The organism is Microbacterium panaciterrae, assembly GCF_039541635.1.
Taxonomy (GTDB): Bacteria; Actinomycetota; Actinomycetes; order Actinomycetales; family Microbacteriaceae; genus Microbacterium; species Microbacterium panaciterrae.
Map to the genome: position 1 here is coordinate 1 of NZ_BAABGP010000037.1, position 53,329 is coordinate 53,329.

The 53,329-nt window shown below is 67.7% G+C and carries 65 protein-coding genes (1 of these 65 cut by a window edge); 42 read left to right on the forward strand and 23 right to left on the reverse strand.

Annotated features, from left to right (window positions below):
• The 13 genes from ABD882_RS18645 to ABD882_RS18705 all read right to left on the reverse strand — a co-directional run.
• On the reverse strand, positions 1-203 hold a 203-nt coding region (locus ABD882_RS18645), incomplete at its 3' end, for a glutaredoxin domain-containing protein (protein ID WP_345189083.1).
• 41 nt (positions 204-244) lie between these two features.
• Complete coding sequence (locus ABD882_RS18650) at positions 245-1,630, reverse strand: hypothetical protein (RefSeq protein ID WP_345188991.1); 1,386 nt, start codon at positions 1,628-1,630, stop codon at positions 245-247.
• Positions 1,631-2,087: 457 nt separating this feature from the next.
• A complete protein-coding gene (locus ABD882_RS18655; RefSeq protein ID WP_345188993.1) occupies positions 2,088-2,558 on the reverse strand; it encodes a hypothetical protein in 471 nt (156 codons plus the stop codon).
• Between the two features lie 75 nt (positions 2,559-2,633).
• The gene (locus tag ABD882_RS18660) at positions 2,634-4,814 is read right to left on the reverse strand and encodes an FtsK/SpoIIIE domain-containing protein (RefSeq protein WP_425563400.1); all 2,181 of its coding nucleotides are present in this window, start codon (positions 4,812-4,814) and stop codon (positions 2,634-2,636) included.
• A gap of 5 nt (positions 4,815-4,819) precedes the next feature.
• Complete coding sequence (locus tag ABD882_RS18665; protein ID WP_345188996.1) at positions 4,820-5,107, reverse strand: hypothetical protein; 288 nt, start codon at positions 5,105-5,107, stop codon at positions 4,820-4,822.
• A 67-nt stretch (positions 5,108-5,174) separates the two neighbouring features.
• A complete protein-coding gene (locus ABD882_RS18670) occupies positions 5,175-5,687 on the reverse strand; it encodes a hypothetical protein (RefSeq protein ID WP_345188997.1) in 513 nt (170 codons plus the stop codon).
• Complete coding sequence (locus ABD882_RS18675) at positions 5,684-6,805, reverse strand: M15 family metallopeptidase (RefSeq protein ID WP_345188998.1); 1,122 nt, start codon at positions 6,803-6,805, stop codon at positions 5,684-5,686. Before ABD882_RS18675 ends, ABD882_RS18670 begins: the two co-directional genes overlap by 4 nt.
• Positions 6,805-8,892 carry a hypothetical protein gene (locus tag ABD882_RS18680; RefSeq protein ID WP_345188999.1) on the reverse strand — a complete coding sequence of 696 codons (2,088 nt, stop codon included), beginning with the start codon at positions 8,890-8,892 and terminating at the stop codon, positions 6,805-6,807. The genes ABD882_RS18675 and ABD882_RS18680 overlap by 1 nt, the downstream gene beginning before the upstream one ends.
• Positions 8,889-11,462, reverse strand: coding sequence for an ATP-binding protein (locus ABD882_RS18685; protein WP_345189000.1), 2,574 nt, complete (start codon positions 11,460-11,462; stop codon positions 8,889-8,891). The genes ABD882_RS18680 and ABD882_RS18685 overlap by 4 nt, the downstream gene beginning before the upstream one ends.
• A gap of 2 nt (positions 11,463-11,464) precedes the next feature.
• Positions 11,465-12,070: a hypothetical protein gene (locus ABD882_RS18690; RefSeq protein WP_345189001.1), complete on the reverse strand. Its 606-nt coding sequence runs from the start codon at positions 12,068-12,070 to the stop codon at positions 11,465-11,467.
• A gap of 10 nt (positions 12,071-12,080) precedes the next feature.
• Positions 12,081-12,383, reverse strand: coding sequence for a hypothetical protein (locus tag ABD882_RS18695; RefSeq protein ID WP_345189002.1), 303 nt, complete (start codon positions 12,381-12,383; stop codon positions 12,081-12,083).
• The gene (locus tag ABD882_RS18700) at positions 12,380-13,426 is read right to left on the reverse strand and encodes a conjugal transfer protein (protein WP_345189003.1); all 1,047 of its coding nucleotides are present in this window, start codon (positions 13,424-13,426) and stop codon (positions 12,380-12,382) included. Before ABD882_RS18700 ends, ABD882_RS18695 begins: the two co-directional genes overlap by 4 nt.
• Positions 13,423-13,680 carry a hypothetical protein gene (locus ABD882_RS18705; RefSeq protein WP_345189004.1) on the reverse strand — a complete coding sequence of 86 codons (258 nt, stop codon included), beginning with the start codon at positions 13,678-13,680 and terminating at the stop codon, positions 13,423-13,425. Before ABD882_RS18705 ends, ABD882_RS18700 begins: the two co-directional genes overlap by 4 nt.
• Before the next feature lie 261 nt (positions 13,681-13,941).
• Here ABD882_RS18705 and ABD882_RS18710 point away from each other — a divergent pair, with 261 nt between their 5' ends.
• The gene (locus ABD882_RS18710; protein WP_345189005.1) at positions 13,942-14,694 is read left to right on the forward strand and encodes a hypothetical protein; all 753 of its coding nucleotides are present in this window, start codon (positions 13,942-13,944) and stop codon (positions 14,692-14,694) included.
• Between the two features lie 100 nt (positions 14,695-14,794).
• Here ABD882_RS18710 and ABD882_RS18715 read toward each other — a convergent pair whose 3' ends face one another.
• Positions 14,795-15,109: a winged helix-turn-helix domain-containing protein gene (locus tag ABD882_RS18715; protein ID WP_345189007.1), complete on the reverse strand. Its 315-nt coding sequence runs from the start codon at positions 15,107-15,109 to the stop codon at positions 14,795-14,797.
• Between the two features lie 249 nt (positions 15,110-15,358).
• Between ABD882_RS18715 and ABD882_RS18720 the strand changes: the two genes are divergently transcribed.
• The 12 genes from ABD882_RS18720 to ABD882_RS18775 all read left to right on the forward strand — a co-directional run bounded on the left by ABD882_RS18720 (position 15,359) and on the right by ABD882_RS18775 (position 26,834).
• The gene (locus ABD882_RS18720; RefSeq protein ID WP_345189008.1) at positions 15,359-16,045 is read left to right on the forward strand and encodes an SAF domain-containing protein; all 687 of its coding nucleotides are present in this window, start codon (positions 15,359-15,361) and stop codon (positions 16,043-16,045) included.
• Between the two features lie 11 nt (positions 16,046-16,056).
• Entirely contained in the window at positions 16,057-16,881 is an 825-nt protein-coding gene (locus tag ABD882_RS18725; protein ID WP_345189010.1) for a hypothetical protein, read from the forward strand.
• Positions 16,878-18,494 (forward strand): ATPase, T2SS/T4P/T4SS family, encoded by a 1,617-nt coding sequence (locus ABD882_RS18730; protein ID WP_345189011.1) that lies wholly within the window; start codon positions 16,878-16,880, stop codon positions 18,492-18,494. Before ABD882_RS18725 ends, ABD882_RS18730 begins: the two co-directional genes overlap by 4 nt.
• A complete protein-coding gene (locus tag ABD882_RS18735) occupies positions 18,491-19,357 on the forward strand; it encodes a type II secretion system F family protein (protein ID WP_345189012.1) in 867 nt (288 codons plus the stop codon). The genes ABD882_RS18730 and ABD882_RS18735 overlap by 4 nt, the downstream gene beginning before the upstream one ends.
• On the forward strand, positions 19,354-20,244 hold the full coding sequence (locus ABD882_RS18740) for a hypothetical protein (RefSeq protein ID WP_345189013.1): 891 nt from the start codon (positions 19,354-19,356) through the stop codon (positions 20,242-20,244). Before ABD882_RS18735 ends, ABD882_RS18740 begins: the two co-directional genes overlap by 4 nt.
• A gap of 143 nt (positions 20,245-20,387) precedes the next feature.
• Positions 20,388-20,810, forward strand: a complete 423-nt coding sequence (locus ABD882_RS18745; RefSeq protein ID WP_345189014.1) for a hypothetical protein — start codon at positions 20,388-20,390, stop codon at positions 20,808-20,810.
• Positions 20,807-21,253 carry a hypothetical protein gene (locus ABD882_RS18750; protein ID WP_345189015.1) on the forward strand — a complete coding sequence of 149 codons (447 nt, stop codon included), beginning with the start codon at positions 20,807-20,809 and terminating at the stop codon, positions 21,251-21,253. The genes ABD882_RS18745 and ABD882_RS18750 overlap by 4 nt, the downstream gene beginning before the upstream one ends.
• A gap of 7 nt (positions 21,254-21,260) precedes the next feature.
• Positions 21,261-21,626, forward strand: a complete 366-nt coding sequence (locus ABD882_RS18755; protein WP_345189016.1) for a pilus assembly protein TadG-related protein — start codon at positions 21,261-21,263, stop codon at positions 21,624-21,626.
• 1 nt (position 21,627) lies between these two features.
• On the forward strand, positions 21,628-22,272 hold the full coding sequence (locus ABD882_RS18760; RefSeq protein ID WP_345189017.1) for a hypothetical protein: 645 nt from the start codon (positions 21,628-21,630) through the stop codon (positions 22,270-22,272).
• A gap of 539 nt (positions 22,273-22,811) precedes the next feature.
• Positions 22,812-23,273, forward strand: coding sequence for a hypothetical protein (locus ABD882_RS18765; protein ID WP_345189018.1), 462 nt, complete (start codon positions 22,812-22,814; stop codon positions 23,271-23,273).
• 13 nt (positions 23,274-23,286) lie between these two features.
• Positions 23,287-26,241 (forward strand): LysM peptidoglycan-binding domain-containing protein, encoded by a 2,955-nt coding sequence (locus tag ABD882_RS18770; RefSeq protein WP_345189019.1) that lies wholly within the window; start codon positions 23,287-23,289, stop codon positions 26,239-26,241.
• The gene (locus ABD882_RS18775) at positions 26,241-26,834 is read left to right on the forward strand and encodes a prepilin peptidase (protein ID WP_345189020.1); all 594 of its coding nucleotides are present in this window, start codon (positions 26,241-26,243) and stop codon (positions 26,832-26,834) included. The genes ABD882_RS18770 and ABD882_RS18775 overlap by 1 nt, the downstream gene beginning before the upstream one ends.
• Before the next feature lie 24 nt (positions 26,835-26,858).
• Here ABD882_RS18775 and ABD882_RS18780 read toward each other — a convergent pair whose 3' ends face one another.
• The gene (locus ABD882_RS18780) at positions 26,859-27,023 is read right to left on the reverse strand and encodes a hypothetical protein (RefSeq protein ID WP_345189022.1); all 165 of its coding nucleotides are present in this window, start codon (positions 27,021-27,023) and stop codon (positions 26,859-26,861) included.
• A gap of 510 nt (positions 27,024-27,533) precedes the next feature.
• Here ABD882_RS18780 and ABD882_RS18785 point away from each other — a divergent pair.
• The 3 genes from ABD882_RS18785 to ABD882_RS18795 all read left to right on the forward strand — a co-directional run bounded on the left by ABD882_RS18785 (position 27,534) and on the right by ABD882_RS18795 (position 29,342).
• Positions 27,534-27,941, forward strand: a complete 408-nt coding sequence (locus ABD882_RS18785) for a hypothetical protein (protein ID WP_345189023.1) — start codon at positions 27,534-27,536, stop codon at positions 27,939-27,941.
• On the forward strand, positions 27,938-28,213 hold the full coding sequence (locus tag ABD882_RS18790) for a hypothetical protein (RefSeq protein WP_345189024.1): 276 nt from the start codon (positions 27,938-27,940) through the stop codon (positions 28,211-28,213). Before ABD882_RS18785 ends, ABD882_RS18790 begins: the two co-directional genes overlap by 4 nt.
• Positions 28,214-28,544: 331 nt before the next feature.
• Positions 28,545-29,342 carry a hypothetical protein gene (locus ABD882_RS18795; RefSeq protein WP_345189025.1) on the forward strand — a complete coding sequence of 266 codons (798 nt, stop codon included), beginning with the start codon at positions 28,545-28,547 and terminating at the stop codon, positions 29,340-29,342.
• Here the strand turns inward: ABD882_RS18795 and ABD882_RS18800 are convergent, their stop codons facing one another.
• The 3 genes from ABD882_RS18800 to ABD882_RS18810 are packed head-to-tail and all read right to left on the reverse strand — an operon-like array spanning position 29,343 to position 31,329.
• Positions 29,343-30,152 carry a hypothetical protein gene (locus tag ABD882_RS18800; RefSeq protein WP_345189026.1) on the reverse strand — a complete coding sequence of 270 codons (810 nt, stop codon included), beginning with the start codon at positions 30,150-30,152 and terminating at the stop codon, positions 29,343-29,345.
• Positions 30,149-30,760 carry a hypothetical protein gene (locus ABD882_RS18805; RefSeq protein ID WP_345189027.1) on the reverse strand — a complete coding sequence of 204 codons (612 nt, stop codon included), beginning with the start codon at positions 30,758-30,760 and terminating at the stop codon, positions 30,149-30,151. Before ABD882_RS18805 ends, ABD882_RS18800 begins: the two co-directional genes overlap by 4 nt.
• On the reverse strand, positions 30,757-31,329 hold the full coding sequence (locus tag ABD882_RS18810) for a helix-turn-helix domain-containing protein (RefSeq protein WP_345189028.1): 573 nt from the start codon (positions 31,327-31,329) through the stop codon (positions 30,757-30,759). Before ABD882_RS18810 ends, ABD882_RS18805 begins: the two co-directional genes overlap by 4 nt.
• A gap of 79 nt (positions 31,330-31,408) precedes the next feature.
• On the opposite strand from ABD882_RS18810, the gene ABD882_RS18815 reads away from it, so the two are divergent.
• From ABD882_RS18815 to ABD882_RS18940, 26 genes are all read left to right on the forward strand, one after another.
• On the forward strand, positions 31,409-31,684 hold the full coding sequence (locus ABD882_RS18815; RefSeq protein ID WP_345189030.1) for a hypothetical protein: 276 nt from the start codon (positions 31,409-31,411) through the stop codon (positions 31,682-31,684).
• 4 nt (positions 31,685-31,688) lie between these two features.
• The gene (locus ABD882_RS18820; RefSeq protein ID WP_345189031.1) at positions 31,689-31,922 is read left to right on the forward strand and encodes an antitoxin VbhA family protein; all 234 of its coding nucleotides are present in this window, start codon (positions 31,689-31,691) and stop codon (positions 31,920-31,922) included.
• 47 nt (positions 31,923-31,969) lie between these two features.
• Positions 31,970-32,524, forward strand: coding sequence for a GNAT family N-acetyltransferase (locus ABD882_RS18825; RefSeq protein WP_345189032.1), 555 nt, complete (start codon positions 31,970-31,972; stop codon positions 32,522-32,524).
• Positions 32,525-32,728: 204 nt separating this feature from the next.
• Positions 32,729-33,355 carry a hypothetical protein gene (locus ABD882_RS18830; protein WP_345189033.1) on the forward strand — a complete coding sequence of 209 codons (627 nt, stop codon included), beginning with the start codon at positions 32,729-32,731 and terminating at the stop codon, positions 33,353-33,355.
• 55 nt (positions 33,356-33,410) lie between these two features.
• Positions 33,411-34,433 (forward strand): enolase-like domain-containing protein, encoded by a 1,023-nt coding sequence (locus ABD882_RS18835; RefSeq protein WP_345189034.1) that lies wholly within the window; start codon positions 33,411-33,413, stop codon positions 34,431-34,433.
• A 42-nt stretch (positions 34,434-34,475) separates the two neighbouring features.
• Complete coding sequence (locus ABD882_RS18840; RefSeq protein ID WP_345189036.1) at positions 34,476-34,982, forward strand: hypothetical protein; 507 nt, start codon at positions 34,476-34,478, stop codon at positions 34,980-34,982.
• A complete protein-coding gene (locus tag ABD882_RS18845; protein ID WP_345189037.1) occupies positions 34,979-35,401 on the forward strand; it encodes a hypothetical protein in 423 nt (140 codons plus the stop codon). The genes ABD882_RS18840 and ABD882_RS18845 overlap by 4 nt, the downstream gene beginning before the upstream one ends.
• Before the next feature lie 2 nt (positions 35,402-35,403).
• Positions 35,404-35,982 carry a hypothetical protein gene (locus tag ABD882_RS18850; protein WP_345189038.1) on the forward strand — a complete coding sequence of 193 codons (579 nt, stop codon included), beginning with the start codon at positions 35,404-35,406 and terminating at the stop codon, positions 35,980-35,982.
• A gap of 64 nt (positions 35,983-36,046) precedes the next feature.
• A complete protein-coding gene (locus tag ABD882_RS18855; RefSeq protein ID WP_345189039.1) occupies positions 36,047-36,439 on the forward strand; it encodes a hypothetical protein in 393 nt (130 codons plus the stop codon).
• A gap of 49 nt (positions 36,440-36,488) precedes the next feature.
• Positions 36,489-36,794 carry a hypothetical protein gene (locus ABD882_RS18860; RefSeq protein WP_345189040.1) on the forward strand — a complete coding sequence of 102 codons (306 nt, stop codon included), beginning with the start codon at positions 36,489-36,491 and terminating at the stop codon, positions 36,792-36,794.
• A gap of 116 nt (positions 36,795-36,910) precedes the next feature.
• Positions 36,911-37,819: a hypothetical protein gene (locus ABD882_RS18865; RefSeq protein WP_345189041.1), complete on the forward strand. Its 909-nt coding sequence runs from the start codon at positions 36,911-36,913 to the stop codon at positions 37,817-37,819.
• Positions 37,819-38,046: a hypothetical protein gene (locus tag ABD882_RS18870; protein WP_345189042.1), complete on the forward strand. Its 228-nt coding sequence runs from the start codon at positions 37,819-37,821 to the stop codon at positions 38,044-38,046. The genes ABD882_RS18865 and ABD882_RS18870 overlap by 1 nt, the downstream gene beginning before the upstream one ends.
• A complete protein-coding gene (locus ABD882_RS18875; RefSeq protein ID WP_345189043.1) occupies positions 38,046-38,252 on the forward strand; it encodes a hypothetical protein in 207 nt (68 codons plus the stop codon). The genes ABD882_RS18870 and ABD882_RS18875 overlap by 1 nt, the downstream gene beginning before the upstream one ends.
• Positions 38,249-38,545: a hypothetical protein gene (locus ABD882_RS18880; protein WP_345189044.1), complete on the forward strand. Its 297-nt coding sequence runs from the start codon at positions 38,249-38,251 to the stop codon at positions 38,543-38,545. The genes ABD882_RS18875 and ABD882_RS18880 overlap by 4 nt, the downstream gene beginning before the upstream one ends.
• Entirely contained in the window at positions 38,545-38,922 is a 378-nt protein-coding gene (locus ABD882_RS18885) for a hypothetical protein (RefSeq protein WP_345189045.1), read from the forward strand. Before ABD882_RS18880 ends, ABD882_RS18885 begins: the two co-directional genes overlap by 1 nt.
• Positions 38,919-39,707 carry an HNH endonuclease family protein gene (locus ABD882_RS18890; RefSeq protein ID WP_345189047.1) on the forward strand — a complete coding sequence of 263 codons (789 nt, stop codon included), beginning with the start codon at positions 38,919-38,921 and terminating at the stop codon, positions 39,705-39,707. The genes ABD882_RS18885 and ABD882_RS18890 overlap by 4 nt, the downstream gene beginning before the upstream one ends.
• Positions 39,708-39,740: 33 nt before the next feature.
• Positions 39,741-39,992, forward strand: coding sequence for a hypothetical protein (locus ABD882_RS18895; protein ID WP_345189048.1), 252 nt, complete (start codon positions 39,741-39,743; stop codon positions 39,990-39,992).
• Positions 39,989-40,267 (forward strand): hypothetical protein, encoded by a 279-nt coding sequence (locus ABD882_RS18900; protein WP_345189049.1) that lies wholly within the window; start codon positions 39,989-39,991, stop codon positions 40,265-40,267. Before ABD882_RS18895 ends, ABD882_RS18900 begins: the two co-directional genes overlap by 4 nt.
• Complete coding sequence (locus ABD882_RS18905; RefSeq protein WP_345189050.1) at positions 40,264-41,937, forward strand: DNA cytosine methyltransferase; 1,674 nt, start codon at positions 40,264-40,266, stop codon at positions 41,935-41,937. Before ABD882_RS18900 ends, ABD882_RS18905 begins: the two co-directional genes overlap by 4 nt.
• 33 nt (positions 41,938-41,970) lie before the next feature.
• Entirely contained in the window at positions 41,971-42,228 is a 258-nt protein-coding gene (locus ABD882_RS18910; protein WP_345189051.1) for a hypothetical protein, read from the forward strand.
• Positions 42,225-42,782, forward strand: a complete 558-nt coding sequence (locus tag ABD882_RS18915; RefSeq protein WP_345189052.1) for a hypothetical protein — start codon at positions 42,225-42,227, stop codon at positions 42,780-42,782. Before ABD882_RS18910 ends, ABD882_RS18915 begins: the two co-directional genes overlap by 4 nt.
• Positions 42,783-43,306: 524 nt before the next feature.
• Entirely contained in the window at positions 43,307-44,245 is a 939-nt protein-coding gene (locus ABD882_RS18920) for a hypothetical protein (protein WP_345189053.1), read from the forward strand.
• 98 nt (positions 44,246-44,343) lie between these two features.
• The gene (locus tag ABD882_RS18925) at positions 44,344-45,969 is read left to right on the forward strand and encodes a hypothetical protein (RefSeq protein ID WP_345189055.1); all 1,626 of its coding nucleotides are present in this window, start codon (positions 44,344-44,346) and stop codon (positions 45,967-45,969) included.
• On the forward strand, positions 45,969-46,799 hold the full coding sequence (locus ABD882_RS18930) for a hypothetical protein (RefSeq protein WP_345189056.1): 831 nt from the start codon (positions 45,969-45,971) through the stop codon (positions 46,797-46,799). Before ABD882_RS18925 ends, ABD882_RS18930 begins: the two co-directional genes overlap by 1 nt.
• Before the next feature lie 24 nt (positions 46,800-46,823).
• On the forward strand, positions 46,824-47,165 hold the full coding sequence (locus ABD882_RS18935; protein WP_345189058.1) for a hypothetical protein: 342 nt from the start codon (positions 46,824-46,826) through the stop codon (positions 47,163-47,165).
• Positions 47,166-47,195: 30 nt separating this feature from the next.
• Positions 47,196-47,969, forward strand: a complete 774-nt coding sequence (locus ABD882_RS18940) for a metal-dependent hydrolase (RefSeq protein ID WP_345189059.1) — start codon at positions 47,196-47,198, stop codon at positions 47,967-47,969.
• Positions 47,970-48,151: 182 nt separating this feature from the next.
• On the opposite strand, the gene rplJ is transcribed toward ABD882_RS18940, so the two are convergent.
• From rplJ to ABD882_RS18965, 5 genes are all read right to left on the reverse strand, one after another.
• Positions 48,152-48,634, reverse strand: coding sequence for a 50S ribosomal protein L10 (gene rplJ / locus ABD882_RS18945; protein ID WP_345189084.1), 483 nt, complete (start codon positions 48,632-48,634; stop codon positions 48,152-48,154).
• A 131-nt stretch (positions 48,635-48,765) separates the two neighbouring features.
• A complete protein-coding gene (locus ABD882_RS18950; protein ID WP_345189060.1) occupies positions 48,766-49,338 on the reverse strand; it encodes a hypothetical protein in 573 nt (190 codons plus the stop codon).
• A 133-nt stretch (positions 49,339-49,471) separates the two neighbouring features.
• The gene (locus ABD882_RS18955; protein ID WP_345189061.1) at positions 49,472-50,143 is read right to left on the reverse strand and encodes a hypothetical protein; all 672 of its coding nucleotides are present in this window, start codon (positions 50,141-50,143) and stop codon (positions 49,472-49,474) included.
• A 113-nt stretch (positions 50,144-50,256) separates the two neighbouring features.
• Positions 50,257-50,604, reverse strand: coding sequence for a hypothetical protein (locus ABD882_RS18960; protein ID WP_345189062.1), 348 nt, complete (start codon positions 50,602-50,604; stop codon positions 50,257-50,259).
• Positions 50,601-53,329, reverse strand: the 3' portion of a protein-coding gene (locus ABD882_RS18965) for a DNA methyltransferase (protein ID WP_345189063.1). The gene runs 73 nt beyond the window's last position; the window shows 2,729 of its 2,802 coding nt (coding positions 74-2,802); its start codon lies off the right edge, out of view — the gene reads right to left on this strand; the stop codon is at positions 50,601-50,603. The genes ABD882_RS18960 and ABD882_RS18965 overlap by 4 nt, the downstream gene beginning before the upstream one ends.

Genomic DNA, 53,329 nt, shown 5'->3' on the forward strand with positions numbered 1-53,329 from the left:
GACCAGTGGTCCTCGTCGGTGACGACGACGGGTGCCTGCAGGTAGCCGAGCGACTTCACGTGCTCGAGCGCCGCGGCGTCTTCGGAGACGTCGTGGATCTCGTACTCGATGCCCTTGGCGTCGAGCGCGCGGTAGGTCGCGTTGCACTGCACGCAGGAGGGCTTGGTGTAGACGACCACCCGGGGATGATGCGTTGGATGCATCATCCCCGCCTGGTCCGTGGTCTGGGCGTGCTGGTTCATGGTTACCTCTTCTCCTTCTGGGTTTCAGCGAATGCTGCGAGCGCAGCGGTGATGGTGGTGGGGGAGTCGTAGGGCGCGGTGTCGAGCAGCTGTGCGGTCACGTCGGCGCCGGCGCGGTGGAGCGCGATGCGGATCGGCTGCGAGTGCCCGGTCCATTCCAGGGCGTTGTCGGCGGTGTGCAGCTGGTAGCCGGCGTTTACGAGTGCGCGGTGCAGGGTGGTGATGTTCCCGGCGAGCAGCTGCACGGTGGTGGGGGCGGTCTGCAGCTGGGCGCCGGCGCCGACGATGGTGGTCACGAGCGCGGTGATGTCGGTGCGGCGGGCTAGGGGCTTCGGGCGGCGGGTGAGGTGGCTCTGCGCGAAGAAGGCCGCGGCGGCGGCATCGGCGGCCGCTTGATCGGTTTCGGTGAGGGCCGCGGCCTGGCGGGCTTGCTCGGCGCGGCGCTGGGCGCGTTCGGCGTTCTCGCGGTTGATGCGCTCGAGGGTGGTCTCGCCTTCGGTGAGCTGGGTGAGCTTGCCGAGGCGCCAGGCGAAGTTCGCGAACGGGTCGCGGAGCTCGTCGTACCGGGCTGGGGGGAGCTTGCCGGCGGCGATCAGGGCGTCGAGGGCCTCGCTGAGGCTCTTCACGGTGTAGCGAGCGGGGGTGATCCGGTTGCGCTCGAGCACGCGCATCAGGTTCCCGATGTGCTTGCGGCCGCGGAGCGCTCCGGGCGTGAGGGGGGCCCCTTCCTGCGGCCTGGTGCCCTCGGCGAGCAGGAATCGCTGCAGGATGTCCCACGCGAATCGCTGCATCTCGACGGCGCGAGGCTGCCTTTCGGGCTTGGGGTAGCTCTTCTTCCTCGGCTTAGGCCGCGGAGCGGCCTTCTTGCGCGCTCCAGCGCGCATTGGTGACTTCTCTGAGAGGTAAGAGGACTCGTTAACTGAACCCGTACCGGGTAGGTGGAAAGTATCCACAGACGAGGCGGCGGAATGGTGCTCAGAGACGCCAGGCGCGCCCGTGTGGGCCTGTACGGCTCCGGCCGGCATAGTGAGAGCGCGGACGGATGCTGCAGCCTCCTGGTAGCGCCCGTGTGCGGCACGAGCCTTGGAACGCTCCTGGGGGGAGAGGTGACGGCCCCGGATGATCGTGACGGCCAGGCCGAGCTTCTCGATCACGCGTCGCGCGGTCCCGACCTGCCGGCTCGACATGCCCACCCGCTTCGCGACCGTCTCGTGCGACGTCATCACACCGCGACCCGAAGTGCCATCAGCAGTCTCGGCGTCGACCCGCGCGACCACCATCACCGTGTCGATGTTGACGCGGCCCTTCCACAGGCGCATTCCGTCGACGGATTCGAGCATCTCGCGCAGCAGCTGCAGCCAGGAGCTCCGCGATCGCCAAGCCGGCACCGTCGCATACGCGCCGTCCTCAACGGGGATCGACCACGACGCGCAACCACCCGTTGCGCCCCGCTTCGATGCGCGTGAGCGAGCCCCGCCATGCGGACGGGTTTCCCGAGGCATGGCGAAGCGATCCCAGTCGTAGCTTGGCTCGCGAAGATCGAGCCGGCGGGATTCCGGTTCAGCATCCGACGAAATTTGCTTGCAATTTTCTTGCAGATTGTCAGCAGAATTCGCGCTTAGATGCTGGAGATAACTCCAGCGCTGGAGTAACATGAGATCACCTCCAGGTGCCTCCTGGTTGGTACGACAAAGCCCCGGGTGCCCTCCCGGTGCGATACACAACTCGAGACGCCGACCGGCAAGTCAGCTTCGAGAGCAACTGAATTCAGATCTGAGGCGGCAAACTTCAGGGATCTGAACCCCAAGCGAACGGGCCCTCTGCTTCGGCAGGGGGCCTCTTGCGTTAGACCGTGTCGATAGGCAGCTCCCCATCGCGATCGAACGGGGGCACCCACGGCGGGATCCCCTGGTCGGTGAGCGGCAAATTCGCGACCATCTGGTCTACGAACGCCGAAGATGACATGCCCGACAGCTTCGCGAGCTGCTTCACACGCTCGCGCGTGCTGGTCTCGATGCGCCAGCTGATCAGTACGGGACTCTCGATCGAGCCGACCTTCCGACGGGGCGTGGCATCGCTGTCGGAGACATACGGCTGCTCGACCCATGGCGGGACGCCCTGAGGCGTCAACTCGAGATGCTCGACCATGCGATCGACGAACTCCGACGCAGACATACTGGCCCGCTTCGCGAGGTCGTTCACGCGACTGCGGGTGGCCAGTTCGATCCTCCAGCTGACCAGCACTGGATCCGCCACGGCGCCCATCTTTCGACGCGGCTTCTTCACGCGCACTCGGGGTTCGATCGGATCGGACATAGGGCCATGCAAACACATACATGTGCCCAGGCCGTGGATTAACAGGCGGCGCGCCGTACCAGCTTCGCATGCCGATCATCGCGCCTCCGGGTCGATCGGGGTGCGGGTGATGACCGAGGTGCCGCGGGGGACGGTCTTGGAGCCGGGCTCTCCGGTGCGGAAGTCGCGGTAGGAGAAGGTAACGGAGTCGTCGTCCTCGTCATCGAGAGTGGAGTCGTCGTCGACGAACTCGACCAGGCCCCATGTGTCGCTGTCGGACTCGACGAGCATGAGAACTCCCTGATGGGCGAGATCGCCCCCGGGAGTGAGGAGCTCCTCGGGGAACGCGTCGGCCGCGGGGGAGTAGCCGGCGAACATCTCCTCCTCGTCGGAGATCTCGGGGTCTTCCGCCTCGGCCTCGATCTGGATGCGCTCGAGGAGCGCGACGCGGGAGGCCTGCTTCTCCTCGGCCGCCTGGTCGGCGATCGCGCGGGAGATCTTCACGGACGTGTCGACGAGCGAAGGGTCGCCAGCGGAGATGATCCGCGTGTCCATGTAGTCGTTGTAGTTGAGCGCGTCGACCTTGTCGTCGCCGTCGAGGTCGACGAAGCGGTCGTCGGGGTCGACGATCTTCATGAGCTCGTGGATGCGCTCAGCGGGCTGCATCTGCTTGACGAGCTGCAGGTCGTTCTCGAAGACCCAGACCTCGGGGCGTTCCGGGTCGGTCTGGTAGGGGTCGGGTGTCCAGTAGCCCTGGATCTCGACGGGCTCGCCGGCCTTGTTGTAGGCGATGCCGCGGCCGCGGATCTGGGCCGGGATCGTGGTGCCGGTGACGAAGTTGTTCCACATCATCTTGGCGCCCTCGGCGGAGAGGCGACCCCAGCTGATCCGGAACCCGAAGTTGTCGCGCATATCGCCGGTCATGAACTCGGCGTCGGGGCGCTGCAGGCCGACGACGATGTGAATGCGCATCTTGCGGCCGAGGGAGGCGATGTCGCTGATCTCGTCGAGGACGGGAGGCTGCGTGCTGGCGCCCTTGGGCTTGACCATGCGGTACCAGCGCAGCAGGGCGTTGCGGAACGTCTTGAACTCGTCGATGACGAACAGGATCGGGGTGAAGTCCTCGAGGCGCTGCTCACCGTTCTCGTACGCGGCCATGCGCCGCTGCATCTCCTGGTAGACCTTGTGCGCGACGCGGGCCTGGTGGTCGACGCGTCCGGCGATGAGACGCACGTTGAACCAGGTGCGCAGGCCCAGCATCTCGAAGCGCTTGCCGTCGATGCCCCAGATCTCCCACCCGTGCGCGGCGAGGTACTCGGTGATCCCGAGGAGGCAGACGGTCTTCCCGCGCCCGGTCTTGCCGGTGGTGAGGACGTGCGCGTCGTGCTTGGGGCGCCAGCTGATGGTGTGGCCGTCCTCGTCGACGCCGATCGGCACGGCGAGGTCGTCGTAGGTTGCGAGCGGGTCGACGGTGGCGGGCGCCACGGAGGGGTTCTCGATCACGGGAGGAAGCTCGGGGCGGGGTTCGATCCAGAAGCTGTCGTTGGGGAGATCCCAGAACCCGCGCCACCGGCCCTCGAGCACTCCGGAGATCTGCGACTCGATCGACGCGCGCACGCCGGAGCGGGAAAGCTTGGGCGCCACCTCGTACTTGACGGTGATCCGGGTGACTCGGGTCTCGGTGATCTGCTTGTCGCCGACGGTGCGCGTCACCGGGGTAGTGGCGACCGTGGTGGACGCTGAGGTGCCGAACGTCTTCGCGATGATCAGCTTGGAGCGGTCGATCTTCTCGTCCCGCTCCCGGTCAGCAGCGCTGTTCGGCGCGGCGACCAGGCGGATCCGGTTCTTCGACTCCTTGCTGATGCGGTAGGGGACCTTGTACTGCTTCTTGGCCTGGCGCATCACCTCGGCGATGTTCTCGGGTGCGTCTTCGTCGAGGAGCGGGTTGTAGACGATGTCGATGCGCTGCGGGACGCCGATCCACCCGCCCCGATACCGGGAGGGCACGATCTGCCTCAGGTCGGGATCCGGCCAACCGAGGAGGACGTGGCCGCGCAGCAGGAGCAGATCAGCGCTCTCGCGACGCTCGCGGGCACGGAGGTAGGCGGCGATGATTGCCGGGATCCCCAGGATCGTTGCGACGCAGATCAGCACGACCACCGTCATGTTCCCGGCGAGGTAGGCGCCGGTACCGCAGGCAGTTGCGATCAGCAGGACGATCAGGATCGGGGCAACGGGGGCTTTCTTCTGCGGGAGCTTCGATCCCGGCATCAGCATGCGGTTCACCGCTGCTCACCGGCCTTGCGCGCGAGCGCCCTGCGCTCGACGGTGCGCCGCACAAGCATCGCACCGAGAAGCACGATCGCCACGAGGACGCACACGGCGATGATGATGCGCGGCAGATCAAGGCCCGCCCCGTCGCCGATCGGGATCAGCACGTTGTCCGTGACGAGGATCTTCCAGTTGATCAGCATCTTCTGGACGGGCTTGAAGACAGACGCCAGGAGCGCTGGGCCGGCGAGGAGCGCGACCAGGATGACCAGAAGGGCGTCGGTGTCTTTTTCGTTCATGGGGTGCTCCTCGAAATCGGCGGTCTCACTCACTAGGGGTGCGTTGCGGTGACCGGAGTGGACAAATTCATTTCCGGGATCGTGGGGGAGAGGTCAGTGCGAACACCTGCCAGCGGCCCGGAGCGGCGCCCTCCTCGGCCTGCCGGATCAGCTCGAGCTGCCAGACGCCGGCGTCAGAAGGCACGTCGACGGTGACCTGCGTGGAGCTCGGCGCCGCGGCGACGGTCGAGGGGCCGGTGACGGTTGCGCCTCGGATCGCCTTCGGGTCGGTGTCCTGCCACATGTACCGGGCCTCCACGGTCATCGACGGGGACACCGCCGCCCACCACTGGTCGTAGGGGAGGGCGTGGTTCAGGAACTGAGGCATCAGCTGCTCGGCCAGGTCCGCAGCCTCCTGCTGGCTCTTCAGGGACGCCGTGTCCCCTCCTGAACTGCCGGCGGTGGGCAGCATCAGCGGACGGGTCTCGTGCGCGGTTCCGGGGGGCGTGGGCGTCGTTTCAGGGGCAGGTGCGGCGCAGCTGGTGAGCAGCAGAGCGCCAGCGAGGATCCCGCCGATGATGAAGGCCTTGGTCATGGTCATGCGCTCTTCTCCTTGCCCCAGTACTCCCAGTGCCAGGCCTCCCGCGGGCCGGATCCGCCGGGCTCGGCCCAGTCGGGGTGCTTCCACCCGTAGGCGGCCGCGTTCTGCTTGAGCCACGCGTACGTCGCATCGCTCTCGCTGATCGTGTAGTGCTGCTGGGTGCCGACGTCGATGGCCAGTCCCCAGCCGTGGTTGCTGGTTCCTGGGGTGGCTGCTCCGTCGCCGTAGGTGGCCTTGTCGCGGACCTGCTGGTCGAAGTCGCGGTACCCGTCGTTGATCGGGAGGTGGAAACCGTTGTCGGCGAAGAACTTCTGATCCATCGCGATGAGCGCCGCGGTGGCGTCGGGGCGGAGCGAGTGCTCGGGCGCCCAGGGGATCGGCTGCAGGGCGCTGCCGGGGATCCCGCCGTTGTTGTAGCCACCCCAGGGGCCCGGCTCGGTGCCGGCCGCGGCCGGGTAGTTGTTGCCGGCGGGGCCGATCTTGCAGGTGCCGGCGCCGGGCTGGGACGACAGCGGCAGCCCCGTGAGCGCGGAGACGACCTGGGTGGCCGGGTCGAGGAACCGCTGGTAGTCGTTCGCGTCGGCGTTGATCTGCGTGCGGTGGGCGGCGATGATCGGCGGCAGCGTGTCCCATCCGGGGACCTGGATCAGCGCCTGGAAGAACATCGTCGCGGACTTCTGCGGGTTCAGGCGGTCCGCGCGGCTTCCCCACTCGTCCTGCTGCTGGAACAAGCCGATCGAGGTTGTGCGGGATCCGTCCGGGTTCGTCCACCCTGAGGTCTCCCAGTCGCCGTAGTCGATATTGCGCAGCGACGACTCGTCCATCGCGGTCATCACGCCGATGACCTGGGCGTTGCCGCCGAGGTTCATTGCACGGGCGGCCGTGATGATGGCCTGCGCGTTGGTCAGCTGCTCACCCGAGTAGCCGGCGATCGACTCCGGGAGCGACCCGCTCGCCGGCGCAGCCGCCGACACCATCGGCGCCGGAGCTCCTGGTGCGCATGCGGCCGCACCGCCGGCGCCGAAGATGGTCATCGCCATCATCAGCAGGTACCCGCCCACGAGCACCACGGCGCCAACGGCGAAGCCGGCGATCGCGACGAGAACGCCCTTCTTCATCAGATGTTCCGCTCCGCGGCCTTCCGCAGCCGCTCCCGCAGCGCCGTCGACGCGCCACCCGTCGCCGCCGCAGGAGTGGTCGGCGCCGTGATCCGGTAGACGCCGCCGCGCTGCGGGGCCTCGCGCGGCATGACGCGGCTGACGCCGTCCTTGTCCACTTCGATGCGGCGCCCGAACCCGGTGAACGTCGGACGGTGCACGCTCCCGGATCCGGAGGCGGCCGGTGTGGACGGCTCGGACGAGCGGGTCCCCTGAGAGCGGGGCTCAACGGGGGCGGCGCTGTCCGGACCGGTGCTCTGGATCCCGCGCTGAAGGACGTACTTGCCGCCCTCTTTGGTCAGCGCGAGCACGGCGGCACTGGTGCCTCCGGTCGCCGCGGCGAGACCCACCGAAACGCCAGCGGTGAGGGCCTTCGCGGCCTTCTCCTTCACGCTGGTGCCCTTGCCCGGCCCGAGTGCTGCGGGGGAGGGGATCGCTTCAAGGGGCATCATCGGCACCGGCGTCTGCGTCTGCGTCGGTGCGGCGCCGGGACGGCTGCTACCGAAGAATCCGCCCATCGTGCCACCGGTGGTGATCACCGGAGCCACACCGCCGACAGCGGCGCCCGCGGCGTCGGCGAACATCTTCCCGCGCAGGTACGACTCCGCGAACCGTGTGGTCTGCCGGACGACGTTCTTCACCACCGGGCGCGCCTTCTGCTCGCGGGGGCGGCCGAGGCCGAGCCGGGCCATCCGGGCGGCGAACTTCTCCCCGGCCTTCTTCGCCTTGAAGAACTGCCAGACCAGGGTGATGATCATCGCCGTGACCATGAAGTCGAGGAACGCGAGCTGCGCGATCGCCGACAACCCGGGGATGCCCGACATGAGCGTCATGGCACCGGTGGTGAGCTTCAGGAACGCGGTCACGAGGATGATCGACATGCCGATGGTGAACAGACCCACGACGACGCCGGCCATGGCGCTGAACCAGGCATGACGTGCGATGGAGGGCAGGACTGCGGCGACGTTCGCGAAGAACCACTTCCCGGCGTTCCAGATCGTGAACCCGGTGGCCAGGAAGAGCACGAACCCGAGCGCGACCGCCATCGCCAGCAGGATGTTGGTGCCGTAGGTCGCGATGCCGGCGGTGACCACCGTGCCCCAGTTCGGGTTGGACGCGTAATCCGCGGCCGCGGGGTCACAACCGCGGATCGCGTCGCGCACCTTGCTGGTCGTTCCCGGGTCCCCCGGGTTGACCTGCATCATCGACGTGTCGAATGCCTTCACGCAATCTCCGGTCAGGACATGCCCGAAGGTGACTTCCTGCATCGGGACCCGCACCCACACGTCCATCACCTGGGAGAGCAGCGCGTCGTTGACGATCTGCTTGGCGTTGTCCGTGCTCGGTGGTGCGTTGAGATAGTCGCTGTTGTCGGACGCGATCGCCGCGGCGACCGACCCGGACCACTGCTGCGCCTTACGGATCCCCCCGTCCGGCCCGGTGACCATGCCGATCGGGTTCGCGAGCATCCCGGCGACGAGCGCGGCCGCGGTGAGCGAGAGGGCGATTTCCGTGATGCCGAGGGCAACGCGACCGTGCATGATCGCGACGATCCCGATGAGCGCGGCGGCGGTCATCGCCAGCGGTACCCAGCCGATCGAGGTGACGATCGAGGACAGCAGGTCGAAGATCGACTGCAGCGGAGGGGTGATCCAGTCGATCCACTCCATCGTGACCAGGAACTCGATGAACCACAGGCCCCAGGACAGTGAGACCACGTTCCAGATCCAGATCGGGTCGATGACCTTGCTCATGAACCACTGGTCGGGGTGGAAGATGTCGCCCCTATCGATCGGCAGGAACACGTAGTGCAGCATGTCGACGCCGCCGGAGTCTTTCGCGGTCAGCGCGCTCAAGTATGGGAGGGACTTCAGATCTCCGTCGGCCGCGTTCGCGATGATCGCGTTCCCGCCCAGCATCGAGATCAGCAGCCACCCTCCAACGACGATCGCGACGACCCGCACCGGGTGGCGAAGCACCCACCGGATCACACGGCGGATCCGTCGACGCGCCGTCGACGCCTCGACTGCGAGCGCGTAGAGGCTCATGCCGACACCTCCTCGGAGTCGGGCACCTTCTCCGCATCGGGCGTGGAGAGCGTGGCCTCAGCGCGCTCGGGGCGACGGGAGACCCGCGTGCGGATCTTGCCCATGCGCCCTCGGGCGTCACGGAAGAGGGCCTCACCGCGCCTGTCCAGCGGGACCTTGTTGTCGGGGCCGAGCGGCGAGAGCTGCTCCGTGATGAGCTTCACGTTCGACTCGTCCTTGCTGAACCCCTTCTGGAACCACTCCAGATTCGATTCGGCGGCGTCGGTGTCCGTCTGCCGGGTCAGAACCCGGTTCTTGATCAGCGCGCGCATCTCCGGCCCGCCGAAGTCACGGGCATCCTGCGATGCGATCAGGAGAGGAGCGCCGTGCTTACGGCCCTGGCGGAGGAACACCTCGGCTTCGGCGAGGCTGTGCGGGTTGACGGCGACGTGCTTGAACTCGTCCACCACCCACAGGGCGAGCTCGTTGCGGTTGCGGAAGCAGATCTCACGGCTCATGCGCGCGAGCAGCGCGTACATGGCGTTGCCGAAGATCTTGTCGAGACCCAGGCGCTGGAGCTGGGTCTCGTTATCCAGCTCCTCCTTCGTTGGCAGGGCGACGCCGTAGGTGAGGAAGACGATGCCTCGAGCGTCGAGATCAAGGACCGGCAGAGAGTCGTCGAACAGCACGGCACCGTACTCGGTTTCGCTGTACAGGCTCATCAGTCCGGCCAGCCGCTTCGCGGTCGAGTCGCCGCCGGCTCCCAGCTCCTTCAGTTCCTGGTGCAGATGGCTGATGCTGACCAGATTGTGCTCCTTCGCGCGACGCTCGTTGAGGACCGTGGCGAGCATGATGCCGTCATCGGAAAGCGGTGCGATGCCGAGCAGCGAGGCGCACAGCGTGTACATGTACGAGGCCCCGGCCTCGGCGCCGTAGATGCGCAGCGGGTCCAGCGAGTACTTCGGGTTCACCAGGTCGACGAGGATGGTCGAGGTCTGATCGAGGGTCTGCGCGAATGTCGCGTACTCGCGGACCTTGGACCCGTCGATCGCGACGAATCGGCCGCCGCGATCATGCACGCCGCCGATCGCGATCTTGATGAACACGGTCTTGCCGCCGCCCTGCTCGCCGGCCAGGCCGATCGATCCGGACACGTCGCCCTTGATCTGCCCCCACAGGTCGAGCAGGACCGGTCGCTCCATGCCGTTGCTGATGTTGTCGGCGATGAGAACGCCCTTGCTGTCACCGAGCTCCGTGCTGGTGAGTGGGGTGAGGGTTGCGAAGTGGGTTCCGGTGGTGAGCTCCGCGAACTCTCGGACGATGCGGGTGGTCGGGCTGCCGGGCCACATCGCCCACCAGAGAGCCTCCTGGCCGCCGATGGGGATGTCGAACTGGAACTCGAGCGAGTCGGCGAAGTACTTCCGCACGAACTCGGCGCGCGCGATGGCGCCATCGGCGGTGGAGTCGCCGACGGCGACGATGAACGTCGCCTGCACCTGGACTTCGCGGTCGTAAGCTCCGAGCTCCTGGTGGTATTGGTTCAGATCACTGGCCGCCACGTCCATCTCGCCGCCGGTACCGGTGATCGCGGCCGTGCCATCCTGCTGGTCCATCTGGTCGGCGATGTTCGCCTCGATCCGGGAGTTGCGGCGCTTCGCCTCCCTGGCGCTGATGCTCTGCACACGGAACACCCAGTCCGCGTTGACGCCGAGCTCGTCGAGCGTGCCGATCCAGTCGAGGTCCTCGTCCCATCCGCCCTTCGGGGTGCCGGACAGCGCGAGCATGCTCTGGTAGCTCGACTCCATCGCGCGCAGGTTCGTGACCTTCAGGAACCGCGCCTTGAGCGGGTTGCGGTGAGCGATCTTGCTGGTCGTGTCGGTCTGACCGCCCTCGTCCATGTGGAACGGGGGGTAGCTCTTCGGGGTGCTCACCTTCGCGAGGTGCTCGTCCAGTTGCAGCTGCCGGGCGCCCTGGGCGATCCCATCGGGACGCCGCTGCGGGGCGGGCGCTTCGTACAGGCCGCGACTGAGAGCGTGCGTCGCAATCCATACCTGCTCGGCGACGGTGGCGCGGCGTGGCATCAGGGCACCGGGGATCGCGTCCTCGATGTGCTTGGCGGCGCGCAGCGCGGCAACGACCGCGTCCGGCGCCGGCGGCGCGATCCGGAATCCCACGCGCTCCCGTGCGGAGTTCTCCGCCCAGCTCCACACACGGCGCAACTGATCCATCGGGGTCTTCGCCTTCAGCGGGACGGAGATCCAGAACTCACGGCGCCCGTGCGGATGTGCATCGAAGTCGTCCATGGCCAGGAGGACTTCCTCAGCAAGCATCGGGTGCTCGGATACGTCGATGCCGTCGAGCATGTTGTTCGCGATCTCCTCGGGAGAGACCATGCCGCCGAGGCCCATCAGCATGTACTCGCCGATGATGCCGTGGGCCAGCGCACGGTGGATGCGCCGTCGAGTTTCGTTGAGCTCGCTGCCACCGAGCCCCTTGGGGAGGCCTTCCAGGCGCCAGGTGGCCCAGACGACGCCGGAGTCGGTCCACTTCAGGTGGCCGATCATCGCGGTGTCAGGAACACGAATCGTCATGGTCAGCTCTCTTTCGCGCCGGCCTGCTCGAGCAGGCGGTCCATGCCCGAGGTGAAACGGCGGGCGGGTACGGGGGTGGGGGCGTTGGCCGGCGCCGTCTCCGTCTCTGCGACGACGGTTGCGGGGATCTGCGGGGCCTTGGCGGTGGATGGTGCGTGCTCGACGGTGAAGATCGCGGATCCGAGCCCCTCGTCGTCGAGCTCGGCGAGCAGAACATCCACGTGCACGACGTGTGGCTTGAGGAGTTTCACCGGCTGCCCGTCGACGGTCCCCGCCACGGGGCGGGTTGAGGCGTGGAACCAGTCAGTGAGCAGGTTCAACGGGGTGCGCCGCGTCGACGGGATGTGACCGGTGAGGAAGATGACGCCGACGGACGCCATCGCGAGCGCGACCAGGCGCACCAGAGGAAGACCACCCACCAGCGGGCCCCACACGGACATCGTGTTGTATCCGACGAACAGGACAACGCCGCCGGTCACAAGCTGCACGAGCGTGTAGGGCCCGCCGGGGATCCGCCACTCCCCGAGCTTCCCGATCAGGGTCGGGATCTTCTTGATGGCGGTGAACATCCGCGCCGTGCGGCGCGGAGTGGCGTCCGTGGTGCTCATGAGCCGTCGCTTACCCCGTGAACGTCTGGTTCCAGATACCGGCGAGGACCTCCATGCCGTTCCCGTGCACGATCCAGATTCCGAACGACGCGATCAGGACGCCGCCGATCACGCCGCCCACCGCCCAGCCCTTCTTCCAGCAGAGGAAGACGAAGCCGGCGAGGATCACGGTGAGCCCGGCGTCCTTGAGCAGCGTGTAGAGCTGGTTGTTGAGATCTGCTCCGGTCTGGATGAGGCCGCCGGACGTCTTGACGACAGCGGAGTGCACACCGGCTGCCGCGCGGTGTGCAAGGTCGAAGATGACGGTGTTCATGGTGTTGCTCCTTCAGTGGTGGTCGGTGACGGTGACGTTGTGGGCGTGGGTTTCGCCGGGGCGTGAGCGCCATCGGCCGGGGTCGGGGAGACCTCGAGGTCGGTGACCTCCCAGCGGCCGGCGCGGACGGTGAGATGGACGAAGTACGTCGCCGTGACGAGTTGCCCGTCCGCGGTCTTCAGCGCCACGGTCGCCTGGACCGGCATCACGGTGCCGTCCGCCGGCGCCTTGTCAGGGGCAGTGGGCGAGAGGAACGACACAGGGCTCAGCCCGGTGAACGCAGCCGGCGTCACCGGAGCGATCGAGACGCCCGGCGTCAGGTAGGAGTCGACGCTGCCCTGACCGGTGAGATACGCGGCGAGCATCAGCTGGATGGTCTGCGCAGCCGGGCTGTCCTGCGACAGCTGGTTGTTGAAGCCGACTCCCATCGACGTCGCCAGGCCCGGCCCCGCCTTCGGCGCCGGCAGACCCACCGCGGCGAGCGCGTTCTTGGCGGTGTCGATGTTGACCTCGAAGAACCGGCGCACCCAGATGGGGTCCTTGCCGTCGCTCTGCTTGGTCTTGATGTCGCTGGCGACGGTGACGGTGACCAGCGAGGTCCCGGTTGCCGGTGCGATCGAGGCGACCGACAGGTTGCGGTACTCGAAGGGCACCTCACCGAGGCCGGTGGGGACGGTGCTCACGTAGGGCTGCAGCGAGGACGGATCCGTACGGGTGGCGGACAGCCAGGCGCCGACGAGGCCGACGCCGTAGGCGCCTGCGCTCTGCTGCAGCACGGACAGCTGATCGCTCTGGGTCGTCGTCGCGGCAATGGGCTTGGGTGCCGGGCGGAACAGTGTGAGCGCGAGCGAGATCGGTGCGCACGCGAGGCAGATCAGCAGGAGCGTCGAGGTGGTCCGCTTTCCGATCGTGGAACCGTTCGTGAACGATGCTGACTGCGCCGGGAGGGTGGCGTTGGCAGTGGCGTTCTTCGGGTGGCCCTTCGGGCGGGTCTTGTTCGACTGGTCCTTCGGCGGACGCGTCCGGGTGAGGAGCTTCATCATGCACCGGCCTCAGGCACGTCGACCGGGCCGGTCGTGAGCCGCTCGTACTTTTCGATCGCGGACGCGTAGCGGGGCGACTGCAGGAACGCGAGAGCTCGCTGCCGGGTCTCCTCGCTGAGCAGCTTCTCGTGCAGGTCGAGGGCGATGTCCTGTCCCTCGTCGAAGACGTGGAGCACCTTGGCGTGATCCTCCATCTGCTCGATGAGGTCTTGGCCGAAACCGTCCTCCTCGTGGCGCTGAGTCTGCGAGCCCATCTGGTCACTCCCGATCCGGTGGACCCCGACGGGGCCCTCTCACCTACAAGGGGTGGGCGTGGGGGCGAGGTCTGGACAGATCCGTCAAGAAATTTCGGGAGCGGGTGAGTGACTACACGCGAAATCCGCGGAAATACGCGGATTCTCGGGTGGATGCGAGGGCGAAGTTCACGCGATTGGAGGCGGCGAATACACGCACGCGTACACGCGTGCTGAGGAGCGTCGAGGGCGATTCGATCCACAACGCCCGAGGAGCTCCTCATGTCCGCCACCGTTCAGCCGGCCCCGATCGCCACCCGTCTCAACACCGAATGGGAGTCCCGGTACGCGCACCGCGAGTATCTGTTCGGGGACCTCGGCATCCGCTCCTGCGCAGACCTGCTCACCGAGATTCGCTCCGGCGTTCGACGTGACAGCACGCCCGCGGAGCGCGACCGCACAGACGTGGTCCTGTACGAGCTGCTGACCCTCGCCCGCAGCGGCAACCGCGTCGCCGAGCGGCTCCTCGTGCAGGTGCTCCTCCCGGCCGCGCAGCGCATGGCACATCGCGTCCGTGCGCTCGACGGGATGGACCGCGCCGACCGGGTCGGCTACGCCATCACTTGCGCGTGGGAGGTCATCGGAGTCGAGTACAAGATGCACCTGCACCAGCGCGTGCACGCGAACCTCACCATGGGGTTGCTCAGCAAGCTCTCCGAGCGCACCCCGACCGACAAGGCCATCCACGACCAGACCTCCGCCGTCAGCAACGACGTCCTCGAGGCTGAACTGGGAGCCTGGACGGCGGCCGAGCCGCCCGTCGAGGTCCTCGCCTTGCGCCTGTTCACCTGGGCCGTCGAAACCGGCACGCTCACCCGCGAAGAGACCGCGCTCCTGGCCCGCGTCACCATGGGCGAGGATGAGGAGTCCCGGGAGCAGATCGCCGACTCGCTCGGCATCACCCTCGACAACCTCCACAAGCGCGTCCAGCGGATCCGCAAGCGCCTCAAGGTCGCCTACGCCGAGGCGTTCTAACCCCGGCGCCGGCAAGGATCGATCACAAGACTCGGGCCCGTGGCCTGCCTCCACCCTCCGGGAGGCACGCCACGGGCCCGTTCACGTGGCAGCCGAGCAGTCAGGGCAGCAGCGACCTGCGCAGCTGCTCGAGATGATCCTGAAGAGCGCTCACGTCGACCCGATAGACGAGCCGGTTGAATCCGCTGCGCGCACCGGCCATTGACGGATCCTTCCGCTCGAGCAAGACTCCCGCCTCGACGAGCGCGTCCTTGTGCGGACGCAGCGTCGTACGGCTCGCGCCGAGCTCCTCAACCAGGTCCGGCAGCGATGCGGACCCTTTCCGGAGGACCACCTGAAGAATCCCGATCCGCAGCGGTGACACCCCGAACGCCTTGAGTACAGCACCAAGGTCGTCGGGGGAGGGATCTGGCATGGGGTCAATTATGTCGTCCGAGTCCCGATGCGCGGGGGAGCGCCTCCGCCCGAGACGGGTTACCGTGTGAGGAGCACGGGGGGATCGTGTTCAGGGTCTAAGAAAGTCGATTTCGGCTGGCGTAATCTTCGCCACCCTGTATTCTGAGCTGAGACCTGGGGGGTCGGTCATGAATTTGGGCGGATTTGTCCAAAGCGTCGCGGCGAGAGCACCCCTCGTAGGTAGAAGGCCCTCGTGGAAGGACAACGCGTGACGATCACCGAACCCCAGCTCGCTTCGAGCATCGAAGCCCCTGCGGAGGCTGCGCCCGCTGTCTCCGGTGATCTGAAGCCGGTGCGCCGTCGCAGGTCACCATTGTTCGGCCTCGCTGTCATCGGGCTGATCCTCCTCTCAGGTCTCGCCGGCGTCATCGCCTTCAACAGCGTGAGCAAGTCCACGCCCGTGTTCGTCGCGAAGAGCGACATCGTGCGAGGGCACGTCATCACCAAGGACGACCTGACGACGATCTCGATCGCAGCGGATCAAGACACGCAGGCGATCAGTGCGACGAAGGCCGACACCGTCATCGGACAGATCGCCGCCGTCGACATTCCGACGGGCGGCATGGTCACCACCTCTTCGCTCACCAAGTCGCTCGCCGTGCCGGACGGCAAGGCCCTCATCGGCATCACCCTGCAGCCCGGCAAGTACCCGGCTCAGACACTCCACGCCGGCGACAACGTCGTGCTCGTCCCGGCGCAGGCGCAGGGTGCGCCGCCGGTCGACATCACCGCAGAGCAGACCACGCCGGCCGTCGTCTCGCAGGTGAAGCCGGTCCCGAACACCAACGACGTCGTCGTCGACGTCTACGTGTCCGCGGCCGCGGCCCCCGGGATCGCGAGCCGCGGTGCATCCGGTGGCCTCGCCCTCTACCTCTCCACCGGGGCATCCAAGTGACCGTCTACGCGATGACCAGTCTCGCCGGGGCACCCGGGGTGACCACCGCGGCGACCGCGCTGGCGGTGCACTGGCCGCGTCCGGTCGTGCTGATCGAGGCCGACACCTCTGCCGCTTCCACGGTCATGGCAGGGTTCTTCCGCCTCAACCTGCGCCCGACCGCCGGCGGAATCGAACGGCTCTCGTTCGCGATCGCCCGCAACGCCCTCGAAGCGGAAGACATCCTGGATCCGGAACTTTCCCTTTCCATCGCCGTGCACGAGCTCCCCGAGCTCCGCGACTACCCGATCCCAGCGATCCCCGACGGGCACCGCATGTGGGTGATCCCCGGCTTCGCGAGCCTCAGCATGGTCGGCGGCGTGCAGGGGCTCTGGAGGACACTCCCACTCCTCCTCGGTGCCCTGGGCGCGGGCGGCATCGACGTCATCGTCGACCTGGGCCGGCTCGGCATCGACGACCCCCGTCTGGCTCTGATCGACAGCGCCGATCGCGTCATCATCAACGCGGAGGCGTCCGTCGTCGATCTCAACCGGTCCTACCGGCGACTCGACCTCCCGGACCTGAACCAGCGCGTGGCCGCCGGCACCACCAGCGAGCGCTTCTGGGCGCTGCTGAAGGCCTCCGCACACGAGAAGTTCCGCACCCGCGAATTCTCCGACCATGTGCTGCCCGTCCTGGCCACCCTCCCGCACGACCCCCTCGGAGCCGCCGTGTTCTCCCACGGCCGCCCCGACCCCAAACCCGCCCGCAACGCCTACCGCGGCGCCGTCCGCCGTGTCGTGCAGGACCTGCAGGTCCTCGACGCCCGCAACCAGGACAGGAGCGTGACCGCATGAGCGATCCTCGCGACCTCGACCCGGACGAGGTGGAGATCACCACCCGGCCGTACTTCGACGACCTCGGCACCCGGCCCGCGCCCGCTCCGACACCGACGACACCACCTCGGGTCCGCGGCAACAACCACCTCCTCGCTGCCGCGACCGGACGCCCGCCCCTGCACATCGTCGACGACGAGGACGCGGCGCAGGCCGGCACCCGTCGCGATCGCAAGGCCGCGCGCTCCGTCACGCAGGACGACGTCCTGCAGAACCGAGGAGCGGCATGGATCGAACCGACGGGCTACCTCGACGTCGACTGGGACGTCGTCATGGAACTCACCCGCGAGATCCCCGTCGCCGACATCGACGCCGGAGAGCGGGATCGCGGATCCTTCGACGTCGCGACAGCCTCCGCCGGGCCGGAGACTCCCGCAGAGGAGCGCACCTGGCTGGAGATCGAACGGCTCATCAACCACTACGTGAACCGTCAGATCACCAAGCTCGGCGCCGACCACGACTGGTCGCCGCTCAAGCGCGGGCAGTACCGGCAGGCGATCTTCGACCAGGCCCACCGCTACGGCCGCCTGCAGCAGTACCTCCGCGAGGAGAACGTCGAGGACATCTCGATCGTCGGCTTCGGCAACGTCGTGGTCACCAAGACGACCGGCCTCAAAGAGCGACGACCACCGATTGCCCGCAGCGACCGCGAGCTCGACGACATGGTCGGCGAGATCGCCTCCTACCGCGGCCGCAGCTTCGCCCGCCCCGGCGGACGCCTCAACCTCGACATCGGCGGTGCCCGCCTTTCCGCAACCGGGTACAGCTCGGTCACCAATGTCACCATCCGCAACCACGGATACGTCGACATCGGCCTGAACGACATGGTCCGCGTCGGCACGATCAACCAGGACATCGCGACCTTCTTGGGCGCGGCCTCCCGCGCGAACCTCTGCCAACTGATCGCCGGGTACCCCGGTGACGGTAAGACGACCTTCGTCCGCGCTCTGGCGGCAGAGTTCCCCCCGGAAGAGAAGATCAGCACGATCGAGACGGAACGAGAGCTCTACCTGAACAAGCTCCCCGAGCGGCACTGGCAGGTGCAGGACCTGCAGTACGTCCCGCCGCAGTCCGCCGGCGCTGACAGCGCCGCAGGCATCACCCTGGACCAGTGCCTCGACGATGCCCTCCGCGCCAGCGTCCAGCGGATCATCTACGCCGAGGTCAAGAGCATCGAGGGGCCGAGCGCGATGAAGGCCATGCTCGCGGGTAAGGGCGTCATCTCCACGATCCACGCCCGCAGTGCGGATGACGCCATCCACCGTTTCGCCGACATCCTGATGAGCGAGAACGGCCTCTCCGACGACACCGTCCCCCTGCGCCAGATCGGGCGCAGCATCCACCTCATCCTCTACATCGAGAAGATCCAGAACCCGGACGGCACACTTCGCCGTGTCGTCACCGAGGTCGCCGAAATCGTCCTCAACGACAAGCACCAGCCCATGGCCAAGCCGCTGTTCCTCTACGACCCGGACCTGGACACCTGGACCACCCCGGAGGAGCCCACCAAAGAAACCGCCAAGCGGCTTCGCCGTGCGGGCTACGTCTGGCCCTACCGGAAGGGGAACGCATGACCCTTGCAGCCCTCGCCGCGGCAGGCTTGATGGGGGGCATCATCATGGCCGTCCTGTACTTCCGGCCGGGACCGGAGAAGGAAGCGCGCGCCCCCAAGCCCACGCTCACCCAGCGATGGAACGCGATCAGCGAAGGAACCCGGCAGCGCCTCATCATCGGCGCAGTCCTCGGCCTCCTCCTCGCGTTCCTCACCAAGTTCCCGGTCCTCGTCGTCGTTGTGCCCGCCGCCCTCGTCTGGCTCCCGCTGCTGCTCAGCAACCCGCCCACCAAGGAACGCGACCTGATCGTCGCCCTCGAGAACTGGGCCCGCGCCCTTGCCGCCGGCGTCGGTGCGAACAAGTACACGCTCAAGGACGTCATCGGCGTGACCCGCGGCAGCGCCCCAGGGATCCTCCAGGGCCCGGTCGACCGTCTCTACGCGCGGATGATGTCGACCTGGACCGTGAAGGACAGCCTCCGGAAGTTCGCCGACGAGCTGAACAGCCCCGCCGCGGACGAGGTCCTCATCGCGCTCATCCAGGCCGCCGAGTTCAACGGCGGTGGCCTCGAGACAGCGCTGAAGGGTATCGCCGAGAACCTCCACGTCGCATCGAAGAACATGCTCGAGGTCGACGTCGAGCGTGCCAAGGCCCGCGACACCATGCGCATCATGGCCGTCTTCATCGGGTTCACGGTCGTCTACCTGGTCTTCTTCGGCGGCTCCGGGCAGCTCGACTTCTACCGCACTCCTCTCGGCGTGATCGCGATGCTCATCGTCCTCAGCGGGTTCGTGGGTCTGATGATCTGGGCCAAGGCGATCACCCGGGTGCGCCCCGAACCCCGCATCCTCATCCAGACCACCAGAGGAGGGCAGGAATCATGACCGTCACCTGGCTCACCGTGCTCCCCGGGGTGCTCTTCGGCATCGCGCTCGGAGTGATCGTCCTCGCATACGCCCCTCAGACTGTGCGCACCAGCGACGCGCTGGCCCGCCTCGGAGAGCCCTCCGTGAGCGCCGCGGGCCCCACCGTCCAGCTGACGCGCTGGGACCGCGTCGGCAGCTGGCTCGCCCAGCACCTGCCGGCCATCAAGTTCCTCGCCCCGCCGACCAAGGACCTCGACCTGCTCGAGATGTCGGTCAGCTACTTCTACGCGTCCAAGGCGAAGGCGGCTCTGTTCGGATTCGCGGCGCCCCTGGTCCTCCCGATCTTCTGGCAGCTGGTCACCGGTCAGGCCTCCGCGATGCTCCTCGCCCCGAGCCCGATCTTCGCGATCGTCCTCTGGTTCTCCGTGGACACCAACGTGAAGGCGCGCGCCGCGAAGGCCCGCCAGGAAGTCACCCGCTTCATGGGCGTCTACCTGCAGACCGTCGCCGTCGCGCTCCTCGGAAACACCACCCCCGACACCGCGCTCAGCGAGACCGCGAACCTCTCCGACTCCTGGGTGTTCAAGCGCCTGCGTCGCGAGTACGCCGCTGCCGACCTCACCCGAGTCAGCAAGTGGGACGCGCTCGAGAACCTCGGCAAGCAGCTCGACGTCCCCCCGCTCGTCGAACTCGGCCGCACGATGCGCATGTCCGAAGCCCACGTCAGCCTCCGCGAGCAGCTGCTCGCCTCCGCCGACCAGCTGCGCGACCAGGTCGCCGCCGCGACCAGGAAGGACGCCGAGCGCGTCACCCGACGAGCGACCGTCCCCGTCTACCTGACCCTGGCCGTGCTGATCGTGCTCACCCTCCTCCCGTCCATCGCCAACCTGTTCCTCCACCAGTAACCACCACGAAAGGAAACACCCACCATGAACGAAATCCCCGCATGGGCAGCCTGGATGATCGGCGGCATCGTCGTCGTCGGCATCATCGTCGCAGCCGTCACCGCCTGGGCCCCCGGGTTCATCCAGGGCCTGCTCCCGCACTGATGATCACCCGAATCCGACAGCAGCAAGAGCGGCTCCGCGCTCTCCGCGCACTCCTCGCCCGTGACGAGGGATGGGCGGGAACCGCCATGCTCCTCATGGCGACGCTGCTCTTGCTGCTGATCGGATTCCAGACGGCCTGGTGGTTCGCCGGCTACAACGTCGCACAGACAGCCGCGCAGGCCGCGTACACCGACAGCCGGGCCTACCAGGCGCCCGCCGACGCCGGCAAGAGCACCGCAGAGCAGCTCATCGCCAACACTAGACAGACGCTCCGCAACCCTCGCGTCACGATCACTCGAGGAGCCGACACCGTCACGGTGACCGTCACCGGAAACGCGGTCGCGCTCCTGCCAGGCATCGAAGCACCACCGGTCAGCTACACGATGACCGGCCCGATCGAGAAGTGGGTGCCGGCACCATGATCACCCGCATCCGACGACTCCTCCGCGGCGAGCGCGGAGGTCTCGAAGACGTGCCAGGCTGGGCGATGATGTGCCTCGTCGCGATCGCGCTCATCAGCCTGATCGCGCTCCTCGGCCGCGGCGCAGCCATCAATAACACCGTCCAGGCGGCCGCGTTCGCGGCAGCCCGGGACGCGTCCCTCTCGCGTGGTGGTGACGCTGTGCCTCACGCGATCGCCGCGGCGAACACCTCCCTCAGCGGCAACGTGATCTGTCAGTCCCTCCACGTCGAGATCGGCGGCAACGGGCTCCACACCGGCCTCGGCCAGGCCGGTACCGTCTCCGCGACGATCACCTGCGTGGTTTCCTACGGTGATCTCGTCTTCCCGGGCTGGAACCTCCCCGGCACCTTCACCGTCACTAAGACCGAGCACTCGCCCGTCGACCCCTACCGAGAGAGGTGATCCCCACATGAAGTTCGTGCCCATGTTCGCTCTGATCTTCGTGGCCTTCTTCGTCATGGCCGGCATCGTCGTCGACGGCGGAGGCCAATCGCAGACCGTGCAGCAGGCGATCTCGATCGCGCAATCCGCTGCTCGAGCAGGAACGAACGCTGCCGCCGGTACCAGCGTCAACGGTGACGCGTTCGACCTGTCAGGCCCGATGGCCGTCACGGCAGCACAGAACTACCTCGCCTCCGCCGGCGTCCGCGGAACCGCCCGCGTGGCCGGCGACACCGTCACCGTCACCGTCGACATGACCTACAGCCCACATATCCTCAAGATCGCGGATATCCCCATCCACGTCACCAGATCCGCACGACTGATCGGAAACTGAAATGACCCGCCGTACCGCCACCACCATCACCGTCGCCACGCTCGCCGCGGTCGCGGTGCTCGGGCTGACCGCGTGCGACCCGGGCACCCCCAAGCCCACCGGCAGCAGCAGCCCGTCGCCGACGGCTACGAGCACGCCGACGGCCTCGGCGACCGATCGGCCCATGCCCCCACAGGTAGATGCGCCTAAGGACGGAGATGCAGCTGTCGCCGCGGCGAACAAGACGTACGAGGCGTACCTGGAGGCACAGATCCCGTTCTTCGAGAATGTTTCGCTTGGTGCGTCCTACCTGAGCGGGTATGTGCTGCAGGGCGGTTCGGCGTGGACAACGTTGAACAGCACCGCTGACCATGGCGTCAACACCATCGCCTCTGGGGGCCCCTTCGTTTGGACGCTCAACGGCGCAATGTCCGAGGCTTCCACGTCGACTAACTCTCAGAACGGGCAGAAGGTCGACTTCGGGGGAGTGCATCTCTACGGGTGTATCGATGACACGAAGATCAAGTACAGCGTCCCCGAGATCAAGAACACCCCAGGGACGCCCGTTGCCGTAACGCTCGTATACGTGCCGGACGCGCACGCGTGGATGATCCAGGAAGATCGCCGGATGCGCGCATCGGACGGGGAGGCGATGCCGCAATGCTGAGGATGAAGCGTCTGCTCATTGGCATCATGGCCGCGGTTCTTGCGACTGGGGCGATGCTGATCGGTGCCGCAGGACCGGCCTCTGCTCAGGACTGTCACTACGAAGGGCCTGTCTGGGTCTGCGACGTTGTCGTTACGAATCCAGGTGATCCGGGGACATCGAATCCCGGGACCGGCGCGGGACCTGCGGATTTCACTCCAGGCCCATCGAAGTGCGTCGACAACTACACGAAGCCAGCGCCGACTGAGATCCCGTGCAACGTGGGAAACGCCTGGTTCGACAACGAGCGCCAGTGCTACTGGTCCCTTGACGATCCTCAGGGCCCCACCACAACGCACGACCCGTCGGTGGGCGCCTGGTACACGTGTACGTTCACCGATGCTCGATGCCCTCCAGCCCAAGGCTGCTTCAGCGTCCCGGTCTGGAGGAACACACCACCACCGGGGATCAACCGGTACACGCCCGCGCAGGCAGCGGGTGCGCTGGCCAAGACGTTCGTGCTTTCGCCGATCGAAATTGGTATGGCGCCGGAGTTGAAAGTGCACACGGACGACCCGCCGGGGACGGCCCCGTATCGACGCACCTGGGTCGGGATTCCGGTCTGGTTGTGGGTGAACAACCCGGCGCCGACATCGTGGGGTCCGCAGTCGAAGACCGCGACCCTCGGCGGGGTCACGGTGACCGCGAACGCCTCTGTGCAGTCGCTCTACTGGAACTCCGGCGACGGCCAGAACGTCACCTGCGGTGCCGGGACGCCGTTCAACGCGGCGGCCTACGCGAACCAGGCGGCCGTGGACTCCCCGACCTGCGGGATCCGGTACCAGCACACGACCAAGGGCGGCACGTTCACGGTCACGGCGACCACGAGCTGGGTCGTCGAATGGACCGGTGGCGGGCAGGCGGGGCAGATCCAGATGCCCACGGCCACGTCCACCACGGACGTTAGGGTCGGTGAGCTGCAGTCGGTGAACGTCACGACGACGGGCGACACCTACAACTAAGGAGACAGCCAGCATGAAGAAGCTGCTCGCAGGCCTCGGATCCCTGATCCTGATCCTCGCCTGGGTGATCGGGTTCCCCGTCGTGCTCTTCCTGCTCGCCGGGAACCCGTTCCCGACCGCCGCGCAGTGGAACGCGATCATCACCCTCACGCCCGACTACGGCAACATCATCCTCTTCACGAAGGTGCTGCCGCTGCTTCTCTGGGTGATCTGGGCGGCCTTCACCGCACCGTTCCTCGTCGAGCTCTTCGCCTCCTTCCGGGGCGTCAAGACCAGGAAGAAGTTCCGGGCGACGCGCTGGCAGCAGAACCTCTCCGCCGGTCTCATCGGCGCCGTCGCGCTCACCTTCGCCGGGCTTGGTGGTCTCAGCGGCGCGGCGCCGGCGAACGCCGCGACCGTGCAGTCTGTGTCGGCCGGCACGGTCGCGTCAGCGCCCGTGGTGCGCACCCCGATCCAGCAGACCCCGATACAGCAGCAGGCCCCGCCCACGGTGCACGACGAGCAGGTGACTGTACAGGAGGGCGACACGCTCTTCGGGATCTCCGAGCGCGTCACCGGGGACGGCAACAACTACCCCGAGATCGTCGAAGCCACCCCGGGTGTTCAGCCCGACGGTCAGACCCTGACGGACCCCGATCTCATCCAGCCGGGATGGGTGGTGAACGTGCCGGTGACAGAAGCGGCGGCACCCGCCGCGCCCGCACCGGCTCCCGTGACCCCGGCGCCGGCGCCGCAGACCTCCACATCGCCTGACGGCGTTGACGCTCCAGGAGCCCTCCCCCCGGGTTCGGTCGACGGAGGATCTGCGGGCGCTGGCGTCGGCTCTTCGAACGTGGCGGCCACGCCGTCGCCGTCGAAGGCCCCCGAGCAGGCCCCGCCAATCGAGCGCCCGGCGCCGCAAGCGGTCGCCCCCGTGACGGAAGAAGCCGAGCAGGGGATCGACTGGTCCGTGCCGCTCATGACCGCTGGGGGCATCGGTGGGATCCTCGCAGCCGGGCTGCTCTCTGCGCTGAGCGTACGTCGAACACAGCAGCGCCGCCGCCGGGCGTTGGACGAGCGGATCGCGCTTCCCGAGGGCGACGCGCAGCGGATGGAGCTCGAGACGGAATACATCTCGGATCCGACATCGGTAGACGACGTCGACAACTCACTCCGGACCCTGCAGGCATGGGCGGAAGAGACCGGAGCGGAACTGCCGGAGCTCGTCGCCGTGCGCGTCGCGGACGAGGAAGTCGCCCTGTACCTGGCAGGACCGGCACAGCTGCCCGAGCCGTTCGAGAGCGTGTCAGACGACGGGACCGCCTGGATCGTGCGCCCAGGGCGCGCCGTGGCGCCGCCGCGGCCGACGGTGTCCCCCTACCCGGCGCTGGCGACGATCGGCACCGACGCGAACGGCGGGTTCTTGTTGCTCGACCTCGAGCAGATCGGGTCGCTGAACGTGAACGGCGACGACGAGATCGCCGTCGGCATGCTGAACGCACTCGCCTCCGAGCTCGCTCAGAACCCCTGGTCCGAGGACATCCAGGTGACGCTTGTCGGGATGGACGACGCGCTCGCCTGGAAGCTGAACCGGGCACGGATCCAGCAGGTCGCTGATGTGCCCGCGCTGGTGCGGAACCTGCGTGCCGACATGGAAGACCGCCGCGAAGCCCTCGACTCCTACGGCGTCGGCGGCGTGCTCGAGGCGCGCACCCGGGCGACCGAGATGGAATCCTGGGCGCCGCACATCGTGATCCTCGCCGAGCCGCCCGTCGGCGCGCTGCGAGACGAGCTCGCTGAACTGGTGGAGCGCATGCCCCGCCTCGGGATCGCGACCGTCTCCCACGGCGCCCCGCTCGTCGACGGCGCGACCATCAACGTGCAGTCCGCGCAAGACGCCGAGTACTGCAGCGGCGGAGCCATGCCGCCGATGCCGTTCCGCCCGCAGATTCTGGCCGGCCAAGAGCTCGATGCAATGCGCGAGCTGTTCGCCGTCACCGAGCAGGCCGGACACGTCGTCGACCTCATCGCCGAGCACCCGCAGCCCGCCGAGGCCGAGCCCCTGCCCGCGACCGAGGCCATGGTCGCCAACGCGGCCGCTGAGCTCGTAGCCCAAGACGACGAGGACGCTGCCGACGCGGCGGCCGCCGCCGAGACCACCGCGGACGCCGAGGAGTCACACGCGCCTGCAGAAGCCGCCGCCGAGCTCGAGGGCGAGAGCGCCCCCATGGTCGTGGTCCCAGACTGGCCGGCACCGATGATCCGCCTGCTCGGGCCGGTCGACGCCGAGGGCATCGCGGATCCCGAGGCTCTGCCCGGCCGCGGCCTGGAACTGCTCGCGTTCCTGCTCCTGCAGAACGGGCCCGTTGCCGGATCGTTCGTCCAGTCCCAGCTCTGGCCCGACAAGTACGACCCGAAGAACGGCAACGCTCGCACCCTCGCGAAGCAGGTCCGCGGCGCCCTCGGACACGACCCCGACGGCAACCCGCTGCTCCCCGAAGGACGCGCCAGCGCCGGGTTCAGCGCCCACCCCGCGATGACCACCGACTGGCACGTGTTCTGCCAGCTCATCGGCCCCGACCTCAAGACCACCAGCAACGAGAACCTCCTCGCCGCGGTGCGACTCGTGCGCGGCATCCCGTTCGCCGGCGTGAAGCGGCAGCGCGGATGGTGGACCTGGCAGCGCAACTGGGAAGAGACCATGCGTCAGGCGATCGTCGACGCCGCCGCCGAGCTCGCACACCGCGCCCTCGGATCCTCCAGATTCGACGACGCCCGCACCGCGGCCCGCGCCGCACAGGCCGCGGACCCGCTCGTCGAGACCGGATGGCGACTCGAGATCGAGACCGCCATGAAGGCAGGCGACGCCGACGCATTCAACCGCGTCGTCGAGGAGATGTACGAGCGCATCGGCACCGACACCGAACTCGACGACGAGACCGTCGAGCTCATCGACGCCGCACACAAAGTCCTTCCCGGACTCAGCTGATGACGAGCACCCAGAGCAGCGCGGAAACCGCGGTCGACCACCAGGTGGCGGCCCGCCCGCGCCACCCGCTGCTCTGGGCGCTCGCGCAAGGCACCGGCATCGGCCTCGTGCTCGCCCTCGTCCGCTACTGGCAACCCGCAGCGTTCCCCTGGGCGCTTCTCGTGGCCCTCTCAGCCGCCCTCGTCGTCGTAGCCACGATCGATGAGATCACCCGCCGGATCCCCAACACGTACACCGCCCTGCTGCTCGCCGCAGGGGCCGTTCTCGCCGGACAGACCGCGATCCTCAACGGCCCGACGGCGGCGCTCACCGCGGTGGCGACCGCGGCCGGCGTCACCGTGTTCTACGGGGCCGGTGCAGCCCTCCGCTGGTGGGGGATGGGCGACGCGAAACTCGCAGGCACGGCCACGCTCCTCGTCGCCACCATCGCCGGCCCCCTCGCCGCGTACCTCGTCCCCATCGCGATCCTCATCAGCGGCGCCCGCATCCTCCTCCGCCAGTTCGCAGGCAGGCCCACCAAGCACCCGCACGGCGCAGCGATCGCCGCCGCCGCGATCCTCGTGCTCCTGCTCGCGGCCCTCAGCGGCCGGTAAGAGTCCGCTGCCGGCGCGAGCTGCTCAGCCGGGGCGTAAGGCGGTGAGCAGACTGCCCAGGTCACTGGGGTCGCCGTCGAGGATCGCGCCCGCGACAGCCCAGACGATGATGACGGTGACGCTGATCCACCAGAACAGGCGGGCGAGCGAGCGTGCCAATCCCGCGCACGCGTCAACCATCCGGGTCATGCGGCGGATCCGCTTCCGTCTACTGGTCATAGCGACCACATGCGCGGTCGCCGGTGATGTCTCTCTCATGACTACCGTGGGTCCCGATTCCTGAGCTGATCGGACACCGCAGCCGAGACTGCCCGGGCAACGACATCCCGGACGCCCCGCGAAAAAGACCATAGATATGGATAACTATGGATCTCCGGCGCGTCACGGGAACACCTGCAGGCGGATTTTGTCCATCAAGGCCCGCCGCAGCCACCCCTTGTAGGTAGGAGGGCAAGTCGCCTTCGCACCCAGGGAGGGGCGATGAACATCGCGTTGAACAGGAGCTGTGACCATCCCACCTGCACGCGGCCAGCGAAAGCTCGGGGACTCTGCCACACCCACTACCAGCGGGCATGGCGGGCACGAACGCACGAGCGACTGCCCTGGCTGCGGACCGTCCCAGCGACAGGGACGGTGAGGCGTCTGCAGGCGCTCGTGGCCCTAGGACACCTCGAAGGTGATCTCGCGCTGCGGTTGGGCATGACCCAGGCGAATCTCACCGGCCTCGTCAACGGACATCACGACCAGGTGACCCCCGCTCGCCGGGACGCCGTCCACGCGCTCTTCCGAGAGCTGTGGACGGTCAAGCCTGTCGGATGGGTGCATGACAGGAACCGTCGCCTCGCCGTCCGCAACGGCTGGGTCGGCCCGCTCGCCTGGGACGAGATCGATACCGACCCTGAACCCGCGATCGTCGACACCGAAGAAGAGCAGACGAAGGGGGAACGAGTCCTTGAGGATGTCGAGTGGCTGCTGGCTGCCGGTGAGTCCCCATTCCTGATCTTGACGACCATGCACCGCACCGCGGCCTCGATCGCGAAGCTCGCCGACCGGTACGGGCGCCGTGACATCGCCCGCCCATTCGATGCCCTAATGGAATCCGCATGAGCGCCCAAGACGTCATCGACCTGCGAGAACTCGCCGCCGCCGCCCGCGCCCACGGCGGGCGCGTAGCGATCGCGCCTGACGCGGCCGAGCGCATCGCCGACGAGCTCGCTCGACTAGACCGCACCGACCCGGATCCGCACGCCTCCGTGGAATGGGCCGAGCTCACCGACGCCACGCACGCATTCGGATTCGCCGTCGGGAGGCTCGACGCCGCACGCAAGGCCTACGCGCGCCGATACCCGCTGCCGGGTCGCGAAGGGCCGAAACGATGAGCGCGACCCTGCAGCAGCCAGCAGGCCACGCGGATCTGTCTGGTGAGCGACACCATGGCGGTGCCAAGGCGCTGAGCGCTCAGGCCAACGTCCGCGGCATGGGTGCACGCTGTCGGTGATCGTCCCTACGGTGGAGGCATGGTGAACGACCCGGTGCCCGATGACTACGCGGGCACGCTCGAGGTGCCGAACCTCGATGCAATTCTCCAACGACCCGTTGGAGCGTGAGAAGCAGGCTAGGCCAGCTGACGAGATCGGGCGTCGACAATTTCAGACCGCACACGACGGAGGGGGAGTGGCGATGGAAGTGGCGAGGAACGAACATGGCGCCTTGATCACCCTCGAACAGGCGAGGACCCTAGCCGTGCTGCCACCGCTGTGGTGCCCGGGCGAGGTGCCCGACGGTTCCGAGTGCGGCGCCAAGGCGTGGGCCACGGCTCTGCACTCCACGAAGAAGTCCGCAGCGTTCGCCGCGCATCACCGCACCGGGTGCGATGAAGACTCCGGCAAGACGCACAGCCAGCCGGGAGACGCGGGCCACGATCACGCGCAGGGGAACCGGCCCGCCCAGTGGCGGATGCGGCTCGGCGCCGAGCCGCCCAGCTCTGGCCCGGATGGGCGACGACGCCCGGATCCGCGACGCCCCGGCTCTCTCACCCGCCGGTACCGCACGGATCCGGCACAGCGCGACATGGACACAGCTGACCAGCGCTCGTTCTCGACGATGCTGCTCAACCTGATCGCCGGCACGATGCCGCAGAACCTCGAGCTGCTCCTCGGAGGGAAGAAGCCCGTGCCCGCGGAAGACATCATCGTCGCCGCCCGTGACGCTGACAGCGCGACCTGGCTCAACCGCGACCTGATCATCTGGGGCACGGTCGCCGGGTACCGGACGACTCGCTGGGGCGGCCTCATGATCCGCCTCGAGAAGGCGGCCAACAGCGTCGCGATCCTCGTCGACAAGCAAAGCCTCGAACGCCTCGGCATCACCGACCCGAACATCCTGCTCAGTCGGGACGTGATCGCCTACGGCCGCTACACCAAGCCCGAGGAATCGCGCTGGTTCCACGTGCACGCCGTGACCTCGTCCGTCGCGTTCAACCCGCGAGTGGTGCGCCGGCGGAGATAATCACCGATCGACGGTGTGTACCTCGATGACTTGCAGCTCATGGAACCCTGCCGCGCGGCCGCGGCTGTTCAGCGCGATCGGGAACAGCAAGACCTCACCCTCACCACGGCCGGGCGCGATCGCCAGGCACCCGGCCGGCACGTCGGCTTCGACCACCACGCCGACGCCAGGGCCAGGCAAACGGGCGAAGGTCTCTGCCGATTCGAAGTCGGTCGACCAGGAGCTCAACGCCCGCATCGGGTACCGCGCCGCTGATGCCTCTACGAGGGTCCGCGGCGCCCCAGTGCCGGCTACGCCACGGAACAGTCGCACAGAAGAGCACCCATGGTCGACCATCGTGCGACGCAGCGCGGCCGCCGAACACTCGAGGATGGTGCCCAAGAGTGCACTGAACGCCGGAAGGTCATTCTGCAGCCGGGCAGCCCTCCGCTCTGCCCGGCGCGTGGTCGCATCCGGCGACTCGTGGAACAGCCCCTTGCGCAGCCTAGGCCGGAGAAGCTCCTCGGCGTGCGTGAGCAGGACCCGGCCGACGTCGGTGCCTGTCGGCCGCCTGCTGTGCAGCTCCTCCATGGCCACGCGGCACCCGAGCGCAACGACGTCTGCAGCCGTCGACGAGGAGTCGGGGGCGCTGAGCGTCCGGATCAGACGGGTCGTCGAGACCCCGTAGGGAGAACGCCCCCAGCCGTAGTCCGGACGGTACGCGGCCTGCGCCTCCGCGACGATCCGACGCGCGTGTGCTTCGGTGATCACGGTCTCCGGCACGACCTTCGCGGGCGTCGCCGCAGACAGCATGGGCCGGAGCAGCATCATTGCAGCGGGTTGGGCGGGGTATCGAGATCCGGTGGAGTCACAACGGGCTGCTGCGGGTTCTCGAGCGCGAGGCCGAGGATTCGGTAGGCGGTGTCGTTGAGCCCGTCACCGGGATAGAAGTCCTCGAACAGCGCCTCAGCTTCGGAGGCAGTCGTGATTTCGCGCTCAGCCAGCAGGGCGCGGAGATCTTCGTACTCGCGTCGCGCGCGCCGTTGCGCGGCGTTGAGTTTCATGGCGATCAGCATGTCGAGGGATGCGACCTGGATGGTGACGGATCCGCGGGAGTAGACGAGTTCCCACTCCTCGCCTCGTACACCGATGCCGCTGGGGAGGAACATCTTCGCCTGATCGTTGATCCAGTCCTCGGGCCACAGGTGCTGTGCTGCGACGGTGCGGGCCGTGGCGAGGATGACATCGGCGGGAGTGAGGACAGCGTCGATGTCCTGTGTGGCGCCGCGTGCGGCGTTGTGCCAGAGGGCGATGGCTGCACCGCCGATTATGCGGAGCGCGACCGGTTCGTCGTGCTCCTGGAGCCGGCGTATGAGATCGCGCAGGCCGACCTCGAGGTCATCGCGGGTGAGCCGCGCGGAAGGCTGAGGGGCGGTCATGCGGATGCCAACTCGCCGGATTCGATGAGAACCCCACGTCGGCGAAGGGGCTCAGGGACCTGGTCGACGTCGACCAGGTCAGCGAGTTCCGCCGCCCAAGGGCTCCACGCCGCATCTGGCACTCCCGCGGTGTTAGTCACCCAGGCGGGGATCGGCAGGCCGCGCCGGTCGGACTCGTCTTCAACGATCCCGGCGACCGCCCAGGACCACCCGTCGAGGCGCTCGGTGGGTTCGTCGACAGTGAGTGCGGCCACCGCGAGGGGGTCGCTGGCATGGAGCGAGTTTGCGAGCTGCAGGAGGACCTGGGTGGCGGCGTTCCGGTCGTTCTGCGCGAGTTCGAGCCTGATCAGGGTCAGCGCTTCGGCAGCGGAGGCGCGGCCACTGGTGTCAACGACGAGGAGGCGCGCGCCAAGGCCGTTCGCCCAAGCGGTGGCGGTTGAGGCGCGGGGGTCGCGTCGACCATGTTCGAACGCATAGATGGCGCTGGTGTCGATGCCAGTGCGCGCGCCGAGGGCCGTCGCGGCGATTCCGCGGCGACGTCGGAGTTGGGTGAGCTGCTCAGCGATCACCACACAAGTCTAGGGCGAAAACGCCCTAGTGGGTCGATCGGTGCGATAGAGCGTCTGTGGCTGCTTCTAGGCTTGCGTGGTGCTGATCGGAACCATTCGCCCTGACGAGACCCGCAAGATCACCGTGCAGGGGGAGGAACTCGACGAGATTCAGGACCTCGTGGCTGCACAGACCCCCGACGGGTGGGAGATCACGCGTGCGCCGGTCGCGATGTCGAAGAAGGACACGGTGCTGACCTGTGAAGCGACGATCGCACGCCGAAACGGGCTGCAGGAGATCGAAGGCGCCGACCTCGACGCACTCCGCTCGCTCACGCCGGCCGGCTTCACCCTCATCTCCGTCCGCGCCAGCTGACACCATGGACACGTTCGACATCGAGCAGAGATGGCCGGAACTGTTCGAACCACTCGACGACGTACAGCGCACCGCCGTCGTGCAGACGCTCGCCACCAGCTGGCACGAAGGCTTCACGCCCACACGCGACGTCGTCGAAAACCTCACCGCCTACGCCGCCGGGAGGATCGACGAGACCGAGTACCAGCGCCGCAGCGACGCGATCGCGGAAACCGCGCGCGGGCGGACCACGCGCTGATCTCATCCGTCTCTGCGTACGGTGAAGGCATGACGGATCCGCACGAGGTGCAGTTCGAGCTGCTCGACAACGCCGACTTGGACGCGAACATCGAAGTCAACGTGTTCCTTCGCCGATTCCACGGCACCCAGGCAGCTGTCCCCCCGCCGGCTATCGTCCGCGAGCTCGTCCAGGGGCTCCAGGGTCTGCCCGATCCAGTGACGTCGGTCGCTCGCGCTGGAGGCGACGTTGTGGGTGCTGCAACCGCGTGGACCCCCGTCATGCTGATCAAACCGCTCCTGCACCTCAAGGACCCCATGAGCGCACGGAAGGTGCTGACGCGGTGGCGCCTGTTCTCGCATATGGCGGTTGCGCCGGAGCAGCGTGGTCTCGGTATCGGTCGGGAACTCGTGCGGCTGCTCGAGGCAGAGTGCCGCCGTGGTGGCGCCGTGGCCATGTTCGGGTTCGCGGAGGATCTGCCGGAACCGTCCTGGCCGTTCTACGAACGTCTCGGGTATCGCATCCTCGGGCGCGGAGAGACCACTCTGATCGGCGGGATCCCTTCCGGGCAGGGACCCGGTCGGGCAGGCCGCGGTTTCGATAGGCGCCTCACCGTGCACTGAGCACCCACGGCAAGGCTCGTCCGAGGGCGAATTCGAGCGGTGTTTCCAGCGCACCGGACGCCGCGATCCGACCCAACGGGATGCAGAGCGCGCCCCCTCGGCATGTTCGCGCCGCCCGACCTCAGCACGTAGATGTCCACTCGCCGAGCCTCAGAGCACCCCTTGTAGGTGAGAGAGCAAATCGCTCCTCAGCAGGAGGGAACCATGTCGCTCACCTTCGCACCGCCGATCGCCGACCGGGTCGTCACGCTGTCCACGACCTGGGACCCAACGACGGACCCCCACGTCCAAGTCGTCGCCGCAAACACCCGACAACGCCTCACCGTCATCCACGAACTCCTCGAGATGTGCTGCAGGCAGCACGGAGAGCTCCTCATCCCCGCACCGACGTGGATGGCCCCCGGCATGCACGTCGACGAGGTCGAACGCACTCTGCAGAGCGCGATGGAGATCCTCGAGGCGCGACTCACCGCACCTGAGACACCGCTGCCCATGCTGACCGTCTTCGTCGACGAGCGCCACGCGATCGCCAGCGAAGCTCGGAACGAGCAGCAGCTGCACCGCATCAACGACGCCATCCGCCGGCTCATGTCAGACGGACACCGCGCCGGAATGCACGTCATCGTCGGCGACGTCGACGTCGATCCCACCCTCACCGGTCTGGCGTGCACCGTCGCCGTCGGACCCGTCAACGGCAGCGAGCGCGAGGCGCTGGAGGCTGCGTTCCCGGCGGTTCATGTTCCGGCCGTCGAGGACGGGGAAGGCTGGTTCTTCGGGACGAGCTCTCCTGCTGTCCGGATCAAGATCTGGGGAGGACAGCGTGTTTCTTGACGCATACTTCCGGGTCGTGAGCAGTGCACGCGCGAGGTTCGATGCGTGCTGGGTCGTGAACCCGGCGCCGAGCCCTGCGGCACGTGATGCCATCGAGCAGCTGCTCGCGCTCAACGAGGTCGAGAAGACTCTGATGCGGCGTACGGCGCCACTTCGGTGGCTCCGGAACCTCTCGGCCGTGGTGGGGTGGGCCTCGTTCGGAATCGAGCTGCTTGGCGCTCTCCCTGTGATGGTTCAGGTGATCTTGGGGATGCGCGTTGCCGCGGATCCGGAACCGTTCGGATCGTGGCTCACCTGGGTGCTCGTCATCTCGATGGCGGTCGGTGGGATTCTCTGGGCGGGGCTCCGCGTCGTCTATCGCCCGTTGGAGCGGAAGGGGAAGGTCGTCGCGATCTTGCGGCGTCCTGAGCTGGGGGCGCTTCGGAGGGTGCCCTGCCTCGGCGAATTCATCGTGGCTGCGGGCGTATCTGACCAGGCGGCGTGGGATGCGGCCGCGTTGCTCGAGGAGTACGCCCGGCTCGCGGGCGACGCGCAACGACTAAGGGGCAGCATTGCGCCCGAGGACGATCACCACTACACCAGCGACGAAATACGGCGCCACGCGGAACTGTCGGAGCGACACGGCGATGTGAAGCGGCGGCAGGCGGATCTCGCTCGGAGGATCGCCGACCTGCTGCAGGGGCAAACGCTCGGGGACGCGGCGGATGAGCTGCAGCGCTACTTTGACACGACCCCGCTCCCCGCAGTGCCGACCGTCTCATCCGAGGCTGAGGCGACCCGCGTCCACGCGCTGGTTCAGAGCGTGTTCGGGACGGATGCGACGTGCCTCGTCGAGTGGCGGCGGCCGCGGCATCCAGATCAGCGGCTCGGAGTGGATCGGATCCAGGTCGGGTACCGGATGCACCCGCGGCTTGCATCCGCGTCGTACCGGGATCGGGTTGCGTCAGATGTCGTTTCGCGCCTCGAGGGGGACTGGATCGTGCTCTGGGACGTCGCCCGTGATGGCGTCGTGTTCGAGAGGGAACCCGCGCTGCGAGGGGATTTGTCCAGCGGCCGGTTCGCGGGGGACCCCTTGTAGGTGAGAGCACCAATCGGGTGTTCCCTGCGAGGAGGTGCGGAGATGGACATCAGCTTCGAGGCGTACCGGGAGCTCACCCTGCGACGGCCAGGAAGCCAGGGGGAGCTTCCCTTGGAGTGGAGGCCTGCGGTGACGGCGCATTGCCTGCTGATCGGTGAAGACCGGGCGGAGCGCGCACGGCACATCACATCCATGCTCACGGAACTGCAGCAAAGCGGCTGGAACGCGCTGTGCCCGAGCGATGTCGACGACGGGGCCGCCGATATCCGTGTCGCATACGACCTGATGGTGGAGCGGTACTCGCGGCTCGAGGAGCAGCGGGACACCGATGACGAGCAGACACCGCTGGTGCTCGCGGTCAACGACTACATCGGCCTCACTGGATCGATGGATCTCGCTGCGATCATCGACTGCGGTCGCGCGGTCCGCGTGCACCTGATCCTCGGCGCCGACCGGTCCCTGTTCGCGGGCGTGCTGCCCACGCTGCGCGACGGGTTCGTGCACACGCGTATCGATGCGGCGCCCGCACTGGCCGGAGCCAGCCGATGAGCGCCGCGGCGGTGGAAGCCGTGCTCGAGGTGGCCGGGCTGCAGCTGCACGAGCAGATCCGCTTCGCCGGTGACAGGCGGTGGTGGACGGTCCGCGCCGCCGATGACGCGTACGCCGTTGTGACCCGCCAGGCCGAGTTTGAACCCCGCGGAGTCGTCGTCTACACGATCGTCGATTCTGGCCAGGGCGTCCGCGGGCCCTGCAACAACCTCGGCGGCGGATGGACATTCGAGCCGACCGACCTTGAGGGTAGCGCCGAGGACCTCCTGCATGCTCTGCGCGGGAGCTTCGACCACACGAACAGGGCGGACCTCCCCGAGCATCGACGCAGCCGCATCTGGCGCGTCGAGATCTCGCGCCGCCGCAGCGTCCCTCTGGTGATCACCGACCGCCGGCCGCCCGCCGTGCACAGAGCCTGATCATGACCACCGGCCTCCTCGACGACGCCGTCGTCGCGTTCACCGACGCGTGGGACACTTCCGCGGATCCCCACCTGCATGTGACCGGCCCGCACCGCACGGGACGCACTCAGGGGCTCATCCGCCTGCTCCTCAGCTGGCAGCAGCACGGCGGCGTGGTGCTTTGGCTCGACCCGCACACGACTGACGCGTCCGGTCTCGATCAGGCCTTCCTGATCGTCGCGGACGCGATCAACATCCTCCACGCGCGCGCCCGGAACCGTGAGGACGAACCCGACGCGACGTTCCCTCCCGTGCTGGTCATCCTCGACGACTACGACAGGATCCTCCGTCTCGCCGAAGACGCCACGCAGCTCGAGCAGCTGCGCCGCAACGTCCGCCAGCTCATCCATGAAGGCGCCCGCGACGGGGTCCACCTGGCGCTTGCGACCAGCACGCGGAACCCCGTGATCGAAGACGAGATCGCACGCGAGCTCAGCACCGTGGTGCTCGGAGACACCGCATCTCCCGGGGGCCACCTTTGCGCGGGCATGGGCACCTTCACCGACCGCACCACCCGCGTCCAGCGGATCCGATTCTGACGAGGGTGAGCAGAACCACCACCAGCAGTGAGCGCGCCAGCGCATCAATGAGAGGAACTCCAACATGTTCAACCGGTACGCGGATCACGTCGCCTACCTCTTCGAGCCGCGCAGCTGGGCGCGCCACATCGGCGTGCTCGTCTACAGCGTGATCCTCTGGGCGGTCCTCGCCGCCATCTTCGCCGTGCTGTTCTTCGGGGTGGACCTTGCCGGCAAGGACCTCTGGGCGGCAACGGCGCCCGAGGCAGCGTTCGGCGCGAAGGGGATCGTCGCGCTCCTGTACACAGGCCTGTTCCTGGCGTTCGTGGTCACGGCTTTCCTCGGCGCGCTCGAGGTCATCATCTGGGCGATCGCGAGCACTCTGCGGATCCGGCGGGTACGCACGCGGGTTCTGCGCTGGGTCGCGAAGTTCCAGATCCGCAGCGCTCGCGCCTATGAACGGTCAACCGCGTCGTGAACTCCTCGCGCCGCAGGTGCACGTCGCCACACCCCGAGTGGGATGACGCATGATCGTCCCGCCGTCCGGCCCCGTCGCCGGCGAGCTCGAAGCAACGGCCTGCATCGTCATGGTGGCCGCAGCGTGGGTGCTCGCTGCGTGGTTGGTCGTGTGGGTGCTTGCTGCCGTGCCGCGCCTCATCAGTCTCGGGGGCCTCATGTATGCGGCGCTCTGCATCGGATCAGGGGTCTGGGCCGCGACGTTCGATGCCTGGTGGATCCTCTGGGCGAGCGTTGGAGCGCTGCCGGTGATGCTGGTCCTCGGTTGGTTGATTCGGTGGCGGCTGGTGCGCTCCGCGGACGCTGGAAAACCGTGACCTTGCCGGTGGCCCATTTGTCCACCCTGTGCCGCTACGGCCACCCCTTGTAGGTGAAGGGGTTGGCACCTCCAATCCTTTCAGTTATATTCGGGAATATAACTAAGGATGGAGGAGTGATGCGAACCCAGATCTGCCCGCCCGACCACAAGCACGGCGCGACGTCGAGCTGCTACCAGGAGCACGACTGCGCATGCGCCCCGTGCCGGACCGCGAACGCTGAGCGTCGAGCGGCCTACCGCCGCACCGCGGCGTACGGCCTGCCCACCTCCGACTTCGTGTCCGCCCAGCCCGCCCAGACGCACATCGAAGACCTGATCACGGCCGGCTTCACCCCCGCTCTGATCGCCGCGATGTCCGACACCTCACGAGAGGGCGTGAACCGGATCATGCGCGGGCACAACAGCCGCCGCGGAACGAGGCGAAACTCGACAGTTCTCATTCGTCGCACGACCGCTGAACGGATCCTGGCGATCGCCCCGGATCTCCGCGACATCCCCGCCGGACACTGGATCAGCGGCCGCGGCGTCCGCCGCCGCATCGAAGCACTCGGCACCCGAGGATGGTCCGTCGAAGCGATCCGCCGCCACGCGCACATCGGCCCTCGCCCTCTCAGCGGTGCCCTCGCCGGCCAGAACGTGCTGTCCGAGATCCACACCACCATCGCCGCCGTCTACGAAGAGCTCTGGGACCAGCACCCGCCCATCGAGACCTATGGGCAGCGCCTGTCCTACGGCAGCACCATCGCCCGCGCGTCCCGCAACGGATGGCTCCCGCCCCTGGCCTGGGACGACATCGACACCGACGACGAACCCCCCGCCGTCGACCACGCCCCCGTCATCGACCACGTCGCCATCCACCTCGCCCTCCGCGGCGAGCGCGTGGGGCTCACGGAACAGGAGCGCGCGATCGTGCTGGCGCAGGCGGGGGAGCGGCAGCTGAAGAAGCGTGAGCTCGCGGAGATCGTCGGGGTCACGGTGCGGCATGTCGGGCGGCTGCGTGCGGCCGTTGCGGAGGCGGCGTGATGAGTCGCGTTCTGGATCAGCTCGAGGCGGTCACGCATGGCACGCCGAGTGGGTACAAGGGCGGCTGTCAGAGCCGCGGTGGGTGCCCGAACCATGGCAGCCGCACCGATCTGACGTGTGTGCGCGCGTATCGCGCGTGGGTGCACTACTACCGCCTGTTCAACACCCTCGACCCGGACCAGCCGATCACGAAGGCCATGCTCCGCGACGCGAAAGGACGTCCCTGATGGACCAGAACGAGACCGCCCGGGAGTTGGCGGCGCAGATGACCGCCGCGTTCGGTGTGCCGATGAAGGTCTGCTGGGATTTCGGCACCTTCCGGCTCGTGTGCGCCCGTGTTGACGGGAAGCCGCTCACGCAGCGTATGGAGGAGACGTTCACGTCGGTCCTGCGGCCGCTCGGTGGGCGCCGCGTCGAGATGAGCGTGCGATGACCGCGCAGGAGCAGAGCGAGCACCTGCACGCCGCACTGTTGGAGCTCGCTGGCACCTCGGACCGGCTTGCCGGTCGGGCCGCGGGCCTGGACGAGCTCGATGCGAGCAGCGCCCTCTTCGTTCTGGCAGACGAGCTGCGCACCATGGCGCAGCTGGTGCAGGCATCCACCCCGGACGAGGCCACCTTCCGGCTGCTCGACGACGGCCGCTGGCGCATCAGCAACACCATGCTTCGCCTCGACGGCCTCGAGCGCACCACCGCCACCCTCACCTCGATCGGGGCTGAGTGCTGATGTCCCCCGAGCAGCACGAGCGCGCCGTGGAGATCTTCGAGACCACGATCGGCATCGAGTACTCCGACCAGGTCGAGCGCACCCCCGAATGGGACGACGCCGTCGCTAAGGCCGAAGACACCACACCAGCGACGACGGTCACGATCACGTTCCCGTCCTGCATCCCCGCGCAGCTGCTGGACCGGGTGACCGCGTTCGCGACCGACCTGCGCCGGATCCCCACCATCGACCTGGTCGACGTCGTCGAGATCCGCACCTGCAGCAGCTGCGGCTGCACCGACGACCAGGGCTGCTTCGGCGGCTGTTCGTGGATCAGCGACGACCAGGACCTCTGCTCCGCATGCGCACCCGCAGAGGCAGCGGAGCAGAGCCGATGAACACCCGCGTCAAGACGACCGGCGTCCTCGCCCTCGCGGCCGTCGCGCTCACCCTCGCCGGCATGATCACCGGGACCCTACGCGCCAGCACTCCGCACGCGCCCACCGCGCACGCTACGACGCCCGCCCAGGCCTCTACCCCGGCCACCTCGGCACCCAGCGCGGCACAACCGGATCCAGGCGCTCAGAACGGCGCCTACGCGGAAGCGCTGGCGCTCGCCGCGGCGCTCCCGTTGACCGTGGTCGACCCGGCCCAGCCGGTGCCGCCGTACTCGCGCCCCAAGTTCGGGCCCGCCTGGGCCGACGTCGACCACAACGGGTGCCGGCAGCGCGACGACATGCTTGCCCGCGACCTGGTCGACGTCGTCAAGGACACGAACGGCTGCACCGTCCTGACCGGGGTCCTCGAGCGCGACCCCTACACCGGCCGCCGCATCGTCTTCCAGCACGACCGGGTCGCCGAACCCGGCAACAAGGGATCCTCCGGTGTGCAGGGCGAGCACATCGTCAGCCTCAAGGCCGCGTGGGTCGGGGGCGCGTGGGCGTGGAGCGATCAGCGTCGCCTCGAGTTCGCGAACAACCTCGCCGATGTGATCGCCGTCGACGGATCCGCGAACGAGAGCAAGGGCGAGGACGGCCCGGCGGCTTTCATCCCGAAGACCTACTACCGGTGCACCTACGTCACCAAGTACACGCAGATCGTCCACACGTGGGAGATCACCGTGCCCAAAGCCGACCGCGATGCGCTCGTGGCGGCCCTCACCGAATGCGAGGCGGGCCGATGACGCGCCCCGACGACAACATGGCAGGAGAACCCCATGAGCGAGGGACCGATCCGTCTGTGGCGGGAGTCGTGGACGCCGACCGTGGTGTCCATCCCGGACTGCGAACGGGTCTGCTACCCGTGGCCGCCGACGGGGACCGTCGCGTGCGGTCGCCGAAAGACGCCCAGGGACAAGGATCTGCGGCAGGTGACCTGCCCGGAATGCCTGGCAGCGCTGCGCGCCGACGGCATCCGCACCCCGGCCCTTCATCCCTTGGCGCCGACGCCGGCGGGGCTGCGGCTATGAGCTCCCTCAGGACCGGCGAGCGCCCGGCCGACACGGTCAGCATCTCCGGTCAGGCGGGGACGCCGGCGTCCGTCGGCGATGTGCGGATCAGCGATCTCTACGTCGGGGCAGGGGACTCGTTCGCGATGCTGACGGGTGAGGAGCTCGCGAAGGCCATGCCGCTGTGCGCCGATACGAGCCACGCCGGATCCCGGCATTGGCTGCGCGCCGAACCGACCCCGATCGACACGGCGACGCTCGCCGCGGCGATCCGCGAGTACGAGGCCCCCTCATGACGTCGCGCTGCTCCGACATCACCATGTCGGACTACTACTGCGGCGCCGGCGGCTCGTCGACCGGTGGGATCCAGGTGCCCGGCGTGCGCGTCACCATGGCCGTGAACCACTGGGACCTCGCGATCGCCACGCACAACACGAACCACCCGGACACGGACCACGACAAGGCCGACATCAACAAGGCCGACCCGCACCGGTACCCGCGCACCAACATCGGCTGGTTCTCCCCGGAGTGCACCTACTGGTCGCAGGCCAGGGGCGAAAAGCTCCCCGACGGGCAGCTCGCCTGGGACTTCTTCGGCGACTCCCTCCCGAACGAGGCCGCCGACCGGTCCCGCATGGGCATGTGGGACGTGCCCCGCTTCACCGCCGTGCACCTCTACGACATCGTCATCGTCGAGAACGTCCCCAGGGTGGTGAAGGGCGTGCACTGGAACCGGTGGCTCACGTCCATGCACGACATGGGCTACCGGCACGAGGTGCTCTGGCTGAACTCGATGCACTCCCAGGGCCTCGGCGACGGCGCACCCCAGAGCAGGGACCGCGTGTACATCGTGTTCTGGCGGGCCGGGAACCCGCGCCCGGACTTCGAGTCCTGGATCCGCCCCGAAGCGATCTGCCCCGAGCACGGCCTGATCCAGTCCGCGCAGGTCATGAAGCCTCGCGGCGCGGTCACGAAGACCTACGGCGCGCAGTACACCCTCCGCTGCCCCGACCCGGCCTGCAACACCGAGGTGTTCCCGGCCGTCGCCGGCGCCGACACGATCATCGACTGGTCCAAGCGCGGAGTCCGCATCGGCGACCGGAGCGCCCTCGGGATGAAGGAGCTCGAACACAAGACGATGCTGCGCACCTTCCACGGTGTGAAGAAGCACTGGGGCCAGGACATGGTCGTCGAGGCACAGGGCAACACCTACGACGCCACCAGCCCGCGGCACCCGCAGCACCTCGACCCCGGCGCCTACTACCGCGCCTGGCCCGTCGACGAGCCGCTACGCACCCTGCACACCTCGGCGTCGAAGGCCCTCATCGTGAACCAGGTATCCGGATCCGACGCAGCGAGGTCGACCCCGGTCGGCGCACCGCTCCCGGCGCTCGTCGCCGGCGGAAACCACGCCTCCCTACTGATCCCGGTTGAAGGCCGCGACGGGAAGAGAGCACGCCTGGCCGCCGATCCACTGCGCACCCAGTCGACGAGGAACGAGACCGCGCTCGTCGTCCCGCTGCGCAACCACGGCGTCGCGAAGCCGACCGACGCGCCGATCGATACCGTCGCAGCGAACGGCAACCACCACGCCCTCGTGATCCGTCAGCAGAACTCGCGCGGCACCATGGCGGGCATGTCGACGCCGGTGACCGAGCCGATGCACACACTCACCGCCGCCGGCAACCAGTCGCTCCTCACACCAGGCGAGGAAGGGCTGCTCGAGTTCGGATTCACCGACGCCGAGATCTGGGACATGGTCTACGACGCCGAGTTCCGGATGCTCGAGCCCGGCGAGATCAAGCGGGGCATGTCCTTCCCCGACGAATACGTCCTCCTCGGCAACAAGCGCGAGCAGGTCAAGATGGCCGGCAACGCCGTCACCCCCAACGCAGCCCGCGACATCATCGCCGCCTGCGTCGAATCCCTCGGCTACCGCGTCGACAAGTTCGCGCTCGCCGCCTAACCACAACCCCACCCATCCATCGAGGAGGACACCATGGGCACCATCCCCGTCGTTCTCAATCTCCCCCGCCCCGCATTCGAGCACTGGGAAGCCGAGAGTCAGCGCCTCGGAAAACCGATCCACATCCTGCTCGAGATCGCCGCCATGCGGGCCTGCATCCCACGAACCGCGGAGGAAGCGTTCATCCGCAGATGCCAGCAGCGGTACGCCGAAGACCCGGAGTATCGGCGGGCGCTCACCGCCGAGCGTCCCCGCCGCCGCCCGATCCAGAGCCTTGCGAACGCCGCATGACCACCGAACGCGACATGCTCGACCGGCTCCGCGTCCGCTACGGCAAGACCTACCGGAACGGGTCCTACGTCGGCCGCCAGTTCGTGATCGCCGAGAAAGTGCCCACCACCCCAGGCAGCTGGGGCGGAGACAGGATCGCCGACGCCCTCGTACTCGACACCTGGTCCGCCCCGCATAGCGAGCTCACCGAAACAGAGCGCGACTCCGCACGATGGGGAGAACGCCAATCCGTACACGGCTTCGAGGTCAAGATCTCCCGAGCCGACTGGCTCGCCGAACTCCGAGACCCGGAGAAAGCCGACGCCTGGGGCCGCTACTGCCACTACTTCTCGCTGGTCGCCGCCGACCGACGCATCGTCCGCGACGACCTCCCCAACGGGTGGGGCCTGCTCATCCCGCACGGCACCAGCCTCCGCATGGTTGTGAAACCACGAAGACGAGACCCGCGGCCCATGCCGACATCGATCGTCGTCTCCATCGCCCGCGCCGTGCAGAAGACCGAAACCGCGATCGCGGCCACCGCACCCGCGCTCGCGGCATCGACGACGGCTTGAGAGATCTGATCGTGCTGCGGGACGCGTCGCATCCGCTGCCCGTCGGATGGGACGGGTGCAAGGTCGAATGGGGAGCGTGGGAGCGCAGCACCGTGCAGCTGTGTCCGGAGCCTGAGGCTCGCTGCGGGTGCGGGTCGACCGCATCCCCGTTCACCGCACGAGGACTGCGGCATCCTGCAGTTGAGGATCTCGCGCGCGCCGAGGCGATCCCGAGAGTCGGCCGCCGCACACCCCTGATCGCACCGCGATACGACCTCTTCGCCACCAGGTGCCCCAGCTGCGGGGAGGTCACCGTGTGGGACATGGTCTCGGATCATCATTGGGTCCTTGATGACAGCGACTACGGGCCGACTGGCTCGTGGGCATGGTCGGGTGGGCTGCTCGACCTGCTGCTCACCGACACTGAGGACTGAGCCCGGCCCACGAAGCCGTGGCGCGGTGGCACCAATTTGTCCAGAACGTGCGCCGAAGAGCCCCCCTTGTAGGTGAGAGCATCCAGCGGAGGCGCCACGGAGGAGCAGCTGATGTCGAAGACGAGTCGGGAACCGGTGTGTTCGGGCGCACCAGAGCGTGACCAGGCCGGATCCCCGCCGCAGACCGTGAGCGTGCGGTCAGGCCTTCTGCGCCCGGGCAGCATCGACGACAGCGTTCGCGTCCGTGACGTCGATGTGAAGCCGATCCGCGATCGCCGTGAGCTCGCGGTCGGCCCAGCGGGTGCGGCCGCGCATGCGCTGGCCGAAGGTGATGCTGTTCAACCCGAGCACCTGGATCAGGTCCGCCTGCGTGCGAACATCGGGAAGACCGGCGCCAGCCTTGATCTGAGCGCGCAGGCGCTCCGCGAACACGGATGCATCAACGGCATCCGGCGCGAGAAGTCGCGGCCGCCGGCCGCGCGCAGACGGGGATCGGCGCGACCGGCCCTCCACATACTGATCGACGTCGGAGAGCCAGTACTGAGGGGAGGGACCGTTGAAGCTGGCGGCTTTCGGGAACGCGGGATCCGTGGCCTTGAGCTTGTAGACGGTGCCGATCTTGACCTTGAGGCGGTCAGCGACCTGCGCACTGTCCAGGAGCGCATCATCGGCATCGTAGGCGGCGGTCATGACTCTCCTCTCGGCGGGCTGTTCACGAATATAACGGCGCTGGGCGACCAGGGCGCGGAATGCGGCGCGCCGCAGGATGAACACGGTTCACGAACACAGTTCCGTAACCTCGTTCGCATGGGTACGTCGATTTCTAACCGTGAAGCGATCCGGCAGGACCTTCGTGACGTCGCCGAGGAGCTCTCGGCGCGCGAAGAGATCCTCGAGCGTCGAGGGGAGCTGATCGACGCGGCGCGCAGCGCGCAGCCACCTCTCACCTTCCGAGAGATCGCAGACCTGGTGGGCATGACCGAGCGCGGCGCACAGAAGGCGCTCGATGCGTATCGGCGCAAGCACCACGTCCAGGCCCTCGCCAGCTGAGCGCGCGGGATGCAATCCCCTGTCGCGAAATGTGCTTGCATTTTTCAATCAATCTTCCCTAATATAACCTTGACGAAGGATCGAGAGGAGGCGTCACGATGACCGAAATCGACTACCGGCCCAAGCCGTGGACGCCGAAGGCGATCCCCACCATCTGGGTCGACCAGGCCACTGGCCGAGGCGTCACCAGCGACGGAGCGCCGGTCCGGCCCGTCATCGGTGAGCGCCGGCAGAAGCCGAACCTGACGGATCTGCTGGACACCGCCGCCGCATACGGTGCAAACCGGATCATGCTCACCGGCAAGCGCCCGGAACCGGTCCCGGGTGTGAAGCACTGGCTCTTCGTGCAGACCCCGCGGTGGATCCCCGGATCGCACTGGATCAACGCAGGCCCGCCGACGGGACGGTTCTCTCACGAGAGCACCGGGTTCAAGATCGAGGTTCGGACTGCTGAGGAGTGGTTCGACGATGCCCCGCTGACGCCGGCACAGGCGCGCGAGGCCTGGGAGACGACCGCCGCGGTGATGCGCGCGGCTGACGAGCGGGCGCGGATGTTCAACTCTCCCGCCGCGACCGGGACGAACCTCTGGGCTCTGTCGCTGCCGAAGAACGTCAACCCGGTGCCGGTGGATCCGGACATCGCCGCCGAGATCCACGCGACCAGCGGACAGCACCACTACGACCACCTGGTCGCCGGCGCGAACTTCAGCCGGCACGAGGACTGCGTGCCCCTGATCGACCCGGCGAAGACGAAGAAGATCCGCGAGTTCGCGTACGTCGACGGTCGGTTCATGTACGCGGGAGTCGGGCGCGAGCTCGGCATCGGCCCGGCGCGACGGCTGAACCGGGAGGCGGCATCCGAGCTGCTGTTCCAGGACCCGTACGCCCGGGCCCGCTTCCACGTGCGGTTCCGTGTCCCGGAGAACTGGCATCACGTCGGACTGCTGCCGGTGAAGCACCAGCGCGTCGAGGAGGGATGGTTCTACCCGAACCGTCCCGGCGCCGTGCACGACACGTGGGTCGACGGTGCGGAGCTGCACGTCGCGCAGTCGGCGGGATGGGAGATCGTCCCGCACGAGGCCGTGCTGTTCAAGAAGGCCAGACCCCTGGACACGTTCACGGACCGGATGACGCGGGCCCGTGCGAAGGTCTCGGAGAACCGAGACATGAACCCGACGATCCGGCAGGCCGTGATGTCGGCGCTGCGCTCGATCATGCTGCACTCCATCGGCGCGTTCGCTGCCGGCGGCCGCGACGAGACGCGTGTGGCGACGAGCCTGCGTGAGATCCCGCAGGCGTACCAAGGCGACGCCGTGCAGCAGGGGAAGCTGTACGTCTACCACGTGCCATCGAACCCGACGAGCCGGACCAGCCAGTACTACCACCCGGAGCTCGCCGCGCAGGTGTGGGGACGCGCCCGGGCCAGGGTCCTGCTGGGGCCGAGCAGCATCGGCGGCGCGACGTCGGGCGCGCTGCGCGTGGATCCGGCAACGCTCGTCGGTATCCAAGGTGATGCCCTGTTCACGACCTCGCTGCCGATCTGGTCCCTCCCGGTCGACCAGGGTGGCGGCGATGACGGCAAGACGGGACGACTGCGCCTGCAGGGCTACACGCGCGGCGAGTACGCCACCCCTGAGACTCTCAGGCAGCGGGCCGCCTTGAAGGCCCGCGCGGAGCGCGCGGGTCTTGACGAAGCACTCCGCGCGATCGCGGAGGTGGCGTGATGGCAGATCAGCCACGTTCCGCTCAGGAGCTCGTGCGCGTGCTGCGCGGTCAGGGCATCAGCATCGCGGAGATCGCCGGCGTCTTGAACCGTTCCCCCCGAATGGTCCGAAAGGTCGAAGCGGGACAGACCTCCGGAGCGCTGTACCGTGAGGCGCTCGACGAGCTCGCGACCACCGGGCAGGCGACCAAGATCCCGCCGCGGCGTCGCCTCAAGGACGGCACCCTGATGCCCGTGCGCGGCAAGGTCGCTGACGGCCAGGACAAGATGATCGTCCCCGAGGACACCGGAGGCCGGTACACGGCCGCCAAGCAGGGTGGCCGGGTCCAGGTGCAGACCGGGTTCATGACCGACGGTGGCCGCCTCATTCAGGCGCGGATCCCGAAGGGGCGCACCGCGAAAGGCCGTCAGACCGCCAACGTGGAGCTGCTGAACATGGTGCGCTCTGCCGCTCGAGGGCAGCGGGGCAAGAACCAGAAGCTGGTCACCGCGCGGGTCACGTTCGCGAACGGCCGACAGATGGAAGTGAACACGTACAACGCGTCCACGATGCTCAAACGCATCAAGGAGTCCGATGGCGACGTGCTCGGCTGGTTCGCATCAGAGGCCGGCAACAGGTACATCAACCTGGACACGACGAGCGTGCCGATCACCGGGCTGCAGCTGAACGTGTTCCAGGCGCCGAAGACCGAGGGCTACGACCGTGAGCAGGCCGCTGGCCGCACCCGCCGCACTCGCCGGCTCAGCGAGGCGGAGAAGGCACGCCAGCAGGCGCGTGCGCAGCTCGACGCCGCCAAGAGCCGCCGCGGCCGACGGGGGAGCACATCATGACGACCGTGAAGGGAGGGATCAGCCATGGCTAATGCTGCCGCCGGCGACGACAAGCTCGCCCGCCCCGCATCCCTCAAGCGTGCGCCGCGCCCTGCTGCGGACGATGGCATCGACCCGGTCGACCCTCACCCCGAAGTCGCGGCGGAGGCCCCTAAGTCCTCTCAGGCAGGCAAGAAGCGCGGCCCGTACAACGTGCAGCGCGTCGAAAAGGTGCCGGCGTCGTACAGGTTGCCCCCGGACGTGATCGAGCTGATCAATCAGGCCCGCGCTGAAGCTGCGGCGCGCGGCGATCGCCTCACCAAGGACGAAGCGGTCACCATGGCCGTCCGCTCCTTCTGGGGCGGCAAGCGGCAGCGCCGCCAGTAACTCGCCTCGAGCAGAAAGACCACCGTCGACATGATGGGTACTTCTCATGCCGTGACCGGCGCCGCGGCCTGGGTCGCCGTCACCGCGACGACCCTGCCGGCGCTGCACCTGTATTCGGCGACTCCCGCGGGCGTCGTGCTCGGTGCAGCGGTCTGCGCCGGCGCCGCGCTCCTCCCGGACGCCGACCACCACGACGCGACCATCGCCCACTCCATCCCCGTCCTCGGGCGGGTCGCCGCCGGCACGGTCGAGAGCGTCTCCGGCGGACACCGCCACGGCATGCACTCCCTGCTCGCCGTCCTCGGGATCCTCGCCGCGACCACCATGCTCAGCGCGCTGCGATGGACGCCTTCAGGCTGGGACCACACGATTCAGGTCGGATCCGCGCTCTCTGTCATGGCCTGCGTGACGTTCGCGGCGAAAGTCCTCACCCTGGTCCGGTCCTGGCTGGCAGCCTGGGCACTGGGCGCCGGCGCGGCCGCCCTCGTCGCGCTCTGGGCTCCCAACGAGTTCTCATGGCTGCCGGTGTGCATCGGCGTCGGATTCGCCGTCCACCTCATCGGGGATGCCCTAACGACCGAAGGCATCCCGTTGCTCTGGCCACTCAACCCGCGCCCGCCTAGGTCGATCACACACACACCGGTCCTCCGCGCAATCTGGAAACGAAACGGATACCTCGCGATCCCGATCCTCGGGAACGCAGGCTCGCTCCGAGAATGGCTGCTCATGCTCCCCATCGCCGCCTACGCGGTCTGGGGCGTCGCAGCCACGGGGATGCAGCTCGTCCACGCCGCCTTCGCCTAGCCGGCGTCGGAGGACGGCGAGAGCTTCCTGAGCCCGCACCTGCACCTGTGCCTGGTGACTCCGCGTGCGCGTCGCACTCGTGGCAGCGCGCCGCCGCTCCCATGCTCGCAAAAGGCCTTCGGCACATGTGGCCTAAATCGCGCGTCTCGCGAGGATCCCAACCAGAGTGCCGCATGAACCTCTCAGGTCAACACTTCCTCACGCCTCTCGCGCAGCGCATCAACTGTGCGAACCACCTTCACCAACGGAGCCTTCATCGCGCCGGCGAGCTTCGCCAGCAGAACCTCACGGCTCTCCAGGGAGGCGTACATGTTGACCTCGTCGGCGCTGAGGGCGTTGCCCTCGAAGATGCCGCCCTTGATCACGAGAAGCGGGTTCGCCTTGGCAAAGTCACGCAGAGCCTTGGCGGTGGCGGCGAAGTCACCGTGCACCCACGCCACGGCCGACGGACCCTTGAGGTCCTCGTCCAGCGACGTGATCCCCGCGTTGTGCAGGGCGATCTTGGTCCGCGTGTTCTTCACCACGGCGTAGCTCGCGTCCTGACGGATGCTGTTGCGCAGCTGCTTGAGCTGGGCGACCGTCAGACCGCGGTACTCGGTCAGCAGGACGGCGTTCGAGTTCTCGAACTCCTTCGTCAACTCGATGATGGCGGCGCTCTGCCTGATTGAATCGGTTGCGGAACCGATCTCTCTCAGCCCGACCGGCTCAGCTGGCGACGGATCGTCAGCGCGGTCTGGTTTCCAACGCTTGGGATCACTCGGATTCGGATCGGATGGGCTCTCGTCGGAGTCGGGGCTCATTGGGCAAACATCCACACGACGGTGACCCAGCAAGCAAGCGTGAGCACGGCTGACACCAGCACACCCCGATAGAACCATCTGGCGACAGACAGCCGCTGACGATTGAACTTCACCATCCCTGGCACGGTTACGAGGGCGAGCTGCCTGAGCGCTATCAGCCGCGACGGCGCTGGGTTCGTGCCTTCGAGCCATCGCATGAGCGCGTCGGGCAGCAGTACGAACTTGAACTGGATCAGCGGGGCAACCAGGGCGACAAGCAACGCTGCAAGGATTCCGAAGAGCACCGTTCCAACTGTGGCCCAAGCGAAGAATGCGCCCGTCTTCGCCGTGGTGGATAGGCCGGTCCCGACCAAGAATCCGGTCGCGGTGATCGTGAATGCCGTGAACATGATGGCTCGCTGGCGCATACCAGCGATCTCCTCGCGCTGGGCCTTCAGAGTTTCCAGGCCCGCGTTGTATGACAGCTGCACCCATTCGCGACGGTCGTCATCAGTCCATTGCGTTGCAGCACTCAACTCCGCGGATTCGTCATTCTCACGCGGATCGAGAGACTCGCCCTTCCGGACCATGCCCACATACTACTGTCGGCCATCAGTATCGGGCTTCGTTGGGATATTGCTAGCCGATAACGACCTCTCCATCCCGACTCTCGGGAACGCAGGCTCGTTCGGAGAATGGGCTGCTCATGCTTCCCGCCGCTGGCTATGTCGCTGGGGGCGTCGCTGCGTCCGGGATGCAGCTCGTCCACGGCGCCATCGACGAGCCGTCCTCAGACTCGAGCCATTCCCCTCTCGGCGGCCGCTTCAAATCGATCTGCCCCCACCAGGTCCTGCGAACGATGCGCAGCCCCGCGATGTCCTCGCAGTACCGAGCTGCGAGCTTCTCCGACCTCGTCGATGCGTACAGGGTGACGCCCTGACGGTCTCCGAGGTCCTGCAGCGCGTCGCTGAGCAGCAGCCGGATTCCGCGGCCGGCGCCCGCCGCACCAGGGCGGGCAACGTGCTCAGCCGCGTACCATCCGGGCTTCTTCCCCTGCTGTCGGACCCAAATTCCAATCCGCGCGTCCTTCGTCGCCCACCTGGTCACCGACGGGTGCGCAGCGATCCCGAAGTACGCCAAACCGAGCACCACGATCACCGCCACCCAGGACGAGACCACCGCGGCGAGTGCGAGCAGTACCATGGCTGGCCAGCTGGCGTGCATGCTCGACGAGGCGGAGCTCAGCGCAATGAAGGGTGCGAAAAGCGTGGCGCTGGTCAGGACTATGAGGGGCGCTGTTGGGCGCCGCCGAAGGAACCAGATGAACGCCTCGAAGCGCTGCGGAATCGTCTCGACAGGTAGTGCCTCCTGGGCCAAGAGAAGGTCGCGGCTCATGCTCCAACGCTACTGAGCGGCTCCGCGAAGATCTCGAGTCATGTCGGGACGCTTTGTCCCCCTGGGGCTCATCGACCGGCTTGTCCGGGTCCGTTCACACATCCGGGGGAATTCTAGAGCGGGTCGCCGTATGCGTCGTGGTTGTACTGGGTGAGGTCCTTGATGAAGGCGGGGTCGAGTGTGTCGTAGCGGGCGATCGCGGCAGCGGTGTTGCCCTGAGCGGCGAACAGTGCGGCGTTGGGGTACACCCGTCCGCAGACAGGGCACACCGCGAACTCTGACGGGTCAGAAGAGCCATCCGTCATCCACGACAGGCGGCCGTCGCTGGTCGCATGGCACCAGTTCTCTGTCTGGGAGTCGTTACCGCACTCGCATGTCTGGTTCTCGCCGTCCTCGTCGACAGTGATCTCTCCGTCGACGAGGACGGTCGCGTAGGGCCAGCCGTTCGTCGGTGCGCTCACGATGCGGCTCTCGCCCGCCGTTGCCTGATGGGCTTTGCGGGCATCGCCAGCTCGCCGGCGGTGATGAGCTGCTGATAGTTCGTGAACAGTGCGCGCAGCCTCGAATCTTCGGTAGCCGTGCCGCGCAGCCCCAGCGTCTTGTCGATCGCCGCGTCGAGCTGACGATGGGCGCGCAGCAGATCTGGGGCCATGGCCAGCGGGTTGTAGTGATCGGCGAGGGAGCGTTCGGGGTGCAACGCGCGGGCGTCCAGCACGGCCTGCCCGCCGGCGATGATCGCAGCTCGCTGCTCATCGCTCAGTGTGGGCAGCGGGAAGGTGTTCCATGTGAGTGTGCTTGAGTACCGGAGATCGGATTTGATGCGCCCGCCCACGGCCTTCTGCCATGCGAGGAAAGCGGAGGAGGACAGCGCCGCGAACGCCAGTCCTTCGGGATCCGCGATCGTGAAGTTCGCGTCGCCGCTGATGGACTCGGGCTCGAGGTACGCCACGGGGAAGAAGGTGCGCGCCTCGGAGACGTGCCGGGGCACGCACACGTAGTTGCTTGTCGGTCGCTTCGAGTTGGGGCGGAACAGGTGCGGGGTGAGACGCAGCTTGTAGGCGTCGCCGGTGGGGGTCTGGGCGGACCTCCACTCTCGGCAGCCTTCGACCCGCTCGCGGAGGAACGCTGAGTGACGCAGATCCGACGGGTCGAGATCCTCAAGCCACAGGCACCACCGCGACTTGCCCTGCACGAGCTCCTTCGCGCCGAGGAACGGCCTGACGTACTTCGCAGCGATGGGATCGGCGATCGCAATCGCATGTGCGTCCTCGTCGAGCAGCAGGTTCCCTCCGTCTGCTGGCATTGTGCCGAATGACGCCACTGGCAGATCTGCGAGCGGCTTCTCTCGGGTGTCGACGTAGACGTTGGGCGCGTCGTGCAGGTAGCCGTTGATCTGTTCGGTGACGGGCACCCGGTGCGGCTCGCCGCGCGGCTCGTCGTAGTCGAACAGGACCGCCGGCCGGCCCTTGGTGATCCGATCGAAGCCGGTCACCACGCAATGCACTGCGGCGGCGCTCGGGGCCTCCGATGTCCAGGCGAACGTCCGGTGCGCGAAGGCGACGCGCCAGCCCGCGCTGATGAGCGGCCGGAACAGTGCCGGGACCGGTTGCCCCTGAACGATCGAGTTGGTCGACACGAAGGCGAAGTGCCCGCCGCGGTCGCCCAGGAAGTCGGCGGCCTTCTTGAACCACCCGGTCACGTAATCGAGGTAGCCGTCGAACTGCGCCCCCCAGACCACGCGCAGGTCGTCCCGCTGCGCCGTGGCCTTGGTCTTGTGCCCGATGAACGGAGGGTTGCCCATGACGTAGAGATCCGCGCTCGGCTCGACGACCTCGGCCCAGTCGACCCGCAGTGCATTCCCGACGACGATGCTCTTGATCTTGTCGAGCGGCAGCGAGTCGGGCGCGGCGCCGAGCGCCAGCTCCATCGCCTGGTTCGCCTGATGCTCCACCAGGTGCAGCGCGGTCGCCGCGATCTGCGCCGGCCACTCCTCGAGCTCGATACCGTGGAAGCTGGACAGCTTCACGGCGAGATGCTCCTCGGTAAAGAACATCGTCCGGGCGGTCTCACCGGACAGCTCCTGAATCCGCAGCAGCACCTCGAGGTCCAGCGCGCGCATCTGACGGTAGCCGACCACGAGGAAGTTCCCACACCCGCACGCGGGGTCAAGGAACCGCATCCGACCCATGTCCGCGCGCAGCTTCTTGAGCTTGGCGGTGTCGTGATAACCATCGGTGAATCGCTGCCGGAGCTCGTCGAGAAACATCGGCCCGATGACCTTCATGATGTTGGTCTCAGTGGTGTAGTGCTCGCCGAGCTCACGACGTGCGGTCTTGTCCTTGACAGCCTGGAAGAGGCTGCCGAAGATCGCCGGCGAGATCGCCGACCAGTTGAACATCGCCGCGTCGGTGAGACGCTTGCGCATGCCAGCGTCGAACGACGGGATGGAGAGCGGTTCTTCGAAGACGCCGCCGTTGACGTAGGGGAAACGGGCGATCAGCTCGTCGAGGTTCGACTGCCGGCGGCCGGGCTCACGGCCCATCACCTGGTACAGCAGCGACAGCTCCGGGCCGAGATCTGAGCCGTCCTCCGCCGTGCGGGTCTCGAGAAACTCGAGGAACAGATCCCGGTCCCAGAGCCCCGCATCGTCGGCGTAGAGAGCGAACAGCGTGCGCACGAGGAACACGCTGGCCTCGTGATCGTCGTACCCGGATCCCTCGAGCGCCTCGTACAGCGACGCCATCAGCTTCGCAGCCTTGATCGACGCCGCTTCCTGTGCCTTCGAGCCGAACGTCCGCTCTCCGTAGCCGGCCAGGAAGGCAAGCTTGTCTGCCTGCTCCCGCAGCTCACTGGTCTCAAACTCGGTCGGCGCCGTTCCGGTCTCAGAGTGCAGATCCAGGAGCCGGAATCGGCGGAAGTCGCTCGTGATCACCCATCGGGGCACCTCAGGATCGGGGAGATCGTCGATGTAATCGAGTGCCTGCTGCTCGGCGGCCGCGAGATCCTTGCCGGCCGACTTCATCTCGATCAGAGCCAGGCCGGGAATCAGCGCGTCGATGTAGCCGCGCGCTCCTGTCGATGAGCGCTTGACTCGCTTCTCGTAGAACGCTGCGCGGGGCTCGGTGATCCCGTAGACGCCGAGCAGATCTCGGACGAACGATTGGGCCTGCTGCCGCTCGTCGCCCG

Excerpts from the sequence above, each read along its gene's own strand:
- ABD882_RS18950 (WP_345189060.1), bottom strand. The coding sequence starts at position 49,338 with ATGGTCCGGAAGGGCGAGTCTCTCGATCCGCGTGAGAATGACGAATCC.
- ABD882_RS18730 (WP_345189011.1), top strand. The coding sequence starts at position 16,878 with ATGAGCGATCCTCGCGACCTCGACCCGGACGAGGTGGAGATCACCACC.
- ABD882_RS18880 (WP_345189044.1), top strand. The coding sequence starts at position 38,249 with ATGACCGCGCAGGAGCAGAGCGAGCACCTGCACGCCGCACTGTTGGAG.
- ABD882_RS18660 (WP_425563400.1), bottom strand. The coding sequence starts at position 4,814 with ATGCTGATGCCGGGATCGAAGCTCCCGCAGAAGAAAGCCCCCGTTGCC.
- ABD882_RS18845 (WP_345189037.1), top strand. The coding sequence starts at position 34,979 with ATGAGCGCCGCGGCGGTGGAAGCCGTGCTCGAGGTGGCCGGGCTGCAG.
- ABD882_RS18755 (WP_345189016.1), top strand. The coding sequence starts at position 21,261 with ATGAAGTTCGTGCCCATGTTCGCTCTGATCTTCGTGGCCTTCTTCGTC.
- ABD882_RS18665 (WP_345188996.1), bottom strand. The coding sequence starts at position 5,107 with ATGAACGAAAAAGACACCGACGCCCTTCTGGTCATCCTGGTCGCGCTC.
- ABD882_RS18935 (WP_345189058.1), top strand. The coding sequence starts at position 46,824 with ATGGCTAATGCTGCCGCCGGCGACGACAAGCTCGCCCGCCCCGCATCC.
- ABD882_RS18735 (WP_345189012.1), top strand. The coding sequence starts at position 18,491 with ATGACCCTTGCAGCCCTCGCCGCGGCAGGCTTGATGGGGGGCATCATC.
- ABD882_RS18925 (WP_345189055.1), top strand. The coding sequence starts at position 44,344 with ATGACCGAAATCGACTACCGGCCCAAGCCGTGGACGCCGAAGGCGATC.
- ABD882_RS18670 (WP_345188997.1), bottom strand. The coding sequence starts at position 5,687 with ATGACCATGACCAAGGCCTTCATCATCGGCGGGATCCTCGCTGGCGCT.
- ABD882_RS18840 (WP_345189036.1), top strand. The coding sequence starts at position 34,476 with ATGGACATCAGCTTCGAGGCGTACCGGGAGCTCACCCTGCGACGGCCA.
- ABD882_RS18745 (WP_345189014.1), top strand. The coding sequence starts at position 20,388 with ATGATCACCCGAATCCGACAGCAGCAAGAGCGGCTCCGCGCTCTCCGC.
- ABD882_RS18805 (WP_345189027.1), bottom strand. The coding sequence starts at position 30,760 with ATGACCGCCCCTCAGCCTTCCGCGCGGCTCACCCGCGATGACCTCGAG.
- ABD882_RS18775 (WP_345189020.1), top strand. The coding sequence starts at position 26,241 with ATGACGAGCACCCAGAGCAGCGCGGAAACCGCGGTCGACCACCAGGTG.
- ABD882_RS18930 (WP_345189056.1), top strand. The coding sequence starts at position 45,969 with ATGGCAGATCAGCCACGTTCCGCTCAGGAGCTCGTGCGCGTGCTGCGC.
- ABD882_RS18740 (WP_345189013.1), top strand. The coding sequence starts at position 19,354 with ATGACCGTCACCTGGCTCACCGTGCTCCCCGGGGTGCTCTTCGGCATC.
- ABD882_RS18785 (WP_345189023.1), top strand. The coding sequence starts at position 27,534 with ATGACCCAGGCGAATCTCACCGGCCTCGTCAACGGACATCACGACCAG.
- ABD882_RS18725 (WP_345189010.1), top strand. The coding sequence starts at position 16,057 with ATGACCAGTCTCGCCGGGGCACCCGGGGTGACCACCGCGGCGACCGCG.
- ABD882_RS18875 (WP_345189043.1), top strand. The coding sequence starts at position 38,046 with ATGGACCAGAACGAGACCGCCCGGGAGTTGGCGGCGCAGATGACCGCC.
- ABD882_RS18750 (WP_345189015.1), top strand. The coding sequence starts at position 20,807 with ATGATCACCCGCATCCGACGACTCCTCCGCGGCGAGCGCGGAGGTCTC.
- ABD882_RS18870 (WP_345189042.1), top strand. The coding sequence starts at position 37,819 with ATGAGTCGCGTTCTGGATCAGCTCGAGGCGGTCACGCATGGCACGCCG.
- ABD882_RS18800 (WP_345189026.1), bottom strand. The coding sequence starts at position 30,152 with ATGATGCTGCTCCGGCCCATGCTGTCTGCGGCGACGCCCGCGAAGGTC.
- ABD882_RS18710 (WP_345189005.1), top strand. The coding sequence starts at position 13,942 with ATGTCCGCCACCGTTCAGCCGGCCCCGATCGCCACCCGTCTCAACACC.
- ABD882_RS18760 (WP_345189017.1), top strand. The coding sequence starts at position 21,628 with ATGACCCGCCGTACCGCCACCACCATCACCGTCGCCACGCTCGCCGCG.
- ABD882_RS18900 (WP_345189049.1), top strand. The coding sequence starts at position 39,989 with ATGAGCTCCCTCAGGACCGGCGAGCGCCCGGCCGACACGGTCAGCATC.
- ABD882_RS18700 (WP_345189003.1), bottom strand. The coding sequence starts at position 13,426 with ATGATGAAGCTCCTCACCCGGACGCGTCCGCCGAAGGACCAGTCGAAC.
- ABD882_RS18705 (WP_345189004.1), bottom strand. The coding sequence starts at position 13,680 with ATGGGCTCGCAGACTCAGCGCCACGAGGAGGACGGTTTCGGCCAAGAC.
- ABD882_RS18910 (WP_345189051.1), top strand. The coding sequence starts at position 41,971 with ATGGGCACCATCCCCGTCGTTCTCAATCTCCCCCGCCCCGCATTCGAG.
- ABD882_RS18885 (WP_345189045.1), top strand. The coding sequence starts at position 38,545 with ATGTCCCCCGAGCAGCACGAGCGCGCCGTGGAGATCTTCGAGACCACG.
- ABD882_RS18850 (WP_345189038.1), top strand. The coding sequence starts at position 35,404 with ATGACCACCGGCCTCCTCGACGACGCCGTCGTCGCGTTCACCGACGCG.
- ABD882_RS18920 (WP_345189053.1), top strand. The coding sequence starts at position 43,307 with ATGTCGAAGACGAGTCGGGAACCGGTGTGTTCGGGCGCACCAGAGCGT.
- ABD882_RS18780 (WP_345189022.1), bottom strand. The coding sequence starts at position 27,023 with ATGACCCGGATGGTTGACGCGTGCGCGGGATTGGCACGCTCGCTCGCC.
- ABD882_RS18685 (WP_345189000.1), bottom strand. The coding sequence starts at position 11,462 with ATGACGATTCGTGTTCCTGACACCGCGATGATCGGCCACCTGAAGTGG.
- ABD882_RS18855 (WP_345189039.1), top strand. The coding sequence starts at position 36,047 with ATGTTCAACCGGTACGCGGATCACGTCGCCTACCTCTTCGAGCCGCGC.
- ABD882_RS18715 (WP_345189007.1), bottom strand. The coding sequence starts at position 15,109 with ATGCCAGATCCCTCCCCCGACGACCTTGGTGCTGTACTCAAGGCGTTC.
- ABD882_RS18955 (WP_345189061.1), bottom strand. The coding sequence starts at position 50,143 with ATGAGCCGCGACCTTCTCTTGGCCCAGGAGGCACTACCTGTCGAGACG.
- ABD882_RS18905 (WP_345189050.1), top strand. The coding sequence starts at position 40,264 with ATGACGTCGCGCTGCTCCGACATCACCATGTCGGACTACTACTGCGGC.
- ABD882_RS18820 (WP_345189031.1), top strand. The coding sequence starts at position 31,689 with ATGGACACGTTCGACATCGAGCAGAGATGGCCGGAACTGTTCGAACCA.
- ABD882_RS18860 (WP_345189040.1), top strand. The coding sequence starts at position 36,489 with ATGATCGTCCCGCCGTCCGGCCCCGTCGCCGGCGAGCTCGAAGCAACG.
- ABD882_RS18790 (WP_345189024.1), top strand. The coding sequence starts at position 27,938 with ATGAGCGCCCAAGACGTCATCGACCTGCGAGAACTCGCCGCCGCCGCC.
- ABD882_RS18940 (WP_345189059.1), top strand. The coding sequence starts at position 47,196 with ATGATGGGTACTTCTCATGCCGTGACCGGCGCCGCGGCCTGGGTCGCC.
- ABD882_RS18680 (WP_345188999.1), bottom strand. The coding sequence starts at position 8,892 with ATGAGCCTCTACGCGCTCGCAGTCGAGGCGTCGACGGCGCGTCGACGG.
- ABD882_RS18675 (WP_345188998.1), bottom strand. The coding sequence starts at position 6,805 with ATGAAGAAGGGCGTTCTCGTCGCGATCGCCGGCTTCGCCGTTGGCGCC.
- ABD882_RS18770 (WP_345189019.1), top strand. The coding sequence starts at position 23,287 with ATGAAGAAGCTGCTCGCAGGCCTCGGATCCCTGATCCTGATCCTCGCC.
- ABD882_RS18915 (WP_345189052.1), top strand. The coding sequence starts at position 42,225 with ATGACCACCGAACGCGACATGCTCGACCGGCTCCGCGTCCGCTACGGC.
- ABD882_RS18895 (WP_345189048.1), top strand. The coding sequence starts at position 39,741 with ATGAGCGAGGGACCGATCCGTCTGTGGCGGGAGTCGTGGACGCCGACC.
- ABD882_RS18690 (WP_345189001.1), bottom strand. The coding sequence starts at position 12,070 with ATGAGCACCACGGACGCCACTCCGCGCCGCACGGCGCGGATGTTCACC.
- ABD882_RS18830 (WP_345189033.1), top strand. The coding sequence starts at position 32,729 with ATGTCGCTCACCTTCGCACCGCCGATCGCCGACCGGGTCGTCACGCTG.
- ABD882_RS18655 (WP_345188993.1), bottom strand. The coding sequence starts at position 2,558 with ATGTCCGATCCGATCGAACCCCGAGTGCGCGTGAAGAAGCCGCGTCGA.
- ABD882_RS18695 (WP_345189002.1), bottom strand. The coding sequence starts at position 12,383 with ATGAACACCGTCATCTTCGACCTTGCACACCGCGCGGCAGCCGGTGTG.
- ABD882_RS18890 (WP_345189047.1), top strand. The coding sequence starts at position 38,919 with ATGAACACCCGCGTCAAGACGACCGGCGTCCTCGCCCTCGCGGCCGTC.